Raw genomic sequence first — 57,049 nt, 5'->3', positions numbered from 1 at the left:
ACTAGCCAGCTTTTCTGGCTGACCACACATTTCATCATAAGCACTTGTGTGGCGTAATACCATGTCACCATAACTTAAATGATCGAGACGCTTTTGAATGTGCAACGGGCTAATATCGCGGATAAACTCACCTTGCTCATCAGTAACATAATATTCAACGTTATTGATCACCACAGACACCTGATACAGCGCCATTTCCAACGAATGAAGGATAACCTTTTGCAGTGGTTGGTGCGCTGCAAGTTCAGATAACTTAATTGCCATGTCGAACCCCTTTTGTATGGTAGTACTTCTTATACGCGGGTTTGATATACTGTGATCAAATTAATTGTACAAAAATCACTCATGACTGAAAAAGTACGACTTGCCAAATTTATTGCCCATGCAGGTGTTTGCTCTCGAAAACAAGCATCGCGCTTGATAGATCAAGGTGAGGTAACAGTAAATGGCCGTGCTGCAAATCATATAGATCACGTTGATGAACATGATGATGTGATTGTACGTGGCGAAAAAATTTCAGAAAAAGCGCCACTAACCTACTTTGCGTATCACAAACCCGTTGGTATTGATTGCAAATTAAATGCTGACGACCCAACCAGTCTTATTCATAGTCTGCCTAAAACCACTCGCGTTTACCCAATTGGCCGGCTCGACAAAGACTCCCGAGGTTTGTTAATTTTGACCAATGACGGTGAGTTTTGTAATCAACTGATCCACCCTGATTATCATCAACCCAAACGCTATTTAGTTACGGTAGATAAGCCTCTTGATGGCGTCTTCTGTGACAAAATGGCAGATGGCGTACCCGTAGATAAGCAAATAACCCTTCCTTGTGAGGTGACTCAAGTGACCGAAACGCAGTTTTACATCGTCTTAAAACAAGGCTTAAACCGGCAAATACGAAAAATGACACGTTATTGTGGCTACAAAGTCATAGACCTTTACCGCACAGATATCGCAAAGCTTTCACTCACCACGCTGAATTTGCCCGAAGGGCACATAGTCAGTATCAAAAAAAGTGACATTCTCTAACAAAAAAAGTTTGCATTAATTGATTACAAGTGTAATCTTAAAATAAAGATTACATCTGTAGGTATAAAAATGATTGAACTTTCTAAAGCAGAATTCGAAGTATTAGATGCGGTATGGCTTGGCTACCCTGCCACTGCAAGTGAAGTAATTGCGCGTTTAAGTGACGATAAAGAATGGCACGAAAAAACCATTAAAACACTGTTGAGCCGTTTAGTTAAAAAAGGCGCAATAAGCTTCGAAAAACAAGGTCGCCAATATAACTACACCCCTTGCATCGCCCGTGAAGAATACACATTAAAAGAAAGCCAAAGCTTTATTGAACGCTTCTTTAATGGCCGTATTGCGCCATTAGTGAGTGGTTTTGCTAAATCAGAGCAACTCTCGCAACATGATATTGATGAGCTAAAAAAGGTCATTGATGATTGGGAAAAACAGCAAAAGTAAGGCTTTGTTATGTTAGATGCATTTTTTAATTGGCTGTTAGATCAACAGCTTTTGATCTCATCTGCAATTATGTTTTTATTGCTGCTAGAGCGAAAGCTACTAAGTCAGCTGTCGGCACGCTTGGTTTATACACTTTGGGCGCTTTTACCTATTGGTTTATTTTTAGCGAACCTACCAGATCACTTAAAGCCGATACAAAACAACTTTATCAGTAAGCTGACTATCACGCCAAACACAGCAATAATGCCGCAATTTACACCAACTTGGTTCGCTGTTTATGCCCTTGTAACTGCTGCGCTGCTACTCACTGCCGTTTACTTTCATTACCGCTTTTTAGCCAAACTGCAATTAGAGCAGATTACAGTCGACCATCACAGTATCCAAAGTCTGTGCTTATATCAAAGTAAACAAATAAGTTCACCTATGGTTGTGGGCGTTATTAACACCAAGTTAGTGCTGCCAACAAATTACCATAGTCACTACGACAACCTTGCTTTAGCACTTATTTTAGAACATGAATCAGTGCACATTAAACGCAAAGACAACCTAATAAACGCCATCGCTTTAAGTGCCACTATTTTGCTGTGGTTTAACCCTCTTGCGTGGCTTGGTTATGCGAGCTTGCGCCGTATACAAGAGCTTTCATGTGATGAGCAAGTGCTCAAAAATAAATCGACAGAACAACGAATTTTATACAGTAAGGCATTAGTGCACTGTGCAAGCTTTAGTAGAGCAGGCTTAATGGCTTATTCACAATACGGAGATAAAAACACCATGTTACAACGTCTAAATCAAATAAAGCAGATCGATAACAGCTCATTTATTGCAAAAACAGCGTTAGTTATTTTTACAGCGGGCATGCTTAGCAGCTTTGCCATTGCAAAACAGCCTATGTCAGTTGAAAAGACAAAAGACTATCAAGCGGTTATGCGCGTAGAGCCGATATACCCAATTCAAGCTGCAGAGCAAGGCATTAGCGGTTCAGTCGTTTTGAAATACGATATTTTACCAAGTGGCGCCACCAGCAATGTTAGTGTTGTAAGTGCGGAGCCTGAAGATGTTTTCAATCGAGAAGCGAAAAGAGCCTTAAAACAATGGCAATATGCGCCATCTGAATCTGGCTTTAAAAACGCCTTAGTACAACTCGACTTTGCCTTAGACGAAAAATATCAAGCAAATGATTTAATTGAGAAAATTAAAGTTAGCTCGAAATAAGCAGTAACAACTTAAGACCCTAAAGCAAGCGCCTTATTTAAGCCGCTTGCTTTGTGGTTTTTAACTCATAGCCTTGTGACTAGAGGCAAAGTGCAATCATAGCCACAGCACAAACATAACCCACTAGCCAGACTAGTGAGCGCAAAATATCCTGGTTTAAGTAGTAAAAAATACAATACAACACACGGGCAATAACATGCATAATCGCAAGGGTTTCAGTCACCTGATAGATATTATTGCTACCGATTACGACCGCCAGCGCTACTGCAAAAATAATCAACGATTCAAAGCTATTTTGGTGTGCAGCCAATGCACGAGCACCAAAGCCGGTTAGTTTTGCTTGTTGTTCACGTGGGTGCTTGTTGTCATAGCCTGACAACTTATTTTGTGCAAAAGCCACAGGTGCTTTAGCTAAATAGGGAATGAGTACTGCGATGAGTGCGCAGATAATCAGTGTTGTCATGATATTTCCTTATCTTGTTTAAATTACTCTCTACCCTATCGTAAACAAAAAAAAGCCGCTACTTATAACAGCAGCGGCCAGCAATAGCATCATTGTCACTATAGCCTAATGCTTACCTAAAAGCCCTGCGGCATATTGTCACAGCTGAGTTTTTCTCAAGTTGGTCGATAAGCTAATGCTCTCATTCTTTGGTTTTGTTACTCTAATTGCCTCTCCTAATTAATTTATTTTCAATATGACTTGGATTTTCTTAACCATTTTTGCAGCATTTATGCAGTCATGGCGCAATGCGCTGCAAAGTAAACTCAGTGCGACGGTCAGTGTTGCTGGGGTAACACTTGCTCGCTTCATTGTTGCCAGTCCTATAGCGGCCCTTTATTTATTAGCACTATATCAATACCAAGATGCAGCTTTTCCTGACTTTAACTTAGCTTTTATTAGCTACATTGTTGGTGCCAGTATTGTTCAAATCGTTGCCACTGGTTTGATGGTAAAGCTTTTTAAAATGAATAACTTTGCTGTGGGTGCCGGGCTTGCCAAAAGTGAAGCGCTAATGGCAGCGATTTTAGGTGTTATGTTTTTTGGCTCTGCACTTTCATTACTTGGCTGGATTGGGGTATTTATTGGTGCTATCGCCGTACTGCTATTGAGTGGCATCGCGAATGTTAAACACTTTAATTTAGGCACTGCCCTACTTGGGCTGGCTTGTGGCACTTCATTTGCGCTTTCATCTTCATGGATCCGTGAGGCAAGCTTAAATTCAGGACTGACTTTCCCGCACTCAGCTGCGTGGGTATTGCTGCTGATAATTAGCTTACAAACGTTGATGCTGTGCGTGTATATTGCATTCAAAGAGCGCGATACGTTTAAAAAGATGTGGCATCACAAAGGCACTACCACGGCAGTCAGTGTTTGTAGCTGCTTAGGCTCGATAGGTTGGTTTAGTGCTATGAGTTTGCAGCACGTTGCTTATGTAAAAACACTAGGACAAGTTGAAGTTTTCTTTACCATTATGGTATCGATACTTTGGCTAAAGCAGCCATTAAAACGCCAAGATACAGCAGGGCTTCTGTTAATTGCACTGGCAGCCATTCTTGTTATGCTACCTAATTAGTTACATTTTTGTCATTAAAAAAGCGGCTATGCCGCTTTTAATTTCGTTAATGACTAATTTTAAGAGTTATCACACCACTTATTATTAAAAGTACTCCGGCAATGCGGCCAAATGTCGCAGCATCACCATAAAATAAAAAACCCACCAAGAAGGTGCCTGCTGCCCCTATACCAGTCCATACAGCATAGGATGTTCCCATTGGGATATCTTTTTGCGCCAACCACAACATAAAGCCACTTGCGACCATAAAGGCAACGGCTATCGCAATACCTAACCATCGACTGTCAGCTTCTTGAGACATTTTAAGACCAACTGGCCAGCCAATCTCTAGCAGTCCAGCAACAATTAAATACAACCACGCCATTATTGGTCTCGTTTTTTCAAGATCACGTCATATAAGTCTTCACGGCGGTCTTTTAAGTTTCTAACTGTACCTTCACTGTGAAGGATTTTCAGCTTATCCATATCTAGATCACTGAATAACAGCATTTCAGTATTAGGTGTTGCTTCATTCAAGGTTGCATCATGCGGAAACGAAAAATCAGAAGGGGTAAGAACAGCCGATTGAGAATACTGTACATCTAAACTCTCTACCTCAGGTAAATTACCAACAGAACCCGCAATCACAACATAACATTCATTTTCAATTGCACGCGCTTGTGCACAATGACGAACACGTAGGTAACTGTTTTTAGTATCAGTCCAAAATGGCACAAATAAGATATCCAACCCTTGCTTTGCAAGAATACGTGAAAGCTCAGGAAACTCGACATCGTAACAAATTTGAATACCGACACGACCTGCATCTGTTTCAAATACAGCAATTTTGTCACCCCCTTGGATCACCCAGTCATTTTGTTCGTGAGGCGTAATATGAATTTTACGCTGCTCATCAATCTTACCGCTTCGGTGACATAAATAGCTGACATTATAAATCTTATCGCCTTCAGCTAGCGGCATAGACCCGGTGATAATATTGGCATTATATTCAACTGCCATACGCGACATTGCATCACGAAAAGTTTCTGTGTACTCCGCTAAATAACGAATTGCCTCAGTTTGATTACTTTGCTCAGTGAGGCCCATTAATGGCGCATTGAAGAATTCCGGAAACAGAATAAAGTCACTTTTATAATCAGATACCGTATCAACAAAATACTCCACCTGTTTGAGAAGCTCTTCAACAGACTCAACACAACGCATTTGCCATTGTACGGCACCGACTCGGACAATTGACTTGGTTGACTCAAGTACCGTATCAGTCGGCTCAAACATAATGTTATTCCACTCTAGTAAAGTGGCATAACCGACAGATTCTTGATCTTCAGGAAGGTACTTTTTGAGTAAACGTTTTACTTGGAAGTCATTAGAAAGCTGAAAACTTAAAATCGGATCATAAAGCTCTTTGTGGTCAACTTTTTCGATGTACTCCATTGGCGACATTTCTGCACTGTGATTGTAATAACGCGGAATTCGCCCACCCGCTAAAATAGCGCGTAAGTTATACTGACGGCACAGCTCTTTACGTGCATCGTATAAGCGGCGCCCAAGTCGCATCCCTCGGTGAGTTGATGATATAACCACATCTAAACCATAAAGCGCATCGCCTTCAGGGTCACTAAATACTCGGTCATGGCCATCAACAATATCTTCATAGGTATGCGGGTTCGAAAAACGAGCGTAATCTACCTGAACACTTAACGCGATGCCCACTAAAACACCATCGTCAACAATGCCTATTTGTCCTTCTGGAAACTGATCTATCAGCCTAAAAATGGTGTGGCTTGGCCATGCACCGCCAAGCCCTGGATATGCTTGGTCCATAAGAGTTTTTATTTGTGGGTACTGTTCTTTAGTTAGATTACAGATCTCTAAATGCGTTTTTTCGGCCGGCATAGATACTCCTTTTTTAGGCACGAGATAACAAGCAAAGCAAACATTCAGTCAGCATGTTTCTAGATTAGCTTTAACTAGAGTGGCATCAAATCCCCACTCTGCCAAGACCCAAAGCTTAACAAACGTGATGTGAACAAACGCTTATCTTCACTGATAAACATTCGCTGCAAGCGTTTACACAGCAAAAGCGATCAATTATAAACCTGCATTGCTCAACTTTTCATCTATAATTACGCTACACTCCATGTGTATTTGAGGTGGGATTGATCAAACGTCTACTAAAACAATCAAAGCAATCTGGCTTAGAAGAGATTGAGCACGTTAAGTTTCTAATTATTTGTAAAATTGCCTATTTCGCGCTCATTGTTCATGTCTTGCTAATCCCCGCGTTTGCCCATATAGGTGCAAACATGCTTGCTTTAGTTAATATTTTGAGTGTTCTCGCTTGGGCCAGCGGCATCTTTTTAATTAAGCAAGGACTGACTTCCCTGGCACTTCGAGTATTTTGCCTTGAAGTAATTATTCATGCTGTGATTGTCTGTGCCACCCTTGGTTTAGGTGCGGGGTTTCAGTTTTACTTGTGGACAGTCTCTTGTATTTTAATGATCGACTACCAATTAACTTTTAAACGAGCGGCAATCTATAGCTTAGTAATGATTGCCACATTCGCCCTTCTCTATGTGTTTTTTGCGGACGTTCAGTACAGCTTTGCTTACCCAGAATTACTTCCACACGTTAATGTGATAAATATTATTATTGCTGGCTTACCCATGGTATACGGCATGGGTTTAATTAGAGAAATCACCATATCACAACGAATTGAGTTAACAGAAATGGCAGCCCGCGATCCTCTCACCAAACTTTATAATCGTCGTTTTGCAAAAAAATTAATTACCTCAGCACATAAGAAAAGTATTGAGCAAGATAGCAATATTTGTATTGTTATGGCAGATATCGATAAGTTTAAAAATATCAATGACAACTACGGCCATGATAAGGGTGATACGATACTCATTAATGTTGCCAAACTAATTAGCCAATTCATCAATGATGAAGATATTGCTGTACGCTGGGGCGGCGAAGAATTTTTATTATTATTAACCAATACAGATGCAAAACAAGCCTACGCAAAAATTGAAACTTTGCGTATAAAAATCGCCGAGCTAGAAGCGCATCCTGATTTCCCTGATATCAATGTAACTATGAGCTTTGGACTCATTGAGTGGCAACCACTCGCTTCGATAGAAAAAATGTTGCAACATGCCGATGAGGCTCTTTATAGAAGCAAGCATGCAGGACGCAACCAAACGACCGTTGCCAAGGGAGAATGTCCTGCTTTTAAGGATGCTGATGCGGTTAATTAACCGCATCAATGGTGATACTGTGAGCAATCTCTTGAGGCAATAATGGCGTTAAACCATTGCTGACATAGTCGTTGAATCCAGCTCTATAAAATTCCGACAATGGATGTCCCGATTGACCACCAGGTATAGCCATAATGGCATTATCTAAGTGTCCTGGTTGTACAATAAAACGCTGCGAAGCACCAAAGCTTCGCCCTTGTACCGCAGGCATAAAGGTATCACCAAAACCAGGGGCTACAGGCATATTTAACAAGCTTTTAAGTACGGGTATTTGTTTGGCAAACGGGTGCTCAATCACTAATTCGTTGACCTTACCCCATTGCCAACTGTGTGGATTGTTGCCGTACTGCTCTGTGAGTTTAGTAATCACGCGATCAAAGGCGCCTAACATTTGTTGCTGCCAATTTTCGTACTTAGGATTTAACCATGTTTGAGGCTGAGCTTTGATAAGTTGCCAAACGGCAGGCTCTAAGTCTCGTTTTACTGGCTTTAAGCTACTATCGAGAGCTTTTAGCTTATTCTCAATTGGACTAAATAAACCATTGATCACTTCACTGCGATAACGTTTTACCAAGGTATAGCCAACTGAGTCACTACAAGCGCACGCCTGCCAATTGTTTAATTCATTTAAATATAAGGCATATTTATCGCCTGCAGCGCTAAGCTGTTTGACTAGTAATTGATGCCAAGCAGTTAAGAAGCGTGCTTCGTTATCATGTTGTAAGTCATAAAAATCTTGTTCGTTGAACTGCTGTTTTTCAAATAAGCGATCGCGAATTTGTGCAGAGCGAGCCCCCATTGCATAGCCACCATTACCAAAACGCTGATTATCTTGCGCAGAAACAACCCGTGAGTTTCCTGTCCATAACCGACCACTTTCTGGGTTTTTTACAAATGGACGCTGCGTTTCGTTTTCATGCCAAGCAGCAGGATACGCTTGCTCAGAAACAGCTAATTGATGCGGCATTTTACGAGCGGGAACTGCTCCCATATTTTTCCAAGCAGCATTACCTTTATCATCAACAACTATCAGGTTTTGTACTGGAATACCAACGTCCGCAGCAAGCGTTAATGCATCATCAACATTGTTTGCTTGCTCAAGCTTAAGCAACTCCATATCAACCGCATACTCATGGTGAGCAACCCAACTTAAGGCATAAGGTTTGCCGTTAATTTCTTTAACAGGGCCATACTCACTCATGGTTAAAGCATAATTTTCAACGTTGCCATCATTAAGTAAGATGGGTTCATCTATCAGCCAAGTTTTCTCTTTACTCTCAAGAGCAATCCAATCGGCAGTATCTAGATAACCATTAGTAAATCCCCAAGCTATTTTATTATTGGTACCAACAACAATGGCTGGAGCCCCGGGTAATGACACACCAGTTATTTGTTGCATTTCACCATTTAATGGGTAATTAAGCTGCGCACGATACCAAATAATTGGCACTGCAAATGATAAGTGCATATCGTCAGATAGCATTGCAGCACCCGTTTCAGTTAGCTGCCCAGTGACTGCCCAGTTATTACTACCAAGCTCTTTACGGTTTGCAATCTCGGTCGAAGCCCATAAAGCGTCTTTAAGCGCAGGAATACCGCCGTTATAAGGTGCAAGCTGACTGTTATCGAGCGCGGCTTGATATTGGCTTGGCTGAGTAATAAAGTCGACCATCGCTTTGCCATATAGGTCTTCGATTTCGATCAGCGTTTGGTCACGCTCAAACGTAGCAGTTTGTAAATCTAAGTACATGCTAAAAATGATTAGTAAGCTGTCTTCACTTTGCCAAGGTTTTGCTTCAGCGCCAGTGAGCAAATATTCAAAGCTATCATAGCCAACTTGTGCATGGCCTTCATTGACTCCATTTGCATATGCTTGCAATAGCACTTTATCTTTAGCAGGTAATTGCGCGACTGCAATCTGGCTACGTTTTCGTAATTGATGAAAACGCATTTTTTTATCAAGCCCAACAGCAGCTTTACCAAATAACTCACTAAGTTCACCTGCCGCATTGCGGCGCAGTAAGTCCATTTGAAAGAATCGGTCCTGACCATGAGCAAAGCCTAAGGCATAGGCCGCATCTAAACGGTTCTCGGCATGAATAACAACCTGCCCTAAGGAGTCCCGTTCAATCTTTACTGATTGCGAAATAGCATCACTTTTACCCCGGCCATCAAGTACCGGTAAACTTAAATTTAATACGCCATAAACAAGCCCGGTTGCCAGTAACACCAATACAAACAGGCCTATGAGTAACCATTTGATTATCTTAAACATGCCAATTTTCCTTGCGCTGAATTAACACTGTATTAACCTGGTATATTAACCTGAGTTTTATGAAAAAATAGTGTTGCGATACAAATAATTAAATTTAACGTCCTAGGTTAGCTGTTCATTGTTAATTACCACAGAAATTGTCTATAGTAGGTAGATAGTATAAAACCTGATATTTCTCATGCCGCTAGCGACCGAAGCAGATAATAAAAAACTACAAAAATTGAAGCTAGCCTTCTGGTTATCACTTGCCTGTATCGTGGTAATTGGTCTTTTAATCGAGCAAATTAATTACAATCGTGAAAAAGATGCTTTTCGCTCTCAAGAACTAGCGAAAATAAGCGCTTATCGCGCAGAACTCGAAGCAAAGATGGTTTCTAACATTCAACTTGTGCGCGGCCTTGCTGTTGCCGTTGCTGCCGAGCCAAATTTAGACCAAGCTCGCTTTACGCAAATAGCTAGCCCCTTATTTTCAACCTCCTCAGAGCTCAGAAACATCGGCGCAGCCCCAGATATGATTATCCAGATGACTTACCCTCTTGCGGGGAATGAGAAATCTATTGGACTAAACTTTTTAGAAGCCCCTCGGCAACGCGATGATGCAATTAGAGCACGAGATGAAAACCGTATTGTTATGGCTGGCCCATTAGAGCTGGTGCAAGGTGGCCAAGCGCTAATAGCAAGAATGCCCGTATTCACACCACCCGAGCTCACTTTTTGGGGATTACTCTCGGTGGTACTCGATATAGATAAGATCTACAGTAACTCAGGTTTAATTGCACTGAGTCAACATTATGAAGTTGCGCTGCAAGGGCGCAACGGCCGCGGTTCAAAAGGTGACTTTTTTTACGGTTCTAAAGACGTGCTCAACACCAACCCTCTGAGTTTTAGAATTAACTTTCCAGGTGGTGAGTGGCAAATGTATGTCACACCTAAATCTGGATGGCAGCCTCCAAGCTCTGCAATTTGGCCACTGAGACTAGCCATTATTTCATTCTGTATTTTGTTTGCTGGCGCTTCAGTATTCTTCTTACGTATGGTTGAACGACAGCACAAGAGCGAGCGAATGCTAGAAACCATGAGTAGCCTCGCCAAAGTCGGTGCTTGGTCATTCAACCTTGAGAAAAAAACCGTATATTGGTCTGACATGACCAAGCAAATATTTAAGCTTCCCCTAAATGTCCAGCCTGAATGGCCTACTAACTATACTCTTTTCAAAGCCGGTGAAAGTCGTGAAAAAATTCGCCGCCTTAACGAGCGCGCAATTAAGCATGGTGAAAGTTTTGAAACACAAGTAGAGATTATCACTGCTGAAGGTGATGAAGTTTGGGTACTGTTACACGGAGAAGCTGAGCATAAAAATGGCCGCTGTATAAAATTATTTGGCTCACTGCAAAATATTGATACCCGTAAGCGAGTAGAGCTCGAAAATAACAAGATCGCCTTACATAACGAGATCCTTGCATCATTAACCGTCAATGATGCTGTACTGACAGGTAACCTTAACCTTTCTAAACATGTCATTGTGCAAGCTATTTGCCATGCATTCGATATTGATCGCGCGAGTATTTGGTTATTCAGTGACGATCGTCAATCGCTCAACACCTTTGCGATTCACGACCAGAGTCAGCCTGAATTTAGTGAAGCAATATCACTACAACAAATTGAATTTCAAAATTATTTTGATGCCATTAATAATCACGCTGTGATAAATGCCAGTGATGCACAGCAACACCCACTGACTAGCGATTTACGTAGCAATTACCTAGATTGGTTTAATATACGCTCAATGCTCACCGTGATAATTCCAACAGGAAGCAAAACGATGGGGGTAGTGTGCGCTGAAAAATGCCATAACCGCAGACATTGGAGTAAAAATGAAGAGAGCTTTTTAATCGCTGTTGCTGCGTTAATTGGAAGTTTACACGCAAGTCAGCGCCGTATAGAGACTGAGCATCAGCTAGTCCAAGCAAAAGAGGCAGCTGAACAAGCAGTAAAAGCCAAAAGTGAATTTTTAGCGAGCATGAGTCATGAGATCCGCACACCCATGAATGGCGTGATTGGGATGCTCAATATCATTAAGCAAACCAAATTAGACAACCAGCAAAGCCATCATATCGATTTGGCGCAATCATCGGCTGAGTCTTTACTGCATATCATTAATGATATTCTAGACTTTTCTAAAATTGAGGCTGGTAAACTCGATATTGAAAATGTGAGCTTCAACGTATTAAAACTACTTGGCGATACGATTGAATCGTTTGCTATCAAAGCAGAGCAAAACAATACCAAGTTACTGTTAGATACTACACAACTTAATCATGGGTTTATTATTAGTGACCCGAATCGTATTAGACAAATCATCAATAATTTAGTGAGTAATGCCGTTAAATTCACCAAAGATGGTGAGATTATCGTCATCGCCAAACTCGAAACAAGCGACGAAGAGTTGTTTTTGAACTGCTCTGTTATTGATTCTGGCGTTGGGATTAAACCTGAAAAACAAGCCACCTTATTTGACTCATTCACACAAGCAGATGCATCAACCACACGTCAATACGGCGGGACAGGACTTGGGCTTGCGATTGTAAAACAGCTCTGCCAGTTAATGGAGGGGGATGTAAGTGTAATTAGTTCATATGGGGAAGGCAGCACCTTTAATTTTTCTGTAAAAGTTAAACGTGATCACACAAAACAAGCACCTGAACCTAGCCACATCTTAGATAAAAAGCATATTTTAATTGCTGATAACTGTAGGCTAAGTATCAATATCACCAAAAAACAGTTGCAGTTGTGGGGTGCTGAAGTAGAAGCATATAGCGATATGTCAAGCTTACTCAATTTTGCTTCAATGCCTGACAATAAAGGTTGTGATGCCATTTTAGTTGATTATCAGTTTTATAGCAGCGCAACAAAAGAGCACCAACAAGCGTTCTTAAAGTACTTTAATGCCACTAGCTGCAAACGAATTCTGATGGCACCAATGAACCTTACGGAAAAACAAACAAGACAAACAATAAAAGTTGAGAGTATTATCTTCAAACCATTAACACAGTCTGATTTATTTAATTCACTAGTAAATGACAAGTACATTGAACAGCAGCAAGTCAGTAAAGAAACGTTAATAACCAAGGCTGTAACCAATAACAGTAATACAGAGTCACAGGTTTTGCTCGTTGAAGATAATAAAGTGAATCAGATGGTCGCCGGCTCATTATTAAAACAAGCAGGCCTTAGTTTTGATATTGCCGAAAATGGTCTTGAAGCAATTGCAAAACTTTCAAGTCGTGAGCAAAGGCCTTATCTTTTAGTGTTAATGGATTGCCAAATGCCAGAAATGGATGGTTACCAAGCAACACGGGCCATTCGTGCTGGTAAAGCAGGTGCAGCTCATCAAGGGGTTAATATCGTCGCACTGACAGCAAATGCAATGCAAGGTGACAAAGAACGTTGTTTAAACGCTGGTATGAACGACTACGTCACCAAGCCCCTTAAATTTGACTCGCTCAATAAAAAGTTAACAGTGTGGCTAAGCACTGAAGAATAAAGAAAGAGAGTAAAACCATGCAATTATCATCAATTCAACAACGCGTTATTGGCTGTTTACTCGAAAAGCAAAGTACAACACCCGAACATTACCCATTATCTTTAAACTCACTTACTAATGCATGTAATCAAAAATCTAACCGTGAGCCAGTAATGTCTCTAACTGAAGCGCAAGTCCAAGATACCCTTGATGAACTTATTGCATCACGCTTGGTAACGGTTGATGAAGGACTGTCAGGGCGTGTAAATAAATATGCTCATCGCTTTTGTAATACCGAATTTGGCAGTTTGCAATTTAGTGGGCAGCAACGCGCCATTATTTGTTTGTTACTATTACGAGGCCCGCAAACACCGGGAGAACTAAGAACTCGCAGCAACCGACTGGCTGAGTTTAGTAATGTCAATGAAGTCGAAGCAGCATTAAATGCACTCATCGAGCAAGAATATGTTGCACGCTTAGCACGAGAGCCAGGCAAACGAGAAAGCCGTTACATGCACTTATTTGTAGACCCAGACAGCATTACTGAAGACATGGCAGCTAATGAGCCTTTTCAGGACAACAGTAGTGAAGTGCAACAATTACGAAGCGAAATCGAAGATCTTAAGCAACAAATTAACGCAATAAAAGCGCATTTAGGTCTTTAATAAAAATCACGCCCGTAACATAATGTATAAAACGCTGACAACCATAACGAAAAATAGGAGCTCTACCATGCGTGCCGACATTCTGGCGGAAATGAAAGTCCAACCAACTATTGATGTAAAAGCGGAAATTACCCGTCGCGTTAACTTTCTTAAAAGCCGACTTATTGCTGCGCACTCTCGCTCACTTGTATTAGGGATCAGTGGTGGTGTTGACTCATCAACCTGTGGCCGTTTATGCCAATTAGCTGTTGATGAACTAAACCAAGAGCACAACACCAACGAATATCAATTTATTGCAGTACGCTTACCTTATGGCGTACAAGCAGACGAAGACGAAGCGCAACTCGCGGTTGATTTTATTCAACCGAGTAAGCGTATGACGGTTAATATCAAAGCTGCTGTAGATGGCATGCATGAGCAAGCAATGGCTGCAGTTGTTGGTGGTAATGCTGAATTACCAGAGCAAGCTAAAATCGACTTTATCAAAGGTAATGTAAAAGCGCGCCAACGCATGGTTGCGCAATACGAAATTGCCGGTTTCTGTCAAGGCTTAGTGGTTGGTACCGATCACAGTGCAGAAAACATCACTGGCTTTTACACTAAATTTGGTGACGGAGCGTGTGATTTAGCACCGTTATTTGGTTTATCAAAACGCCAAGTTCGTGCGCTTGCTGAGCACTTAGGTGCGCCAGCTGTACTAGTACATAAAGCCCCAACCGCTGACTTAGAGTGTGACCGCCCAGGCCTTACCGATGAAGAAGCGCTTGGCTTAACTTACGATCAAATTGATGATTTCTTAGAAGGTAAAGATGTCAGCAATGAAGTCGAAGAAAAGCTAACAGCTATTTACTTACGTACTCAGCATAAGCGCCAAGCAATCCCAACGGTTTACGATGCGCTTTAAATAACGATCAATAATTCATAAATAGTAAACGACACTTCTAGGGCAATGAGTAGCAGTAAAAAGCTAATGAGTTGCCCACTTTTCACTCTTGCACACACATAAGCACCTAGCGGTGCGCCCAGCACCACAACAGGAATAGCAGCTAATAGATAGGCTTGAATTTGTGGGTTAATAGTCTCGAGGTAAAAATAATTCATAACACTTGCTACGACAGACGTCACAGCCATAATGATCACTGTGGTTGCCGTTGCACGTTGAATATTCGCGTTATATGCAATAACTAACAGCGCAAAAACAGCAATATCGGCGCCCGACCCAACCAATCCTGATGCAACACCACCAAGCGTAGCTATCAACGCGACTCGCGTTTTATTTACGGTGATCTTTGTCTGGCTACAAATATGCTGAGCTCGGCGATAAATACGCCACGCTAAGGTCAACGCAAAACATAATAATAGTGCACTAAAGACCGCTTTCACCGCTAACCTTGGTAAGTGATCAGCAATGAAAAATAAACTCAATATAGCGCCGAAAATAGCCATTGGCGTCGCGATTAATACCACTTGTTTGTAATAAGGGATACGGCTAAAAATAATTGTTAAAGCAGCAGCTGTCATACCAAAGCTTTGTATAGCAAGAGAAAACACTTTCGCTGTCGCAGGTTCTATCGCTAATATTTTGGTCATTACCGGAAACGCTACCGCACCGCCTCCCAGAGCAGTGCCACCAGCGACAAATGAGCCAACCGCCATCGTTGCAGCAATACTCAATTGCGTCACAAAATTACTCACTGCATTAGCGGGGCCTTGCAAAAGCAATAAAGTACAATAAACAGCGATAATAAATAGCCATGGTACGGTTCGTAGCCAGCTAAATGATTTAATGACAGCAAGCATAATGAAAAAGAAAAGTATCAAGTATGGCTATTATGCCTGAGACTGAAAACCGGGCAACTGATCTATGATTGCCAGTATTGCGTAGAATGTTTGGCAACATGAATGCAGTAAAGGTGAAATAGTTCTGTAATTTGGTTTATAGTTGTTACAGTTAAATACATTACTTTTCAAATCAAAAATCTAAGGTTTTATATTAGTTTATGTCATCGCCCATTTTAATTACTGGCGCAGGCCAACGTATTGGACTCGCTGTGGCCGAGCACTTTTTAGCGCAAGGGCAAGAAATAATAGTAACTTACCGTACCCGTCATGAAGCGATAGATGTGCTTGCAGGTAAAGGTGCCACTTGTATCCATGCCGATTTTAATAATGACCAAGCTATTGGGCATTTTATTGAAGAATTAAAAACCCATACCAACCAACTCAAAGCAATTATCCATAATGCGTCTAGCTGGGACTGTGAAGCAAATAACCACGATTACGCAGACCTATTTGACAACATGATGCGTATTCACGCCAAAGCGCCCTATTTAATCAATTTAGCAGCCTCTGACTTGCTATTACATTATCAGCAAAACAGTGGCCAAGCCGCAGATATTATTCATTTAACCGATTATGTTGTTGAGAAAGGCAGTCCTAAACACCTAGCTTATGCTGCAAGTAAAGCAGCGCTTGATAATTTAACCAAGTCGTTTGCTGCTAAATTCGCACCTGCCATTAAAGTAAATGCAATTGCGCCTTCGTTGATCATTTTTAACGAACACGACAGCGACGAGTACAAAGCAAAAACATTAAAGAAATCGCTAATGGGCATTGAGCCCGGCTGCGCCGAGATTATTAACAGCGTAGAACTATTACTAAACAGTCACTACATCACAGGTCGTTCTATGCCTGTTGATGGTGGCAGACATTTAAAATAACGAATTACTGAGAAAGCTATGCACGATGATTTAAAAAACAGTTACCAGCAAATAATTAGCGCAGTGGGTGAAGATCCTGCTCGTGAAGGATTACTCGACACACCAAAGCGCGCTGCAAAAGCGATGGAGTATCTGACTAAAGGCTATCGTCAAACATTAGATGAAATCACCAACAATGCGGTATTTACTTCAGATGCCGATGATATGGTATTGATCCAAGACATTGAGCTTTACTCTATGTGTGAACATCACTTACTGCCGTTCGTTGGCCGCTGTCATATTGCTTATATCCCAAACGGTAAAGTACTTGGCTTGTCAAAGTTTGCTCGTATTGTTGACATGTATGCTCGTCGTTTTCAAATTCAAGAACAGCTAACCCACCAAATTGCTAAAGCGGTTGAAGAAGTGACTGGTGCGAAAGGCGTTGGCGTAATTGTTGAAGCAAAGCACATGTGTATGATGATGCGCGGTGTTGAAAAGCAAAACTCGAGTATGCGTACATCAGTTATGTTAGGTAACTTCAGAGCCGATCCAAAAACCCGTAACGAGTTCTTACAACTAGTTAGAGGGTAACGATGGCCAACGCAATTATTAATGTCACTAATCTCAGGCTACGAACCTTTATTGGTTTTAACCCTGAGGAACGTGAGAAAAAGCAAGATGTAGTGATTAATTTAGAAATTCATTACCCTGCTGATCAAGCTTGTGAGACTGATGCGGTTGATAAAGCGCTAAACTACAAGACCATCACCAAAGAAGTGATCAGCCTTGTCGAAGAAGGCCACTTTTTGCTGTTAGAAAAATTGGTTGCTGAAATTTTAGCAATTTGCCACCAGCATCAAAGTGTTCACTATGCCAAAGTGCGCGTCGATAAACCTCATGCGCTGCGTTTTGCTGATTCAGTATCACTGACACTTGATTGGCAAAAAAGCTAAAATAGTTTTTCTAGCCCTACCGCAAAGGCAAGCACAGCTAAATAACGTGCGCCTTTGCCTAGGGTTACGAGAAACAAAAAGAGCGAAAACTTGACCCTAAAAATTCCGCCAACAACCGTTAAAGGGTCCCCGACAATAGGCAGCCAAGCAAACAACAAACTGTAAATACCGTACTTATTGAATTGCTTTTCGGCTTTGTCTATCGACTTTTCTGAAACGGGAAACCATTTGCGGTCTTTAAATCGCATGACTTGCGTGCCCAGCCAATAATTCACGCAACTCCCAAGCACATTGCCCACGGTTGCACTTAGCCATAACAACCAAAGTAGATAGTCACCACTGGCTATCATAGCAGTCATCACTAATTCTGAAGAGCTAGGTAATAAGGTTGCGGAAATAAACGCGCTGAGAAATAACGATAAATAGGCCATAAACATCACATAAAAAAGCTCAGCAAACGGCTGAGCTTTTAATATACCCAAACCACCTTACTTTATAAATTCTATCGCCATTGGGTATTTAACTTCTTTACCATCGTTGGCTTTAATCGCCGATACTACCACCATAATTAATGAGAATAGCGCTACCAATGGCAGTAGAATGACACCAACGACAACAAACATCAGCATGAAGCAGACAATGTAGGCGATCATCATGGTTAATTGAAAGTTTAATGACTTGCGGCCATGCTCTGCAACGAGCGGCATTTCTTCTTTTTTTACAAGCCAAACAATCAAAGGCCCAATTACCGAGCCGAACGGGAAAAGCAAGCCAGCTAAGGCACTTAAGTGACAAAACATTGCCCACATGCGCTGCTCTTTATCTGCCACAATTATTTCAACTTTTTGATTATCATCCATTTTAAATTCCTTGTTATGGGTCTGTTTATTTCTCTACTATAAACCTTAATGACCTTTTACCCTAGCTAAATTGATTAAATTTAAAGCTCTCAACCAACACAAAAGGCTGTAATCAACGTTGTGATAAAAATGTGATAACTTCGTGAAGGTTTCTGGATATTGCTATTCGATACTGATTTTGAATCATCAAAAACAGGAATCTAATATGAAAGCTTTACCTTTAACTTTGTTCGCTGCATGCGCAGTAACCAGCCTTGCAAGCCACGCTGCTGAGCTTGATATAAAACTAACTAACCTCACGCAAGGTTTACACTTTACCCCTATTCTCATTACTGCTCATAACAGTGACAACAAACTTTTCAGCGTTGCAATGCCTGCTTCTACAGCCTTACAAACGATGGCTGAGGGCGGCAATCTCGAGCCGTTAATGAGTGAAGCCACAGCCGCAAACAGCGATATGGTTGCCAACCCAGCTGAAGGTTTACTGGCACCAGCAAGCTCAACGATGGCTAGCTTATCCACCAAGGATGGCAATAACTACTTATCTCTAACAGCAATGCTACTGCCTACCAATGATGGCTTTGTAGGTTTAGATAGTTGGATGATCCCAGCAGAAGCTGGTACCTATACTGTTTATCTCAATGCGTATGATGCGGGTACCGAAGCCAATGATGAGCTTGTTGTTGAGGGCTCAGGCATGCCGGGCACGCCAGGCATTCCTGCTGCACCGGGTGGCAATGCGGGTATGAATGGCAGCGGCGTCACCAGTAGCGAAACAAATATGATGGTGCATATTCATCCGGGTAATTTAGGTGACGACGATTTAGAAGCGGGGATGAGCGATCTCGATAACACAGTACACAGATGGTTAAACCCAGTTGCGATGCTAACAGTTACGGTTAAATAGGAGGTTATTATGCGCTTTTCAAAAAGCTTAATTATCCTCGCATTGAGCGCCGGCCTTGCAGCCTGTGGGGATTCAGATAAATCATCAGACAACATGGATGAAGCGCTTGAAGAAATGACAATGGAAATGGGTGAGGTGGCGACAAATCATCAATTTATGGTGGAGGTAGTCAACCTCACTGCCGCCCAGCCATTTTCTCCCATTGCTGTGATTGCTCACACAGAAGGCATGCTTTGGCAAATTGGCGAGCCAGCATCTGAAGCTCTTGAAATTATGGCTGAAGGCGGCGATAACAGCGAGCTACTCGCTGCAGAAATGACAATGCAAGCAGCTTCCGACGAAAGCCCATTACCACCTGGGGAGCGAATCACATTGACCCTGACGACAGGTGAGCTTGATTCATTAAAAATCAGCTTAGCAACCATGTTGGTGAATACAAATGACGCGTTTACCGGTCTTAATGCTATAGACGTGTCTTCGTTAGCGGTTAATGAGTCACTGTCTCGCACTAGTTTTGCCTATGATGCAGGCACAGAAGCTAACTCTGAAGCACAAGGCACGATCCCTGGTCCTGCTGACTCAGGCGAAGGTTACAACGAAATGCGCGACGATACTAACCGTGTTGCAATGCACCCAGGTGTGGTTAGTCAAGATGATGGCCTTGCAAACTCAGTGCTCACTAGCCAGCATAAGTTTGATAACCCGGTTGCTCGGATCAAGATAACGCGGACGCAATAATAATCGCACTCCTTACACCGAGGTCATAAGGATGTGCCTCTGTGATTTGGAGTAAGCAATGCGCCAAGAAAAATTATTAATTGTCGAAGATGATAGAGCAATACGCCAACTTATCAGCACGCAATTACACTGCCTAAATTTACATATTGATGAAGCATCGAGCGCAGAGGCTGCAATAAAGAAGCTTGCCAGCTCGAGCTATGGCTTAGTACTGCTCGATATCAACCTACCACAAATGGATGGCTTGAGCTTATGTCGCAAAATTAAAGAGCACTACCCAAGCATTGCTGTTATTTTACTAACCGCACTCAGTAGTGACATGGACAGAGTGATTGGTCTGGAAATGGGCGCTGATGATTACATTTGCAAACCTTTTTTCGCTAGAGAGTTACAAGCACGAATTAAAACTCAATTACGGCATAGGTCGCAACTGATAGCAGCCCAATCACATCATGAAGACAGCGCTCAAGCGGCAATTCAACTTGGAGAGCTTCACATTGAATTTACCAGCCACCAAGCATTTTTAGCTGATAAGGCAATTAACTTAACCGCTACCGAATTTGATTTACTCGTTTACTTTGCCAAGCACCCAAATCATGTTTTTAGTCGCCAACAGTTACTTGACCAAGTATGGGGTTATCAACACAGCGGCTACGAGCATACAGTCAATTCTCATATAAACCGTTTACGTAGTAAATTTGAGCAGCATCACCCAGCAACCTTTATAGAAACAGTCTGGGGTGTAGGTTATAAACTAAATCCAGGTCAGTTGAGTGCAAGCTAATGAAATCAATGACGCTTTATCAAAAACTTGCTTGGTCATTGGTGCTTATTTTTAGCCTGTTGTGTGCGCTGGTTTTAAATTGGAGCAAGCAATTAGAGCAAAGCTCTGTACACCATGCCCAGCAAAACTTGCACCTCCAACTAGCCGAGCATTTAGTGCACGACAATCCACTGATCAAACAAGGTGTGTATGACTATGATGCGCTAGAAAACCTATTCCACACACTGATGATACTTGGCCCAGCTTTTGAGTTTTATTTTGTAGACCCTGAAGGTCATTTACTGACTTATTCAGCCAAGCCGGGGCAAGTCGTTAGGCAACAAATAAACTTAGGCCCAATACAGAAACTAATTGAAGACCCAACTGCCACACCGATTTATGGTGACGATCCGCGCAGCAAAGATGGCGTAAAAATATTTTCAACTGCGCCGGTTCATAATCAGCAACAGCTGCAAGGCTATTTATACGTGATTATTGGCGGGCAAGATTACGATACAACCCTTAAAAACATTAAAGCCAATGATAACCTTTGGCTTGCCGCTATGTGGTTTGTAGCCGCCTTAGTTGCGCTCTTTATTGCGATGTTGCTGTTATTTCGGTTTTTCACCTTACCACTAAAAAAACTCAATAAAGAGCTTAATAAAATAGAAGCGGCTAACTACAGCCTAACCAAAATGTCATTGGATTCTAGCTACACAGCTCATGATGAAATAGGCAATTTAAGTAAAGGCGTCAACGCCATGCTGGCGCGTATTGATGAGCAGTTTCAGTCATTACAGCAAGCCGATAAACAACGCCGAGAGTTACTCACTCACTTATCACACGATTTACGTACGCCGCTATCTTCACTGCACGGCTTTCTGGAGGTGATCAATAAACCGAATAGCCACTTAAACGAGCCTGAGCAACGTCATTATCTCAACCTTGCAATGGATAATTGCCAGCAACTAAAACAGCTGATTGAGCAAATTTTTGAATTAGCTAATTTAGAATGCGGCCAAGTAAAAATACAATCCGAGACTTTTAATTTGGGCGAGTTGATTTATGATTGTGTAGCAAAGCTTGCTCTAACAGCGCAATCAGCAGGAATTTCACTCAAGGTTATTCCCGAAATTTGCGATTTTACCGTGACGGCAGACATCGCAAAATTAGAGCGGGTGCTTACAAACTTAATCGAAAATGCCATTCGGCACACACCAAATGGCGGTGAAATTGCCGTTAAGGTTAGCCAGCAAAGTGATCAGTTATACGTGGCAGTGTCTGATACCGGGGTTGGTATTCATGAGGATGAACTCAATGCGATTTTCGAACCTCACTATCAGGCGCGTAATAGTATAAAACGAGGCTCAACAGGCTTAGGGCTCGCTATTTGCAAGCAACTGCTCACCCTAATGGATAGTGAAATAAACGTAAAAAGTACCTTAGGAAAAGGCAGTGAATTTCGTTTTAATTTAGCTATGCAGGCACCCGCTTAATCACGGATGCCTGTGTTGTTATTATTTTTCGATACCCGCCAAATCGAGCATAAAGGCGTAATATAAAGCAGTATCTTGCAAGCTTTTAAAGCGCCCAGAAGCACCGCCATGCCCTGCTTCCATGTCGGTTTTGAACAGCAACAGGTTATCATCGGTTTTATATTCACGTAGCTTAGCAACCCATTTTGCCGGCTCAAAATACTGCACTTGTGAGTCGTGCAAACCGGTAGTAACTAACATATTTGGGTAAGCCTGCTTCTTAACTTGGTCGTACGGCGAATATGACAGCATGTAATCATAATAGACTTTATCGTTCGGGTTACCCCACTCGTCATACTCATTCGTTGTGAGTGGTAAGCTGGCATCAAGCATAGTCGTAACTACATCAACAAAGGGTACTGCGGCAATCACCCCTTTATATAGCTCAGGCGCTTGATTAACAACAGCCCCCATTAGCAAGCCACCCGCACTGCCTCCCATGGCAAAAATATTATCTTTATCAGCATACTTTTGAGCAGCTAGAGACTTAGTCACATCTATAAAATCATTAAAGGTGTTTTGTTTCTTCAGCAACTTGCCGTCTTCGTACCAAGGGCGACCCAGCATTTGCGAGCCACGAATATGCGCAATCGCAAACACAAAACCACGATCAAGCAAACTTAAGCGTGAACTTGAAAAGCTCGGATCCATGGTCGCACCATACGAACCATAACCATATTGCATAAGCGGATTAGAGCCGTCTTTTTTGAACTTGTCTTTACGATAAACAAGGCTAACAGGAACATCGACACCATCTCGGGTAGTCACATAAACTCGCTCAGAGGCATAGTTGTCAGGGTTAAAATCACCTAACACTTTACGCTGTTTAAGCAGTGTTTTTTCGCCACTTTCTAGGTTGATATCGTAGCTGCTGCCTGGCGTCGTCATACTTGAATAGTAAACACGTAAGTTAGGGTTATCTAACTCACGATTACCATAACTAAAGACCATATAAGTTGGGTCATTAAACGCAACGACTTGCTCTTGTTGGTTACGAAGGTCGCGAATAGTGATTCGGGTTTGCCCCATTTCTCGCTCTTCGTAAACTAAATGATTGTTAAATAAATCAATGCCTTCAAGTTTCACGTTATCACGACCAGCAATTATCGTTTGCCATTGTGCTTTATCATGAGCTTTATCGCGATGCACTTTCATCAGTTGGAAGTTAACAGCATTTAAATTAGTAACGATGTAATACCAATCACCTAACTTTTTGATGTCATATTCAAGTCCTGCTTCGCGTTCAATAAAACGTTTTGGCATTGCTTTGACATCATTAGCATCAATAACCGACACACCCGATGCACTGGTACTGCCATGACTAATATAGATTTCTTGTTGGTCTTTACTCTTATAAATACTGGTGTAGTAACTGGTGTTTTTCTCTTCGTAAACGAGTTCGTCGTCGGCTTGCGGGGTGCCTAGCGTATGGCGATATACTTGGTAGCCTAACAGCGTTTGTAGGTCTTTTTTGATGTAGTAAAAGGTTTTGTTGTCATTTGCCCAGACTACATCACCTTCCGTGCCTTCAAGGCTTTCTGTGAGCATTTTACCTGTGGTTAAATCTTTTACTTTAATTGTGTAAATACGGCGACTCACAGTGTCTTCACCATAAGCCAGCAAATTGCCATTTGGGCTGACAGCTAAACCTGTTACGGCAAAATAGTCATGATTTTTAGCCAGCTCATTCACATTTAAGATAACCTGCTTATCCTCTCCTTGGCTATCTTTGCTGCGCACATACACTGGGTATTCGTCATCACCGCGCGTTTGTGAGAAGTAGTAATAATCGCCTTTTTTTGTCGGTACGGTATCGTCATCCTTTTCAATACGTCCTTTAAGCTCTTCGAACAAGGTGTTTTGTAGCGTTTGAGTATGTGCCAGCTTGCTTTCAACATACGCATTTTCTGCATTTAAATGGGTAATAACAGCGGCATCTTTGCGCTCATCATCACGCATCCAGTAGTAGTTATCGATACGTGTGTCACCATGAATGGTCATTTCATGAGGTATTTTTTTAGCAAGCGGAGCTACAACCTGAACTTGCTCTGTTATAACGGCTTGCTCTTTATTATCTGGGACTTTATTACACGCTGATAGAACAGCTAAAGAGAGTGCCGCAAGGCAAAGTGAATGGCCAACTTTCATGGGATTCCTGTATTAGTTTTATTATTCTGTCTCCAATATAAGTAAAAAAACGGCAACATATAAGTAGCCTTTGTGAAGCAATGTAAAAAGGGAGCCGAAGCTCCCTTTTATTGTTTACTTATCAAGTAATTACTTTTGCTTACGACGACGCATAAATGCGAACGGTGCAGCAAGTAATGTTAACCATGCTAGTGAACCTGAAGAAGATTTTTTCTTCGCTGGTTCTTCCGCTTCAACTGGTTGCTCAGACGCTTCATCAGCTAGGTTGTTAACAGTAACAGTTACCATAGCAGACTCTGAAACATTACCTGATCTATCAGTTGCAACTACTTCTAGTTCAATTGATGTTAAACCAGCGTCATAATCAAGTACGTCTTGATTCATAACTACAACATCACCTGAAGATGTTACTGAAATAGCTGTTGAACTTGAGCTAATTACAATGAACTCTGTAACAGGGCTTGCTAAATCAGCACCATAAGTTGCTTCTAGCGTACCAATTACCGTACCGTTTTCAGTGTTTTCATCAACAGAGAACTCAGTATCAACAACAACTGGTGGAGTATTCGAGTCTGATTCAGGTGTTGCAGCATACGCTTTAGAACCCGAGTCTGAAAGAATCATGAAGTCTTCACCTGCATTGTATAAAGTAGCTGAAGCACCTGGTTCAATTGAGCTAACAGCTTCACCAGCTTCATCTACAAACATTGCATATACATCACTTGATGCATCTGTGAATGTGTAAGTACCCATTGCAACATCACCTTCTTCAGTTGCAATTGGTGTCCATGTTTCTTCTTCTGTACGGAAACGTACATCTACAGTTGCTCGACCAATGTCATCGGCTGTTAGGCCAAATGCTTCAATACAGCTTTGCATTGTGAGGTGGTTGTTACCGATAATTTGGTAATAATTATCTAAGAAACCAGAAGCACTACCATAGCCGTGAGTAAAGGTAATTGCAGTGCCCGGCTCAACATCGTAGAACCACTCTAACTTACCATTTTGTACTGTAACATCGTAAACACCATCTTGGTCCATATCGAAGTCAGCCATGAAACCACCCACGTAAGAGTGAGTAATTCCCTCGTTTAGCACTAATGTAGTAAGTGTTACATAACCGCTTTCACAAATTTCAGCTGATACAGCAAATGTTTCGATTGATGCGCCTACTAAGTCAAAACGTTGGTCTTCATCAATATCATCAGTCATTACTGTAGGAGCAAATACAGGGTCAAGTGCTACCGCACCTGTGTTTGTTACTTCATGTGCAACGCCGTTATCAGTCACAACTGGCATGAAGCTCATTGCTGCATTTGCTTTTGGTAATACATGGTAAACAAGGTGGAATGCTTCATCGCTGCCATCAGAGAAGATTAGCGCACCATCAAGCTCTAGGTTAGTTAAGTCAGCCGTAGCATCTTGAGAACCAATATTTTCCTCAGTTAAAGTCCACTCAGGTAAAGTTGCAGGATCAATTGTTGCTGTCACTTCAAATGACATTGTTTGACCTGCTGGCACTGTAATTGACTCTGGGTAGTCAAGTGAGAATGAACCACGCTCAACATCGTCTGCATAACGTTGTTCTAGAGAAAGTGTGTACACTTGGTCTTCGTTAGAGAAGTTCTTAACTTGAACTGTTTTAGTAAGCTCAACTGTTTCTGATGCGTTTACTAAACCAAACGAAAGCGCAGCTTGTTTAGTATCTGCAGCCCAAGCAGCTACAGGTAAATTTGCAGCTTTATTTACATCAACAAGACCCGCACCGATATAACTAATTGGTGCAAGCTCAGCGTCTGGGTTAATTGCTAACGGCTCCATAGTTACATTTAGGTTTGCCGTGTTCATTAATGTCGCTTTAATTTCAAACGCGTTACGCTCTGGCAGCGCTTCTTTTAATAAGCTCACCGCACCAGCAGTAATTGGGCCCGAGAATGAAGTACCTGTTGCGCCAGTAAGGCCATCACCAAGGCCTGGGTGAGCAGTCATGATGTTTACGCCTGGTGCTGTAATTTCAGGTTTTAACAACCCGCCCATTGAAGGGCCACGCGATGTGAAGTCTGCAATTGCACCAGATAGAACTAAACGCTCAACTGTTAGGTTGAATGTACCGCCCGCTTTTAAAGCAGTACCCGCTGCAAACGTTACGCCTACAGAAGGGATAGTTACAGTTGGATCTGCACCACCCATAGGTGCTGGCGTGCCATCATCAGTGTTGTTTGCAATAATAACAAACTCTGCGCCTTTAGCTTGTGCTGCTAATACTTTAACTGTAAATGCACATGCACCACGGTCGATGATAACGCCTTTACCTGTAAAATCTACGTCGTCAGCAAACGCTTCACAAGCCGCTTGATTTGCATCTGGGTACACAAGTTCCAAGTTTTCATTAGTGTAGCTAAATGCAGTTTGCGGACCAAAGCTTGCAGGCTGAACAATTGCTTCTTCGCCATTAATTGTACCGCTACCAATTGACTCTTCACCGGTAGGGTGAGTCATCGCACCCACTGAAAGAGCGTTTTCAGTTGTACTTGGGCCACCAACGATGAATGGATAAGCACCATCATTACCAGCAGAGATAACAACGTTTGTACCAAGTTTAACTGCTTGGTTGATGAATAAACCTACTGCATCATTAGCAATATCACCGTAATCGCCACCAAGAGACATATTTACAACATCAACACGGTCGCTCATATCACCGTCACCATTCGGATCCATTGCACTTTCAAGAGCTAAAAGTTGTGCAAGACCTGGACAGCCGCTATTACATACAGAGTAAACAAATAAATCTACGTTTGGTGCAATACCGTTAACAGAGTGAGAAACGTGTGTACCGTGGTTTGTATCTACATCAATAGGATCGGCATCATCGTTAATGTAATCATAACCGCCTAATACCTTACCTTGTGGCCAATCTACTGACGCAGGGTCTGCAATTGCTGCAGCATATGCTTCATCAGTACCCGCACCACCAAAAGCGGTATGAGTGTAGTCAATACCTGTATCAAGCACAGCAACGCGAACACCTTCACCTGTTGCTAAACCATTAGATACTAAAGGAGTTGCTTCAATATAGTCAGCGCTGTCAGCAACATGCAATTCATAATCGTATACTGGGTAAATGCCCTCAACTTGAGAGTTCGATAGTAACTTAGCAACATCTTGCTTATTACCATTGACTACGATTGAGCTTACTAGTGTTGATGTTTTAGCGACAACTTGTACAGGCAAGTCCATACTGTTGATTGCTTGCTCTACGCTTGCTTGCGCTACTTTTGCTTGCGCTTGAATTGACGCTACATCCGCGCCCATTGTTTTAGCATTAACTGATGCTGGAGCATTTAACTTAATTAACCAGCTTGTAGCTTCGCGATGAGCTTTTTGTTCTTTTTTAGTTACCGCGCTCGATTGGATTAATTTTTTGCCGGCAAGATTATATTTAGAAAAGTCATTGGCTTGTGCACTAGCGCACATTGCACTGGTTACAGCCAAAGCAACTGCAGTTCTTTTTATTAGATTTTTAGACATGGGTTCCCCTGGGATATGTTATGTTATCGTCTAAATAGTGATTGAAACAAAGTTTCAGAACCAATATAAAACGGAAACCCTAGCAAGAACAACATTTCTGTTACATAAGAATTACATTCAGCTAAAACAAAGAACACTGAGTTTAAGTAACATATTGTTTTAAAATGATTTAAAGATGCAAGCTAGAGTTGTAAACATTTGTAAATGAACAGTGTATTGAGTTTTAGTAAATAGAGTATTGAAAATGAATTCAGAAGTAATCAACATTCTTACCATGGCAAAGGTGATTCAAACGGCTGTTGCACCGGTCTTTTTAATTACCGGTATTGCAGCAACGTTAGGGGTACTTTCCAACCGCTTAGCGCGTATTACAGATCGAGCGAGACAGTTAGAACGTAAGCTTAAAGTCAGTACCGATGAAGACTTCAATAAGTCACTAACAACAGAACTAAGGGCATTGTTGAAACGCTCACGCTGCATCCATATCGCGTTTAGTTTAAGCGTGCTCAGTGCCTTATTAGTGTGCGCTGTGGTTATGTGTCTATTTTTATCACATATCCAATCAATTAACTTGAGTGTGACAATTGCAAGCTGCTTTGTCGCTGCTATGGCACTGTTAATCTGTGGCTTTTTATCTTTACTAGGCGAGGTTTTCTTAGCAACGAGAAGCATGCGCCGAGGTATGATCTTCGCCGATATTGATATAAATGATTAGGCCGTAATTGACCTTTTGCGATTAATTTTAATCCACAAAGGTCAACACGCCCTAGATTAAACTTAAGTTAAGATTAGCCGCAATACACTTGAATAATACACTAAGCTAAGATACAAACTCAGTTAGTTTATCTTTATGACACTTTAAGGGGCAAAAGGAATGAAATTAAAACAATTAGTATTAGGTGCTATGCTATCGACAATGGCGCTAAGTGCATCTGCAAACTCAGTTTTTGAAGAACCAAGCGATGCAATTGAGTACCGTCAGGCTGCATTTTCAATGATCCGTGTGCAAATTGGCGATATGGGCGATATGTTAAAAGGAAAAGTACCTTTTGATGCAGAACGTTTTCAAAAGCGTGCCAACAATGCAGCAGCGCTATCAAAAATGCCTTGGGAAGCTTTTGTAGCGGGTTCTGATAAAGGTGATACTTCTGCGCTTGCAGCTGTTTGGAGCGACAACGAAACCTTTATGAAAAAAGCGGTTGCTTTCCAGCAATACGCCGATGAATTAGCTGTCGCAGCACAAAGTGGCGATAAAAAAGTTATTGGTAAAGCATTCGGCGCATGGGCTAAAGGCTGTAAAGATTGCCATAAGTCTTTCAAAGACTAGTCTAGTAATAATTTAAACTAAAAAGGCGCTAAGAAGCGCCTTTTTAATGCCTTATAGCAACTTACCCAAGTAAATAGCTGAGCGGCTCAGCACCCCAAGTCGTAAATAACACCACTAAACACACTGCAAAGATAATAAAAGCAATCACTGGTGATTTAGTAACTGGCTCAGTGATTGAGACTTGCTCGCTATTTCCGGTCAACATAGGTTTCACTAAGTTTTTACCCTTAATACGGTAAATAACAATCGCCAAAACGTGCAGCACAATTGCGTACAACAAAATATCAAAATTTAAATGATGTAACCAACCCGCAAACTCTACAGTATCTGAAGAAACATGCTCTACTAGAGGGCCATCCGTTAAAATATCGTCACTGGTCATTAGACCCGAAGTTAACTGCACGATGAGTAAAGCAAAAAAGGCTATCACCATATAACTACCCGCAGCACCATGACCCGCTTTGTGCTCATTGCTTGTAAACGACTTAATAGCAGCAACAGGAGAATGAATGAGCGCAGAGAGCTTCGCCGTTTGACTACCAATAAAACCCCAAATAATACGTGTGATAATAAGCGCCAAGGTAAAGTAGCCTGCAGCAAAATGCAGCTCCAACATACCTTCTTCAGCACTAAAATAGAGTGTTGCGATGGCCGCAACTAATAACCAATGGAAGCTTCTTATAAAGCCATCCCAAACTTTAACTTTAGACATTGTAACTTTCCCTTTAAAAGACGCTAATGACTTGCAGACAGAAATTTCAATAACGGGTTCGGCTATACATTATTACAAACTTCAGTTATTTTGACACACCTCTATTTCAGCTGTTTTGATCTGAGCCATAACAACAAACATGAGCGATAAGATGCATAATTCAACATTAAGAGCCTTACTAAAAGGGTTTTTCGACATGCTTCCTTTATGTCTTGCGGTGTTACCTTGGGGGATTTTATGTGGTTCTTTAGCCGTTCAAAATGGTTTTAGTGCTTTTGAAACACAAGCTATGTCGCTATTGGTATTTGCTGGTTCTGCTCAGCTCGTCGCAATTGAGTTAATGGCTGGAAATACCCCGCTATTAACAATTTTGTTTACCACACTCATTATTAGCTCGCGGCACTTTTTGTATGGTTTAGCTATTCGTCACAAAGTCATAGACCAGCCCTTTCGCTGGCGACTTCCAGTTAGCTTTGTACTTACTGATGAATTGTTTGCTTTTTCGCATCATCGCAGAGCGTATAGAACGAAAGTGCGCTTGATTTACGCGCTAAGTGCCGGGTTTAGCTTTTATATTGCTTGGAATATATGGACTCTGCTTGGTATCGTCGCAGGTAGCTTACTACCTGATTTAACGCACCTGGGGCTTGATTTTGCTATCGCTGCCACTTTTATTGCTTTAGTTATTCCTGGTGTAAAAAACCTAGCGACACTAGCTACTGTGATCACAGCAGGTGTTGTTGCAACGCTATTAAAAAGTCAGGGCTTTCAACTTTGGCTTGTCACAGCAGCCCTTATTGCCATGACTGTCGGTTACCTAATTAGTCGCTGGCAAGCAAAAGAGGAGCATACACAATGATGACCACTATTTTATTGATGGCGTGTATCACCTTCTTCACACGTTACTTATTTTTGCACCGCGCATTACCCTTTAAAGTTGGCCCGAAAATGCAGCAATTCTTAAGTTTTAGCGCCCCAGCAGTACTTACCGCGATTTGGGTACCCATTGTGTTTATTAATGACGAAGGGATAAATTTAGATTGGCAAAATCCCTACCTAAGTGCTGCAGTAGTATCTGTTATAGTGGCTTATAGAACACATAACATTTACTACACAACACTAGCAGGTATGGGATTATTTATAATCTTAAGTTAAACACTGGCAAGTAAAATTGCGTGGCTTTTCTCAAGTGTAACTTGCTCACGCTCACCTAGAGCCGTCATACCGTGGCGTTCCAGCTGAGCGACAAGTTTATCTGCGACACTTTCATCGAGCTTATAGTCGCTTAAACGAGTTGGCATTTTAACACTATGGAAAAATGCTTCTGTCGCAGCAATTGCGCTATCAATAGCCGCATCTTCATCGCTGATATCAAGGCCTAATACTCGCTCAGCATATTGTAATAACTTGCCACGCTTGGTGTCTTTTTGTTCAGCCATCATACGAGGTAATACAATCGCTAATGTTTGTGCATGGTCCAAACCGTACACCGCGGTCATTTCATGACCAATCATATGAGTCGCCCAGTCTTGTGGCACACCAGCACCAATCAAACCATTAAGTGCCATAGTCGCTGACCACATAATATTCGCGCGTACTTGATAGTTATCTGGCTCAGAGAATGCCTTCGGACCTTCTTCAATAAGGGTCATTAAAATCCCCTCAGCAAAGCGGTCTTGTAATTTGGCACCGACATCATAAGTAAGGTATTGCTCCATTGTGTGCACAAACGCATCAACAATCCCATTAGTTACCTGACGCTCAGGCAATGAGAATGTCACCGCGGGATCTAAGACAGCAAAGCGAGGCCGCACAAACTCACTTGCAAACGGCAACTTATCTTGAGTATCTAAGTTTGATACCACACTGAAAGTGTTTGATTCAGAACCTGTTGCAGGCAGTGTTAGAACAACGCCCAGTGCCACTGCTGATTTCACTTCAGCACCTTTTGCTAAAATATCCCATGGTTCGCCAGCAAACTCAGCCGCAGCAGCAATAAATTTACTTCCGTCCACGACAGAGCCACCGCCGACAGCAAGGATATAGTCAATTTGCTGCTCTTTAACTAGCTCTACAGCTTTCATGCATGTTTGGTAGCTTGGATTTGGCTCAATTCCCGCAAATTCAAACCAAGTATGTTCAATCAATGCGGCTTTAACTTGATCATAAACGCCATTTTTCTTAATGCTGCCGCCACCATAAGTAACAAGTACCTTGGCATTCTTTGGGATCTCGTTTTGAATTTCTTTAATTTGCTGCTCACCAAAATGAATTTTGGTTGGATTCTCAAAGCTAAAATTTAACATGCTTACTCCCTTATATTTGTGAGTATTAATCAGTGACACAACTATTGTAGTTATTTTTATACAGGGATAAAGGGAGCAAATAAATAATCACTTTTGCAGACATGCAATAATAAACCACTTAAACTGCTTTAAATTTACTGAAAAACTTAGGGTAAAGATAATGTGGCAAGGCTTAGAGGAATTTTTATATGTTGTTGAGCACGGCAGTTTTACACACGCAGCTAAAGCTATGGAAGTATCAACTTCACATATCAGTCGGCAAGTACAACAACTTGAAAATCGTTTAGGTTCTGTGCTATTTCAGCGCACCACTCGTAAAATTAGTCTCACTGATGCAGGGCGTGAATACGCTGTTAAGTTAAAAGCTATACGCCAAGAGTTAATTGATGCAAACAATCAATTACAAGGTGAGCAGCGCCAACCAAAAGGACTAATAAGAATAACGGGTGCGGGCGAGTTTGTAGCTAACCAAATCGCCCCCAAAGTCGCAGAATTTGTAAAACGCTACCCTGAGGTAGAGGTCGATCTCGACTTTAATAGTCGCAATGTCAACTTAGTTGAAGAAGGCTTTGATTTAGCCATTCGCTTTGGCAGGATGCAAGACTCAAACTTAATTGCACGCCCTTTATGTAAGCGCGTCATGACCCTCGTTGCTAGCCCTGAATACATAGCCAGTCACCCTTCTCTTAAAACGCCTTATGACCTTGCTGAGCATAACTGCTTAATTACCATGCGAAAGCGCTGGCGATTTAATATTGACGATCAAATTAAAGAAGTTCGTATCGATGGTAATTGGCGTAGCAACCACCCGCAGGCTATTTTAAATGCCGCAGTAGCAGGAGTTGGCATTGCCCATTTAGCGTTAGATATCGTGGAACCTTTTTTAAATAGTGGGCAATTAGTAAGCATTCTTGAAGAGTTTCAGGTTGGCGATAACGCATCTTGGTTAGTCTACCCAAGAAAAGATCTATTACCGTTTCGGGTACGTTTACTAATAGAACATTTAACCAATGCATTTGCTGATTAATATTTGCTCTTTTAGAAATATGACAAGCAAGTTAGAATCAGTCTAACAATAATAAAAAGTTATCATTATGAGCGAATTTCACCAACTCTCTGCCACCAGCCTACAAGGCCAAACTGTCGATTTTTCTGATTTTGAAAATAAGGTCGTACTTGTTGTAAATACAGCGAGTAAATGCGGTTTCACCCCGCAATACGAAGGCTTACAAGTACTTCATGATAAGTACCATGAACAAGGCTTGGTAATAATTGGCTTTCCATGTAATCAATTTGGTAAACAAGAACCTGGTGATGCTAAAGAAATAAAAGAAGGCTGCTTAATTAACTATGGTGTGAGCTTTTTGATGATGAGTAAGGTTGACGTAAATGGCGAGCATGCTCACCCTGTGTTTAGATATCTAAAATCAGAGCTGCCTGGTTTTATTACCCGCAAAATAAAATGGAACTTCACCAAATTTTTAATTGGTAAGGACGGCAAAGCAATTAAACGATACGCGCCACTTACAAAACCTGAGCAGTTCGAATCAGACATTCTTGCCGCTTTGAGCAAGTAATAAGGCCTTAAAGCAATAAAGAGGCAAATAGCCTCTTTATTTAAATTTATGCTTAGTCGTTCAAGTACTCATCAAAGTCGTCATCGCCTAAGTTTCTACGCAAGCGTTTTTGTTCAAGATAGTCTTCCAACTTCTTCTTAACGCGTTGCTTTTTCTTGTCGTGTTGATTACGCCCGACCATTTCGTACTCGTCTTCAACAAAATCGTCATCTAGCGCGTCATAACTAAATGTCTTACCCACAACCCACTCCATAAAGTGTTTGAGACCAATTCTTGAGATTAAAATTTGCTCGATGAATTGGCAAAGATTAAAAAGCTCAGTAGTTATTTAGTATCTAAAAAACCACCAAAATAAAGCCATACACCCATGCTAAATAGGTCATATGTCAATATTGTGAATAAATAGCGCTAAATTTGATTTCTGAAAAGTGAGAGTTTTTTATCGTTTCGATAAAAGTCATTTATGCATGTGTATTTTTTAGTTAATTTGACTAAAAAATGGTTAAAAAATTATTCCGTGCACTTCCAACAAAAACCCTAAAAAACCATAAGCCAATGAAATAAAAGAATTTATAATATTTGGCATCCTATTTGATTATATTTTTATGTCATTTCAAACAGGAAAGAAAAAAATGAAAAAGTTATTGTTACTAAGTTCTTTATTTATCGCTACCAGCGCAATGGCTCATAACGATAATGATACAAATATTTCATTCAGCGGTGAGCAATGTGATGTCGAATTTATAAATGATGTGCGTATCACTCCAAGTGAGTTAGAAGTATACACAGCCGATAATCGCAGCATGAAAATCATCGACCAACATACTTTATATATCGATGGCCAAAGCGTATCCCTTAATGCTTCACAACAGCAAGCAATTGCAGATTACTCAGACAGCTTGCGCAGCCAACTTCCTGAAGTAGCTAATATCGCACTTGATGGCGTAAAAATAGCAGGCGTAGCAATCGAAGAAGTATCAAATGCTTTCAACATTGATGGCCTAAGTGACATTTCAGAATTAATGGACGATATCAGCGTAGAAGTGCAAAACGCTTTCTACCAACAAGGTGCGTTCACAATGGGTCAACAAAACTTTGAAAAATTTGGCCAAAACTTTGAAGACCAATTCGATGAGCAAATCGAATCAGCAGTAGAGTCAGCCATGATGCAATCGATGGGCAGTATTTTAGTGGCTCTTGGCTCTGAGCTTTTAGGTTCGGGTGGCGACATGGATGAGTTTGAGCAACGTATGGAAAACATGGGCGCACAAATCGAAGCTCGCGTAGAAACCCAAGCAGCTCAGCTAGAAGAGCGAGCAGATGCATTGTGTGGCAGTTTTGCTGATATCGCTCATAAAGAACAAGAATTAGTGGTTCTAGTACCACAGCTAAAAGAATATCAATTATTTACTTTTAAACAGAACGCAGAGTAATTGACCAGTTAAGAAATTAACATCCCTGAACCAAAACACTTGGTCCTTTCGCGCAGAGCTTGCTCTGCGCTTTTTTATTTTTTGGCCAGCACGGTCAGTTGCGATAACGTTTTAATCGCCTGTTCCAAACTTTCAGACCAAGGCAAACCATAGCTTAATCGAAAACAACTACGGTACTTTTTACCCGCTGAGAATATCAACCCAGGGGTAATACTAATCCCTGCCTCAAGTGCCAAATGAAATAGTTTTACCGCATCATATTGGCTACCAAGATCAACCCAGATAACACAGCCCCCTTGCGGGTTACTAATACGCGCACAACTTGGCATATATTGCTGCAGGCACCAAATCATACGCTCTTTGTTGGTACTTAAGCGCTGTCTAAGCAAACGAATGTTACGGTCGTACTCACCACTGGCTATAAACTCATACAAGGTCCACTGATTTATAAGCGGCGCAGAGCAACTAAGCGCGCGTTTGTGTCGCCTTGCTTGTTCAGCAAACTTACCTGCAATGATCCAACCTATGCGGTAACTAGGTGCGGCTGTTTTTGAAAACGACGCACAGGTGATCACTAACCCCTTTTTTGAATAAGCTTGTGCAGGAGTGGCACGCTTAGCTGTAAAATGTAGGTCGCCATAAACATCATCTTCAATGAGCACCACCTCGCGCTGCTCTAAAAGTGCCACTAATTGCTCACGCTTGGCATCAGGCATAAAACTGCCAACTGGGTTATTTAATGAGGTTGAAAACACACAGGCTTTTATATCATGCTCATCGAGTGCTTGAACCAAGTCATCTAGCCATATTCCTTCATCGGGGCACAGCGGTATTTCCAGTGCCTTCAAGCCTAAGCTCTCAATTAATTCAATAATGCCAAAATAACAAGGCGACTCGATAGCAATAACATCCCCGGGTTTAGCAACGCACTTCAGGGCAATAGCCAACGCCTCTTGGGCACCATTGGTGATCACTAACTCATCGCTATCAACCCCAATGCCAAAGTCCAAATAGCGATGAATGAGTTGTTTTTTAAGTGGTGCAAAACCATCCATCGGGCCGTAATTAATTGCCGATGCGCCAGCCAGTGTCATTACTCGGCGCATTGTTCGTGCCAGCGCCTTATCTGTCGGAGCTGCGGCTACTGGGTTAGCAATGCCAAATGGCACCACATTGGCTTTATGGATGGCACCATAAACTTGCTCAATCAATCCTTGCTTGTTTACTGTGGTTGGCTCTCGACTAAGCCTGACTCGCTTTGGCCGAGACTGATTTAACTGAGAAGACTTTAAAAAGTACCCAGACTTTTCTCTCGCTTCAATCAATCCTTGCCCTTCAAGTAATTGATAAGCTTGTTTTACCGTAGGAATGCTAATGTTTAGCTTATCTGCCATTTTTCTGAGCGAAGGTAATTTCTCACCCGGTAATAGCGAGCCCTGCAAGCAAAGATCTCTAACTAGCTGAATAACTTGTTGATATAAGAACTCACTGTTACTGCGACTGATAACTTGTGACATAGCCCACCAAACTGTATAGGTTGCATTTTTAGTTTTCTGTATATGTTAAGTATACAGAAGCAGATTAAAATGAACATACTTTCAATTTTTAGGTACTAACTATGAAAAGCGCCGCTCTCTACCTTGCTACAGTGCTGATCTGGGGATCGACTTGGCTAGCTATTGAGTTTCAACTAGGTGATGTCGCAGTTGAGGTCTCTTTATTTTATCGTTTTGCCATTGCAGCCATTTTAATGTGGACCTTTGTGCTAGCGAAAAAACTACCTATGCAATATTCACTGCGTGATCACGGATTTTTTGCATTATTGGCTTTATTTAACTTTGGTTTAAATTATTTAGTACTGTATTGGGCGCAGAACTACCTCAGCTCTGCAATGGCCTCAATTGCGTTCTCTATGTTGCTATTAATGAACATTATTAATACCAGACTATTCTTCGCAAAGCCGATTGCTAAACGAATTTACTTTGGCGCTTTATTGGGCGTATTAGGTATTGCCAGTTTGTTTTGGCCACAAATTCAGCAATTCGACTTGAGTAATGGTGCGTTGGTCGGGTTACTACTTGCGCTATCTGGGACCTTTGTGGCTTCATTGGGTAATATGGTCAGCGTCCGAAATTCTCAGCGCAATATTGGCGTACTTCAGGGCAATGCCTGGGGTATGTTATACAGCGCTTTAAGCCTAGCAGCTTACGTTTTAGTGAGCGATGTTGAGCTTACATTGAATGCCCCGGCCAGTTATTGGATATCGCTCTTGTACTTAGCAGTGTTTGGTACCGTAATCGCATTTGCTTGTTACTTTGCACTACTAAAAAATATCGGCCCTGAGCGCGCAAGCTATGTCATTGTATTATTCCCGCTGGTTGCGGTGGTATTAAGTACCTTATTTGAAGGATTCGAATGGCAAGCGAACACCTTTATGGGATTTAGCCTAGTGTTATTTGGTAATGCTATCGTGCTGACTCCAACTCGACAAATTAAAGCATTTTTTGCTGCACGTAACCTGCAACAAAAAAGCACCGTCCCCAGTTAGAAGTGACTATGTCGCCTCTAACACCAAGCGCTGGCAAATATTGCCGGCGCTTTTTTATGGTACATGAAAACGTAACGCTTGTTTGTGTACCTTAACTTTAGCAGGTGTAAAACCCACAAACTCACCATCGGCTTCAATAACCAACCCTTTCGTGGTTACTTCAGCACTTGTTAAACGGGTATATTCCAGTGCTTGCAAGCGGTGGTGCTTCACTAGCAGTAAATATAAAAAGCTGATCAGGTTTTTCAACAAGCCGCCAGCTGGCATGCAGTAACAGTCCAGTTGACCATCGTTTAACTTTGCCTGAGGGGCAATTTTCAAACCACCTCCAAAGTAGTGATGATTGGCAAAAATCGTCGCTAAATTACTATAAGTGAGAGGTTTACCATTAAACTTTCCCTGAAGAGGCTGAGCCTGAAATGAAAATAGCTGTTTAATGCCCTGCCATGTATAACCAAACGAGCTAAAATGACCAGCTTTGTTTAATTCGACGACCACTTCAGCGTCAAAACCAATACCCGCAACATTAACAAAATAGCGCTGATTGATTTGGCCAATATCAATTAACTTAGTACGGCTATTGAAAATAGCCTCATACCAAGCCTGTTGCTGACAAGCAAAGCCACGAGCAAAATCATTTCCCGTGCCAGCCGGAATTAGCGCAATAGAACAGCTACTCGTCATTAATGCATTAACAGCTAAATGCAAAGTCCCATCACCACCAATCACCACAACTTGAGTTTGGCTCTTAGCTAAAAGAGCAATTTCAGCGCAATCATTCTCAAAGTTGCCTGTAGTTAAATATAACTCTGGTTCTATCTCTCTTTTTTTACATTCGTTTAGTAGCCAATCAACACTGTTTTTATGATTTTTTTTGTCACTTGGCTTTATTATTATCAACATCAACGGTTACTTCTTTTCTTACGTGGCGAAAACCCAAGCTCACTCAAATTATATTAATCTGAATAATTAGTCACTTTCTCACTTTAAAAACGCATAAATAAAAATACAAAAAGTTAAAAACCTTTATTTACCTGCACTTCACTACAAACACAACTGCATAACCATGCAAACAAGAGTAAGTACAAAAGCTTAACCCTATGTTAATAAAACACTTTCGGATTAGAAAAAGTTATCTGGCAGACTCAATTTTTATCGTTTTATTTTTGTCCAGTTTGATTGCAAAATACCCACGTTTTCAACCAAACACAACCCGGAGCAAAGTAATGAACCCAATTAATACATTAAACCAAAACGCTGCAACTCATGTTGCCGTAAAACCAACAAACCGCAAAGCTAAAATGTTGGCAAAACTTAATCGCTACGGCAAAAAGTTAGCACTTGGCGGCGCAGTACAACATAAGTAATCCCCAACCATGGTTACTTTTTAGGTGCAGTAAACACCCAACCACTAACGAAGATCCTTCTTTAGCTCCTCCGTTTACTGCCCCATCCCCTTCTTTTCAGTGAAAAACAGCAAAAAATTAAACCTTTTTACAAAAAAACGCCCTCTTTACGCTCAAAAAACAAGCAAACAAACTTTTTCCTATTTACACAGCCGATTCAGCTAAGTATTATTCTCGCATCACGACGTGGAGAGATGGCAGAGTGGTCGAATGCACCGGTCTTGAAAACCGGCAGGGGTTTGTAGCCCCTCTAGGGTTCAAATCCCTATCTCTCCACCACTTATTTTTATTTGCTGATTTATTTCAGCAAATTACAATCAGAATTATGCGCTGGAGAGGTGGCCGAGTGGCCGAAGGCGCTCCCCTGCTAAGGGAGTATAGGGTTTGTAGCTCTATCGAGGGTTCGAATCCCTCCTTCTCCACCATTTTATTGTTAAAAACCGCTTTTAAGCGGTTTTTTTATGCCCAAAAAACTTGCACACCTCATTATATTTCATGCATGCTAAGTATCTATTTGCTACACAAAGTGATGCTATGTTTCGTTTTGCTCTGTTTACTCTTGCTCTATTTGCCAGCACCTACAGCCAAGCCACTATTTATAAGTGCATGATTGACGGGGTTGCCACCTTTACAGAGAAGCCTTGTGGTAAGGATGCAGAAATCGTAAAAATTACACCATCACCAGTAAGTAATCTCACTCCAGCCACAGAGCAAGAACAGAAACAACAAAAACCAACCGACTTAAGTGTCGAGGATTACTTAAAAATTCAAAAAGCGGATCGCGAAATAGACCGCCTTCAGTTAGAAATCAAAGAGCTGCAAAAACAGCAAAATGAGCGTATTAACAGACTTAATAATATGACCCAAGATGCTGCGAACAGGTTAGGTGCAAAGTCTATTGATGACGCTATAAGTAAACAAAGCAAACGTATTAACACCTACTATAAAAGCCAAATAGCTATCCTCGAAAAGCAAGTAGCACAACTAGAAGAACACAAAAAATTACTCAAAGAACAGAGCACACAGTCCAATTAGCTTAACTTACTAAAACTGGTCAGACATGATATAACAGTTTTGCTGACTAAGTTTAGGAATCAATTGTTTTGCAAATTCACACGCTCGAAGGCTATATTCAAAATATCTATTTGATTGAATATTCAGATAAATTGATGCTACTTGATGGTTGTTGCCGCGCGGATGTTAATACCGTGTTTGACTATATCACCGAGCAACTAAAGCGCCCTATCACAAACTTAAAACTGATTGTAGTAACCCATATGCATCCAGATCATGCAGGTGGGGCTCATGCATTAAGAAAGTTAAGCGGCGCCAAAATTGCCACATCAAATGCCCCTGGACAATGGTATCGAGGCATTGATGGTTTCTTAATGCACTTAACCGATATCGCTTTGGCTTGGTGGGTCGCTGGAAGATTAAATAAAAAGCGTCATAACCTTTGGTATAGTCGTCACCTCGATGCTGATTACTACCTTACAGCAGATGAAACCCTACCCGGCTTTGAGGATTGGCAGGCGCTACATAGCCCAGGTCATACCGACCGAGATATTAGTCTATACCATATCCCCAGTGAGCGAATTTACATTGCTGATTTACTAGTAAAAGTAAAAGGACAGCTAGTGCCGCCCTTTCCTGTTTTTTATCCTAAGCTGTATTTGAACTCTTTGCTGATGCTAAAAGCGCTGCAACCAAAACGAATTATGTTTGCCCACAGTAATGAAGTCAGTATTGATGACATCGACTTTGAGCAAATTTTGGCGCTGGTCCCCGAAAAACCAATGACCCATTGGCGTTCAGTAAAAGCAAAAGCCCGGCAAGCACTTAATCTAAAACGCTTTTCACAGTCGTAATAAAAGTGTTTATATCCTGCTGATCATTATAAATATGAGCAGAGACTCTTAAACCTAAGTGACGCTCATCAACAGCAATATTCGCAGCCTCAAGCGCTGCTTTAACAGCCGCTTGTTGCTCACCAAAATGCATAATGGCAGTTCCAGAGCATTTATCAGCTTGCTTTGGTGAGCGCATATAATCAGCTAATTGCTCATGAAACTGTGCGAGCATTGCTAAGTTATGCGCTCGTACTTTCGCAATACCCAGCTCTGCAAAGTAATTAATACTATGCGAAGCCAAAATATAAGGTGCAACTGAAGGTGTTCCCCCCCAAAAGCGCAACGCGGTTTGATGATAAGCAAAGTGCTTAATATCAAATTCAAATGGGTTTTGATGAGAAAACCAGCCAACATCTTGTGGCCGACAAAATGAAAGTTGGTTGCTGTTAACCCATAAATAAGCAGCACCAGGTCCACCACATAACCATTTCACGCTTGAGCCCAGCATAAAATCGGCATCAAGCTTAGTTAAGTCAACCTCTAGAATCCCCGCAGACTGTGCAACATCAAGCAAAGTCAATGTGTTGTGTTGCTTTGCTATATTTATAATTTCACGGATAGGTGCTTGCTGGCCTGTGTTTGAATAAACATGGCTAATGAAGACTAAATCAATTTCATTATTCGCTAAATATGACTGCCAAACGTGAGCATCGGTTAAATCTTCATGTTTTCCAATAAACACGATTTCTGCACTTTCAGGTAAAGCTTTTTGCATTGCAAAGCCCATACTTGGAAAATCACTTTCTGCCATCAACACTTTGCAGTTTTCTTGCTGAAGTCGCGGGTGTGACATCAAAAGCTTGGTTAAGCCACTCGATAAATTAACTTGCGGGCAAAACAACTCCTTTTGCGAGTTAAATAACTTAGCGAGACTGCTTGTAAATGCCTCGACACCTTGCAGCCACTGTTGCCATGGTTCTTTATTTTCATTTTGCCAAGCTGCAAAAAACTGCTGATGGAAGTGCTGCTCAGCTGATTTTAAAGGTCGCCCAACAGAGTGGTTAAGCAAATAGCCGCCTTGTGGAATTACAAAATCGTCTTTGTTCATTACTTAATCCACTGTTTTAATTTAGTTAAATCATCAAAACGGGTGCGAATATCATCACGTTTTGCTGCCGCACGACGATCTCGTAACTGCTCTAGTGAGTTAAGTAACATGTGTAAAGGAGGCCCACTGGCTGTGACTTTATCCATATGCTGTTGCTGCATTTTCTGTGAAGGTTGTGCAATGTATTTACTAACCAATTGATTATGATGCCCAATCGCAGTATCACCATGCAGTTTGCACACTTGAATAAACAGCTTTAAATTAGTTTGTAGCCATTCGCTATCGCGCTCAGCTTCTGCAGCTAAAAAATCATCCATAATACTTGTCATACGCATGCTTTCACGCAAAATTTGCTGATCTTCAGGCATCATATACAAGAATTTATCCACCAGCATTTGCGAGTAGCTAGGTTCATTTGCAAAACAAAGACCAAGTAATAAATCAATGACATTTATGCCCGCAAAATCACCAGCATTAGCACCACGATACACCTCTTTTCCTACTCGATACGGCTTGTAATAAGGGCGCACACAATAGAAGAAGCGGTCTGTATCAAGCTTGTTGTATAACGCATTGTTCGACTCAATAACATCTAGCAGTGCTTGCTTTGCCACTGCGAGTAAATCTGCTGCTATAGGGTGCGATATGCCCAATGGTTGAATTTTTAATAAAGCATCCGCCGCACGCTTATACGCTAAAATACCCTTGGTATTGTAATCAACAAAGATTTTCTCATCTTCAAGGTCAGTAAAGCGCTTATACAAGCCATCAACAGCTTTATTGTGCGTGGTTAAATGCGCAGTTGCGAAACGAGGAGTTACACCAATAGATGCACCAATATGCATTGCCAGTGCTGAGGCTTCGACAAGGGGGGAGGTTGTTTCACGAGAAGGCTCTGTAATCTCATGACGACGGCATGCCGCCATATACAAACCAACATTACCTAATAAATCGAAGGCGTTGTCAAAGCCTTCATCGGTATTACCTTCTGCAAGTAAGGCACGAATATGCTCATTACCTTCTTGCTCTAATTGACGTTTAAGGTCTTCACCTACACCTTCTACATTCGCTTTATCGTCTTGTTGCCAATATAGTTTTTCTAGCTCGCTATTGATCTCAACAAAACGGGTGCGAAGCCAGCTATCAAATGCCTTTGTGTTCTCAGTCACAGGCTCACTCCAAAATAATTTTATTGCGATAATGTTAACAGAGTTCAATGAGTGCTAATCGCCAAAATATAGACTAGAATCCATCTAGATTAGTGAAAATCACTCAAATAAAAATGAAATTAGATAAAAAAGACCAACAATTACTTAATGCTTTACAAGATAATGCAAGAACTTCTGTCTCGGAGCTAGCCCATTCTGTCAGCCTGTCAGATACTCCTTGCCTGCGCCGTATTAAAAAACTCGAATCAGCGAATGTGATCAGTGGCTACCATGCTGCCATCAATCCTAAAGCGGTTGATTTAAATGTGTCTGTGTATGCCTTTGTACGCCTAAACCAAAACTCAGTTGCCGCTGCTGAGCAATTTGAACAACAAGTTGAGAAACTTGATCATGTACTTGAGTGTTCTGTTATCTCAGGTAGTTATGATTATCTTCTAAAGATTATTGCCGCTGATTTAGAAAGTTATGAAAGCTTTGTGAAACATAAGCTAGGTAGTATTGATTGTATTGCTAACATCGAGTCGACGGTGGTCTTAAAACAAGCTTTCACTAAGCGTCATTTACCGCTAGCTTGACGCAGCTTGCTTGCAAATCAAAGATAACTCGATAAGCTAAAAACAGGCTTTAAAAGGATGCTTAAAATATGAAATTCATCAACTTAGTTGCTATCTCTTGGGCCATCAGTGGGCTATTTAGCAGCCCATTAATGGCACAGCAACAAACCTGCCTTACTCAGCTTGAAGACCAAGCACTAATGATGAAAAGTAAACGCGAAGGGCTGTTTAGAGAGCCATTACCACGCACCCATAGCACCTTTAGCTATAATATCGAGCAAGCATTTAGTGACTATTTAACCGCTGCGTACCTGCAAATTAGCAGCGAAAATCCGCGTGCTAGTTTGCCATGCCCTGTTTATACCGACACCTATCAGCAGCTTGTTGCACAAGGCGCTCGACCAGCTAACGCGACTGTTGCCGATTTAATAAGCCCATTCGAACTTAAACAGGCCGATAGCCGTAAAGCCGTACTCTTAATCCATGGTTTAACCGACTCACCCTTTACCTATCACGACCTTGCACAAGTGTATTATCAACAAGGGTATACGGTACGCACAATTTTACTACCAGGGCATGGTACCGCTCCCGCAGCACTTAGAGACATAAATGCCGATGATTGGCAAAAGGCCAGTGTGTATGCCATTGAACGCACATTAAAAGACTTTGATCAGGTGATTTTAGGGGGTTATTCAACCGGTGCTGCACTGGTTATTGATTACTTAACTCAAGGCCCTGTCGATAATAAAATTACAGCTGCTATGTTGTTTTCACCCGCGAGCGAGCCACACAATAAAAACGGTTGGCTGGCTAAATGGGTCGATGCAATTCCATTTGTAAATTGGATTGATAAAGACGCGGATCTTGATTTTGCCAAGTATGAGTCGTTTCCATTTAGTGCAGCCTCAGCTAGCCACGAAGCAATGAGCCGTATCAGCCTTGATGAGCTTCGTTATCGTCAACAGCCTAATGTAGCAATATTTAGCACCTTTAGTGATGTTGACACCACGATAGATAACCAAGCAACCTTTAAATTACTAGCTAAACTGCACGACCCAAAAACGCGCAAAAATAATCAGCTTGATCGCCTTGTATACTATGGTGACGACAATAACATCCCAGCCAGCTTTCCTGCTGATTACCACATAATCCGTGATGACTGCGATACAGATGATTGTAAAAAAATCAAAGGGATGTCACATATTGGTATCGTTAATAAACCCAGCAACCCTTACTATGGCCGTAAAGCTTTGTACCGAAATTGCGGCAGCTATTTAGATGACGATAAGCTTTATACAGCCTGCAAATACCAAGAAGACATCGTGATGGGTGAGCGCACAGCCGAAAATTTACAAGCACACAAACCCTTTGCACGACTCACATTTAACCCTTATTTCGATAAGCTCGCTATGCATATCAGCAGTTTCATTAAAGATATTGAATCGGCAGCACAATGAGTGAGTTTAGCCACCGCTGGTTTAATCAAATAAGCGAGATTGATGCTGCTCTTTGGCAGTCATTTTTTGATGATACACCCTTTACTGATCACGCTTTTTTAGCGGCTCTAGAACAAAGTGGCTGTGTGAGTGAAGAGTCGGGCTGGCAACCCATGCACTTAGCAATTTACCAGCAAGAACAGGTCATAGCCTTACTACCCGGGTATCTAAAACATCATTCTTATGGTGAATATGTATTTGACTGGGCTTGGGCTGAAGCCTACCAACAGCATGGCTTAGAGTATTACCCTAAATGGCTTTGCGGCGTGCCATTCACGCCTATTGCTGGGCAAAGAGTTAGTATTAACTATGCTGATCCTACTGAAGTCTATGCTTACATTCAGCACATACTCACGGCAACAGCAGCGCAGTTAGACTGGTCAGGTTGGCATATAAATTTTTGCCACCAGCAGCAAGCGACTGCATTAACTAGCGACACCGTAATGCAACGTCATGGCGTGCAGTTTCAGTGGTTTAATGAAGGCTATAAATGCTTCGAGGATTTTTTAGCTTCACTCACCGCAAGAAAGCGTAAATCGCTCAAAAAAGAACGCGCTAAAATAACTGAACAGCAGATAGCCGTAGAATGGATCGAAGGTGCTGACATCAGCAAACAGCACATGCAGCAATTTAGTCATTTTTACCGCCAAACCTATTTGAAGCGCTCAGGCCACAATGGTTATTTGAATACCGCTTTTTTCGAGTTATTACAGCAAAGCATGGCCGGCAAACTGGTGCTAATGTTCGCTAAATATCAAGGAGAGGTGATTGCCGCCACACTCAGCTTTAAAGATCAGAACTGTTTATATGGTCGTTACTGGGGAACGAACTATGAGCTCGATAGTTTGCACTTTGAGCTTTGCTACTACCAAGGCATTGAATACTGCATTGCCAACAAACTAAAACAGTTCCACTCTGGCGCGCAAGGTGAGCATAAAATAAGTCGAGGTTTTAAACCTGTATATACCTATTCACTGCATCATATTCAGCACGGTGATTTTGCAGCTGCCATCAGTGATTTTATAATTAGAGAACGCCAACATATGGCGCTCTATAAAGCCCAATGCGAAAGCTTACTGCCTTTTAAACAGCAATAATTGGTTGTTTGCAGGCATTTGTACATCTTCAACAAAGGTTAAGCCTGCTTGCTCAGCGAGTTGGCAAATCGCTTCAAAATCACGAATGGCACTATTTTCATCTTGCTGTTTTAAAAAAGCATCAAATTCAGCATTGCTGGCACTGGTATACTTACCTTGATACTTAAATGGCCCATAAATACACAATTTACCTTTAGCCGCTAAATGCTTTGCTACACCTTGGAAAAAGCTCTCCACAAGCGGCCAGCTAATAATGTGCATCGTATTCGCAGTAAAAATAGCATTCACTGTTTCAACAGGCCAAGGATCATTGAGGTCGAGTGTTAATGGCGCATGCAAGTTAGATAGTTCAGCTTCTTGATGCCACTCTAAAATCCCAGGGTGATTAATCTCGCGATCACTACAATGCCACTGCAAATGTGCTAAATGCGTTGCAAAATGCACACTATGTTGCCCCGTACCAGAGCCTACCTCTAATACATTCGTCACATCAGAAAAGAACTCTTCTAATACGTTTAAAATAGGTAATTTGTTGTTTTCACAGGCTTGAGAGAAGGGTTTATCCATATAAATTAATGCACCATGTTTGGTAATTCGTGCACAACAGTAAAGCAAAAATAAATAGCAAAGTCGCGATGTATTTATTATTTAAAAATATAAAACCACTATTTTCAGCAGGTTACGATTATTAATTAATATTGGTACAGCTTATGCAATTTCTTAAGTGAATTAATCAATAGGAGTAATATTATGTATATCTCACCCTACACTGCTGTAGATGCAGCACTTGCTGCCAGCGAACGCGCTGAAAGCGAAAAAGCCGCCTTAACAAGTTGTGATGCTAGAGCAACTGTGATCGAACTACTTTCTCAATGTAATAAAGAAAATGTACAGGCGCCGAAAAAACATGAAACAGACCAGATTTTTATTCTCGGCTACAATTAATCACTCACAGTTAATCTATCCAGTCTTAGCTTCACTAGATAAGACTTGCACTAAAACCGATTAGCTGTAATGATAACAATTATCATTACAGCTAATCGGTTTTTCTATGCACTCTCACAATGCTATGCTGCAATATCAGCGGCAAATGAAATGTGTTTGCCAAAGACCAGGGCTACATGCCCCTGCACTTGTTGCTAACTATGTTGAAGCGGGTTTAAACATTGCACGCTATTACGAAAAGCATCACAACTTTATTTTGCAAGAGCTGTATCTAAGACGCACCTTTCATGAATTGCTTGAAAAGATGTGTGATTCATTAGTACATAATGCAATTCGTAAACAATGTTTGGCTCAGCTTTATAAACCGCAACTTGCGCTAAAACGTTATTACAAAACTCATAACTGTATTGAAAAGTATTTCAGTTTGGAGCGAGAAGCATGTCTTCTCAGCCAAGAATTTAACCCGATTTAGGAGTGTTTATGAGCCAATTTAGAACCGAATCAGATAGCATGGGCGAACTACAAGTCCCAGCAGACGCTTTGTATCAAGCTCAAACGCAACGTGCTATCAACAATTTTAAAATTAGTGGCTTAGCCATGCCTAAGCAATTTATCACAGCCCTCGCCTATATTAAGCAAGCCGCCGCACAAAGTAACGCCGCATTAGGTCACTTGAACCAAGGCAAAGCGAAAGCAATTGAGCAAGCATGCCAAGAAATCATCGATGGTAAACACTTTTCAGAGTTTCCTGTTGATGTATTTCAAACCGGCTCTGGCACTAGCTCTAATATGAATGCCAATGAGGTAATAGCGACACTGGCAAGCCAACTGGCAAACGAAACTATTCACCCCAATGATGACGTGAATATGGGACAAAGCTCAAATGATGTGATCCCCACAGCAATTGCTGTAAGTAGCGCTATTAACATCATTTATGAACTATTTCCTAAACTAGATAAACTCAGTCAAAGCTTGCAAAACAAGCAAGCCGAAGTCGGCCATATTGTTAAAACTGGTCGCACTCATTTAATGGATGCCATGCCAGTAAGTTTTGCGCAAACATTAGCTGCATGGCAGTTACAAGTCGATCACGCCATGACAGGTATTCGCCAAGCACTAGAGCGGGTTTGTGAACTTGCACAAGGTGGTACAGCCGTTGGTACTGGTATCAATGCCGATCCAGCGTTTGCCGGTCAGTTTTGTCAGCACTTAAGTGAGAATTTAGGTATTCGCTTTAGCCCGAGCAAAAACTTCTTTTATAACATAGGTTCACAAGATGCTATTGTAGCGCTTTCGGGTCAGCTTAAGGTATTAGCCGTAGCACAGATGAAAATAGCCAATGACCTGCGCTGGATGAACTCAGGCCCCCTTGCAGGCCTTGGTGAAATCGAGCTTCAAGCCTTGCAGCCAGGCTCATCAATTATGCCAGGTAAAGTAAACCCAGTAATCCCTGAAGCTGCAGCTATGGTCAGCGCACAAGTTATTGGCAATGACACCACTATTACTGTGGCTGGTCAAGCTGGTAATTTTGAACTTAATGTGATGCTACCTGTGATTGCCTTAAACATTCTGCAAAGTATCGAACTGCTGGCTAATAGCAGTGAGGCACTTGCAGATAAAGCGATTACCAGCTTTAAAGTAAACCAGAGCAATGTTGATAAAGCACTCGCCAAAAACCCAATTCTGGTTACGGCACTTAATCCGGTGATTGGCTATAGCAAAGCAGCTAAAATTGCCAAATTAGCTTATCAAGAAGGCCGTCCAATTATTGATGTTGCTGCAGAACATACTGATATTTCACGTGAAGAATTGAGTGAGTTACTCAACCCAGCCAAACTAACCCAAGGCGGTTTGTAATCCTTTAGTACTCCTGTAGCTCTGTGATAACAGAGCTACTTTCTGAAAACTAACGTTTTTATTGCTCCACTTTGAGCAATGTGTATGATAGTGAGTACTTATTCAACGATTTTTAGGTATGTTATGCGCTATCCTCTATTGGCAATTTTATTTCCTGTGTTATTAACTGCGTGCTCTGACGCTGCAACGGATGGGCAAGCCGAATCAACGGCAACAAGCGATAAACTTGTCGAGGCACCAAAAGCCGTAAAAATAGAAAATACTGAAGAAGTGACTAAAGCAGCTCCAGATAAAGCCACTATCAGCTCAGCCCATGAGCAGCTTAAACAATTAATCGATGATCCAAGCTGTGATAACAGCAGCCAATGTAAAGTATTACCTGTTGGTAGCCGTGCCTGTGGCGGCCCAAGTAGCTTCATTGTTTATTCAACCAAAACAGCTGACACGGCTGAAGTTGAAAAACTTGCAAAAGATATCACTGCCCTTGAAAAACAATTTAACGCAGCGAACGACATGATGAGTATTTGTCAGCATCTAACCGCACCAGGTGCGCAGTGTTCTGCTAATACTTGTGTTAAAATCGAAGGCTCAGCGGCAAGTGTATACTAAGGAATAAGCAATAATGGTTCGTTCATCGACTTTAAAGAAACTTTTCATCACTACAACTATGTTAGCAAGTATTGCTTTAACGGGTTGTGAAACAACAACGTCGGGTAGTTCTGTGCGCGTTGATTTGAGTGATTTAAATGATCAGCTGAACGATATCGTTAGTAATAATAGTTGTACAGCTAGTTTTCAATGTAAGGTGTTAGAAGTCGGTGAAAGAGCATGTGGTGGCCCAAGCCGCTATGTGGTCTATTCAACATTGAACACGGCACAAGAAAAAGCAGAGCAACTTGCTGAGCAAATTACAGCAGTTGAGAGGTCATCTGGTCAAGCATTAACAGTTAACGACTGTTCACCTGTCTTACCGGTACAATCGCTGTGTATCTCACAGCAATGCCAAGCCATCGAGATTAAGTAAGTAATGCAATAAGGCCGGATACTATCACCACGCTGATGATACAAATCCCGGCCTTATAAATGTATTTTACATGCATTGTATTATGCACCCAGTAAGCATAAATGTAGCGAACAAAGTAACTTGCTGCAGTGCCAAATAATGCAAAAATAACTAAATACGCAAGTAAAATAATATCCACAGTCATGCCACTTCTTTCAAACATCTAGTCTCAGTGTAAGGGCTTAAAGAAGTAAAGGCAAAACCTTAGCTTTTTTTACTATGTTCAATGAGTAATTCAGCAACCCGCTGCTTTACAGCACGCTTATCATCGGCTGCAACACCAAAACGCTCAGCCAATAAGGCAATCTCTTCATCATTTAAGTTAAACGATAAACGCTGCCTGGTTTTTTTCGATTTAACGTCGAGCTCCAAAATCTTACGGATCATATCTGATGGGGTAAGCTCTTGGTCAATTGCTTGTTTTTTTATTGATTTTTGCACTTCACTGCTTAAATCAAACGCCATTTGCGTGGCTCTTACGGCCTGCTCCTGACGCTGCCACTTGGCTTTTGCATCACTCACTTGGCATCCCCAGGAAATAAATCAACAATATCGCTAATTGGTCTAGTTAACGTGAGTGATACTTCTGTTTCACCGCCTTCCCAGATCTCAATATTTAAACTATGTGATTCATCATCAGAGCTTAAACAAATCATTTCACACGGTTCACCGCCTTCGTCTTCGTAATGAGGTAAAGGCTGATTACGGTAATCCTTATTATGGAAATAACACACATAAGGGGCTTCTGTTTGTTTATAGCTTGATGCTAAAAAGTGGCTAAAGCGTTCAGGGCTATTCTGCACATTAATTGCCGTTAGCTCATCTTCATCAAAAATACGAGCGAACTCATCAAGGGTAAAAATCTCATCAACATCATCACGCTGAATTTTGATCGCAAAGTTTGCCCATTGTTCACCGTCATCTGATTCAATTTGCAAAAACACCACTTGGCCAGATTCACTCTCGAGTACCAGCTCATACTCTGCACTACGTTGATACTGATACGTTTGCACATCAATAACACGCAGTGTCTGTCCTTTTAACCAGCTTGGATAAGCGAACGAATCAATCACAGTTAGCATATCACCAACGAGTAATTGGCTTGGATCAGTAAGCTGACGCTCTGGTGCTTTTTTAGATTTAAAAAAGTTAAACATTGGCTGACTCCTTGTTGAAGCAAAAAAGGTAACCCAGTGCGTGGGTTACCTTTTGTCTTTCCGTTAACTGATTAGCTATTTTGTTTTGCTTTAATACGCGCCAAAATATCTGCGCTTTTTGGGTTGGTATCGCCGATACCCGCTTCAGCCATTTTCGCTTTTAAATCATCGCCGTTAGTATCAGCTTCTAATTGCTTAGCCGCACCTAACTGGTCTTGGCGGTCTTGCTGACGCTGCTTAATACGCTCTAGAGACTCGCGTGCTGATGTCATTGATGAACTATTAGTATTTAGCGTGCTGTTAACAGCCATTGTTGCTTGCTGCACACTTTCAGTCGTTTTAACCATCGTTAATTGACGTTGGTTTTCTTTAATCGACTTTTCAGCTTCTTTAACTTGCTGCTTTAGTTGCACAATGTGGTTACTAAAGCCAGCTAACACTTCTTCGTGCTCTGCTTTTTCAGCTTCGAAATCACCGATTTTTTCTGCGATTTCTAATGCTAACGCTTCGTTACCTTTTTCAAGTGCTTGACCTGCATACGCTTCATGTTCTGCAATTGATGCATCTAGCGCGCTAATTTTACGCTTAGTTTGCATCTCTTTTGCCATTACTTCGGTAAGGCTTTTCTTAGCGCGTTGTAAGGCATTTTGTGCATCAGCAATTTCTTGTTCAAAGATACGGATACCGTTTGCATCAACAACTGCTTGTCCTGCTTCACGAGCGCCACCACGTACAGCTGTAAATAGTTTCTTTAAAATACTCATAATCTTAACTCCAGAAATTGCTAATTAATCGTTTAAATAAATGGTCACGGCTTCAAGTGCATCAATCGCATTGTCCGCCAGTGTTACCAACTCATGGGTAATATCATCAAACGATGAATTAACCGATAGCGCGCCAAAAATAGCGTATTTATCATCAATTTTTGCAAATGCGCTTAATGGAATTGGCACATTTAAACGTAGTAACGTTTCGTTTAACTCATTACGCATATCTGCTTGTACTTCGTTTTCAGCAAACAGGTAGCTAATACACAGTAATTGCTCTTCTGTTTGAGTAACAAAGATAGGTAACTCATCATTCCCATCGACGATAACTTGTAACACATCTTGTTCACCTTCGTTGGCAATCAAGAAAGACTCAAAGCTCACACCTTCTGTTTCAAAAGAAGCCAGTTTGATTGATAGTTCATTTAATTCCATGTCTCACCTTTTTACGTTTTGACATATTATGTCTGAGTTAAGATTTGCATAGCCGACATATTATGTCAACTATAAAATATCAATTTTTGTACAATTCGGTTTCAACTTGCCACGCTTGGCGGTAATAATCATATAAGGTTCCAGAACCTAATCTATTGACTTCTATCGTGTTTACTTGTTCAAAAAAATGATTCGGGAACACAAAAGAAGCCAATAAATATTCTTTACTTACCCAACGAGATGGCACTGGTAATTCGTTAGTTTCACGAATTCGCTGACTTGCTGATTTGCCAGCCGTGGTCGCGATTGTCCAACCCCATTGACCAAACGAAGGAATATTTTGTTGGTATTGCTCAACATAACCAAACCCAGCTGCTTTCATTGTTTTAGCAATACTTAAAAACGCTTTTTTCGCATGATAAGGCGATGTTGATTGCACAGCCACAGCCCCATCAGGCGCCAACAACTGACGCACATGATTATAAAAATAGTCACTGTACATCTTATTAAGGTCAGGATGGTTAGGGTCTGGTAGGTCAATCAAAATAGTGTCAAAGCGCATGCCTTTTGCCAACATAGCTTCAACTTCTAAAAAGGCATCTGCAATGCGAATATCAGCGCGAGGATCACTCATAGAATGCTTATTTAGCGCTGTTAACCGTGTTCTTATTTCCTCTGGCGCGTCATATTCACCGACCTCATTGCCAAATAAGTTTAACAACTGACCATCTAAATCAACCAAGGTGACATGCTTTACTGGCCACTTCAAAACATCGCGCAATGCAAGCCCGTCACCACCCCCGATGATCAACACTCGGTCATGACGATTTGAAGCCAACATAGCAGGATACACAAGCATTGAATGATAAATTTGCTCATCCACACTTGAGAACTGTAGACGGCCATTGAGGTAAAGATCAGTAATTGCATTCGGCTGATTGCGACTTAAACGCTCGGTTAACACTAAGTGCTGATACTTGGTTGCTTGCGAGTATATGACTTTATCTTTGTATAAAACATTGCTGAGGTTTTTCATCCAGCTGGTGCCAAGCACGAGCACAAATGCAAAAAACATCAACAACAGTACATGGCAAACCAACAATAACTTAGCGAAGCGAACATGTTGATGATAGCGCCATAAAAACACCAGACCAGCAATAATATTAAACAACGCCGTCCAAGCTGCCGCTTGCATAATTGGCATTGCAAGCATAATGCTTACCCAAATCGCAGCACCGACACCGGCGCCAATATAATCAGCCCCGTAAATAGTACCCGCATTATTTTCTAAAAAGCGACCATAAACCTGCTGGCGAATACGCGCGATCAAAGGGATCTCCATACCAATTAATAGCCCGAGTAATAGGCCAAACACATAGGGTAAGAAACGTGACCACTCCTGTAGCTTTTCAAATACATAGCCGTTAAGGACAGTATCCGCAGGCAGGTTAAAAATTTCAGAGAAGATATGCGGCAATGAATAACTCACAGCGATAACGCTAGCAATCGCTAAAATACAGCCCATGCCGACCAAAGCAATAATACTCTCAAGCCAAGCAAAAGCAGTAAATGCATCTTTAAACCAACGCGCTAAAAAAGCACCGATACCCATAGCGACAATCATGGTACCAATCATGGCATAAATGGCGCTCTCGACCGAGCCTAGAACCCGACCTGCATAATGAGATAGCAGATATTCATAAATAAGGCCGCACCCAGCGAGTACGGCCATAACAGTTATTAATAGGAAGTCATGCCCAAGTAGATTGGCCCTACTTGGGGCGCTTGTTGTAGTAGACACTTAATTAGGCACCTAACAAGGTTGCCATAGTCGAACCTATCGCAAATGAAACCGCTGCAGAGATAGCTGCTACACCTACGTTTTTCTGGCGGTTTACTTCATCTGAAATATCACAGCCTGATAAGATGATTTTGATAGTCACTAAGTGTAATAAAATGAAGGCAACTAAACTTACCGCTGCACTTAATGCCCAGTAACCTAAACTAGCAGCAATGTTGTCAGCCGCATAAGGAGCGATACCTGATGCAGCAGTTAATGCCAATGCACTACCCACTAAAAAGCCAGCGTAACGAATACCCACGGCTAAGTTGCCGTCGATAACCGCTTGTTGCAAGCAGTCACCACTGCGATTAGTACGCTTGAATAACTGCACTCGATATTGGCTGATCAATAGCATCGCAATGCTGCCAATTGCAAAGGCCGCGATCACGATTGGAATACCATGCCAGCCTTCGGTCGCCACCCAAAATAAAGCTGAGCGAATAACAATAGCTACACTCACTACATGACCAAAATCAATCAATGCAGCAGTTGCGTTGCCTTTTACGATTTCGTCATGCAGACTCACTTTACGAAGCGCTACCTTGTCTTGGAAGAAATGACCAAGCTTAATAAGCACAATTGCCATCACACCATAACCTAGCATTTGTAATGCTTCTTGTTGTAGGGTAGGTGCAAATGCGCCGCTGCTTACACCACTAAGAACAATGGCAAGTGCCACAAGTCCGGCCGCAAAACTAATACCAAAAGCAAAATTATCGCGCTCAGTTATTTCATCATTAGCATGTAAATTAGATACCCAGCCTTTGATAAATTTTAGGCTGACAAATAAAGCGATAATGATTGCAAAGTCGATTGCTAAAGCTTGCAACGACCAAGTTGTTATTCCATTAAATTCATACATATGTTGTAACTCCGGTGGTTATTCTTTTCACTACTTACCGCGGCTAATGCCACGTGATGTTCTGCTCGAGCTGTTTCGTAATGACCCAGAGCTTTTACTGTAACTACTGCTAGAAGCATAGCTACTACGGGTGCGTGGTGGTGTATAGCTGCTTCGGCTTAATCCAGATGCACCACTGCGTTTAGTGGCATACGGACTAGTGAATTGTTTACCCTGGCGTTGATAAGACTGACGAGTACGCGTCTCTACCGTTTGTTGTGCTTTAATCTGTTTTGGGCTCGAATAACGATAACGGCCATAGTCATTGTAATAGCTGTACTTTCTGTTTCTGCTCCAGCGACCATATTCAACTCGGTCGAATACATCGCCCAACATACGATACATCCCATACCAAACCCAAAAGCTTGTACCGTTGCTATTAGTTTGCCACTGCCCATAGTTAGGGTTACCGACCAATTGGTTACCAACGCTTTCACCTTCAGCTGCTTCACTAATAGCGCCAACCCTTGCTAGTGACCCTTGCGACATGTCTGCAAGCATATTGATAGGATCAGTAAGCGCATCTTGAAATAAAGATGGCTTAGCAGCATCACGAATGAGATCAAGTTGATGAAGGGTATCTTCATAAGGTGGTATTAGATAAGTAGACTTAACATCTGCTAAGCGTTGTGTAAGACCTGTATAAATAGCCCCGTCACGGGTCGCATCAAGACTAATTACTCGTGCGATCTCAGAAAGTTGCGGCTGCTGCTCAGCAAGCACCTGTCCGTATTGTTTAAGTATCGTCGCATTGCGCAAAGAGCCATTATCAAGCGCTGTACCAAGCTGATTTAATTCAACCTCAGCTTTTTCTATGGATTGTTGTATTGTTTGTTTCAGCTGCTCTTCTTTCGACTCACAGCCCATAAGCAAGCTTACCAAACAAAACAGGCTAATAAGTTTCCAAGCTTTTATTTGAGACATTCATGTCACCTGATTGTGGTTTAAAAACGCAAATAGTTTTACATAGCTCAGGTACTAAACCAAGATTAAAATTGCAACAAAGGGTAAATTTGGTTGGTACGTTGGGTAGATCGCAGCGAAACCCAACACAGAGCTATCAGCTTTCAGCCGCTTTGTGGAGGTGTTTGGTGCTGAGTCTCCCTCTGCCAGAGGCTCTAGGCTCTAGGCTCTAGGCTCTAGGAAGAGTGTAGTTGTAGCAATGACTTTAGCCATGAATGTGTTGGTTATGATCTGAATTCGGCACTGACGTGCCTCCTACAAGGTTTTGTTGCTGAGGGAGTCTCAGCACTATACAACCCCATATTTCAGCTGACGTCTGACGGCTGAAAGCTGACAGCTCCAGACGCAAAAAAGCCCGACTCTTTCGAATCGGGCTTTCTTTAATTTGGAGCCTGGCAATGTCCTAC

Annotated in this window: 60 protein-coding genes and 2 tRNA genes (1 of these 62 cut by a window edge); 36 read left to right on the top strand and 26 right to left on the bottom strand. The window is 41.6% G+C overall.

The window, feature by feature from the left end; genetic code table 11:
- On the bottom strand, positions 1-264 hold the 5' portion of the coding sequence (locus HCZ11_RS15170) for a DUF6482 family protein (RefSeq protein WP_063700650.1). 42 nt of this gene lie to the left of the window's left edge; the window shows 264 of its 306 coding nt (coding positions 1-264); its start codon is at positions 262-264; the stop codon falls past the left edge of the window.
- Between the two features lie 81 nt (positions 265-345).
- Between HCZ11_RS15170 and HCZ11_RS15165 the strand changes: the two genes are divergently transcribed.
- The 3 genes from HCZ11_RS15165 to HCZ11_RS15155 all read left to right on the top strand — a co-directional run bounded on the left by HCZ11_RS15165 (position 346) and on the right by HCZ11_RS15155 (position 2,691).
- The gene (locus HCZ11_RS15165) at positions 346-1,032 is read left to right on the top strand and encodes a pseudouridine synthase (RefSeq protein ID WP_167658821.1); all 687 of its coding nucleotides are present in this window, start codon (positions 346-348) and stop codon (positions 1,030-1,032) included.
- A gap of 69 nt (positions 1,033-1,101) precedes the next feature.
- The gene (locus HCZ11_RS15160; protein WP_167658808.1) at positions 1,102-1,476 is read left to right on the top strand and encodes a BlaI/MecI/CopY family transcriptional regulator; all 375 of its coding nucleotides are present in this window, start codon (positions 1,102-1,104) and stop codon (positions 1,474-1,476) included.
- Between the two features lie 9 nt (positions 1,477-1,485).
- On the top strand, positions 1,486-2,691 hold the full coding sequence (locus tag HCZ11_RS15155; RefSeq protein ID WP_167658807.1) for a TonB family protein: 1,206 nt from the start codon (positions 1,486-1,488) through the stop codon (positions 2,689-2,691).
- A 79-nt stretch (positions 2,692-2,770) separates the two neighbouring features.
- On the opposite strand, the gene HCZ11_RS15150 is transcribed toward HCZ11_RS15155, so the two are convergent.
- Complete coding sequence (locus HCZ11_RS15150; RefSeq protein WP_130050055.1) at positions 2,771-3,154, bottom strand: MAPEG family protein; 384 nt, start codon at positions 3,152-3,154, stop codon at positions 2,771-2,773.
- A 235-nt stretch (positions 3,155-3,389) separates the two neighbouring features.
- Between HCZ11_RS15150 and HCZ11_RS15145 the strand changes: the two genes are divergently transcribed.
- Positions 3,390-4,268 (top strand): DMT family transporter, encoded by an 879-nt coding sequence (locus HCZ11_RS15145; RefSeq protein ID WP_175580477.1) that lies wholly within the window; start codon positions 3,390-3,392, stop codon positions 4,266-4,268.
- A gap of 46 nt (positions 4,269-4,314) precedes the next feature.
- Here HCZ11_RS15145 and HCZ11_RS15140 read toward each other — a convergent pair whose 3' ends face one another.
- Both HCZ11_RS15140 and HCZ11_RS15135 read right to left on the bottom strand, forming a co-directional pair.
- Positions 4,315-4,632 carry a multidrug efflux SMR transporter gene (locus tag HCZ11_RS15140; protein ID WP_167658805.1) on the bottom strand — a complete coding sequence of 106 codons (318 nt, stop codon included), beginning with the start codon at positions 4,630-4,632 and terminating at the stop codon, positions 4,315-4,317.
- Complete coding sequence (locus HCZ11_RS15135; RefSeq protein WP_130050058.1) at positions 4,632-6,164, bottom strand: carbon-nitrogen hydrolase family protein; 1,533 nt, start codon at positions 6,162-6,164, stop codon at positions 4,632-4,634. The genes HCZ11_RS15140 and HCZ11_RS15135 overlap by 1 nt, the downstream gene beginning before the upstream one ends.
- A 263-nt stretch (positions 6,165-6,427) precedes the next feature.
- Here HCZ11_RS15135 and HCZ11_RS15130 point away from each other — a divergent pair, with 263 nt between their 5' ends.
- Positions 6,428-7,528 carry a GGDEF domain-containing protein gene (locus tag HCZ11_RS15130; RefSeq protein ID WP_175580476.1) on the top strand — a complete coding sequence of 367 codons (1,101 nt, stop codon included), beginning with the start codon at positions 6,428-6,430 and terminating at the stop codon, positions 7,526-7,528.
- Here the strand turns inward: HCZ11_RS15130 and HCZ11_RS15125 are convergent.
- Positions 7,521-9,803, bottom strand: coding sequence for a penicillin acylase family protein (locus tag HCZ11_RS15125; RefSeq protein WP_167658804.1), 2,283 nt, complete (start codon positions 9,801-9,803; stop codon positions 7,521-7,523). The genes HCZ11_RS15130 and HCZ11_RS15125 overlap by 8 nt on opposite strands.
- Positions 9,804-9,981: 178 nt before the next feature.
- Here HCZ11_RS15125 and HCZ11_RS15120 point away from each other — a divergent pair, with 178 nt between their 5' ends.
- The 3 genes from HCZ11_RS15120 (at position 9,982) to nadE (ending at position 14,895) form a co-directional block, all read left to right on the top strand.
- Positions 9,982-13,347, top strand: coding sequence for an ATP-binding protein (locus tag HCZ11_RS15120; RefSeq protein ID WP_167658803.1), 3,366 nt, complete (start codon positions 9,982-9,984; stop codon positions 13,345-13,347).
- A 17-nt stretch (positions 13,348-13,364) separates the two neighbouring features.
- Positions 13,365-13,991, top strand: coding sequence for a YceH family protein (locus HCZ11_RS15115; RefSeq protein ID WP_167658802.1), 627 nt, complete (start codon positions 13,365-13,367; stop codon positions 13,989-13,991).
- Between the two features lie 67 nt (positions 13,992-14,058).
- The gene (gene nadE / locus HCZ11_RS15110; protein WP_130050062.1) at positions 14,059-14,895 is read left to right on the top strand and encodes an ammonia-dependent NAD(+) synthetase; all 837 of its coding nucleotides are present in this window, start codon (positions 14,059-14,061) and stop codon (positions 14,893-14,895) included.
- On the opposite strand, the gene HCZ11_RS15105 is transcribed toward nadE, so the two are convergent.
- Positions 14,892-15,686, bottom strand: a complete 795-nt coding sequence (locus tag HCZ11_RS15105; RefSeq protein ID WP_240701295.1) for a sulfite exporter TauE/SafE family protein — start codon at positions 15,684-15,686, stop codon at positions 14,892-14,894. The two genes, nadE and HCZ11_RS15105, sit on opposite strands and share 4 nt — an antisense overlap.
- Positions 15,687-15,991: 305 nt before the next feature.
- Between HCZ11_RS15105 and folM the strand changes: the two genes are divergently transcribed.
- Genes folM through folX form a run of 3 tightly spaced genes read left to right on the top strand, consistent with a single transcriptional unit; the run spans position 15,992 to position 17,646 of the window.
- A complete protein-coding gene (gene folM / locus HCZ11_RS15100; RefSeq protein ID WP_167658801.1) occupies positions 15,992-16,711 on the top strand; it encodes a dihydromonapterin reductase in 720 nt (239 codons plus the stop codon).
- 18 nt (positions 16,712-16,729) lie between these two features.
- Positions 16,730-17,284 (top strand): GTP cyclohydrolase I FolE, encoded by a 555-nt coding sequence (gene folE / locus HCZ11_RS15095; RefSeq protein ID WP_063700628.1) that lies wholly within the window; start codon positions 16,730-16,732, stop codon positions 17,282-17,284.
- Positions 17,285-17,286: 2 nt separating this feature from the next.
- The gene (gene folX / locus HCZ11_RS15090; protein ID WP_054554637.1) at positions 17,287-17,646 is read left to right on the top strand and encodes a dihydroneopterin triphosphate 2'-epimerase; all 360 of its coding nucleotides are present in this window, start codon (positions 17,287-17,289) and stop codon (positions 17,644-17,646) included.
- Here the strand turns inward: folX and HCZ11_RS15085 are convergent.
- Together HCZ11_RS15085 and HCZ11_RS15080 are read right to left on the bottom strand one after the other, a co-directional pair.
- On the bottom strand, positions 17,643-18,077 hold the full coding sequence (locus HCZ11_RS15085; protein WP_167658820.1) for a YqaA family protein: 435 nt from the start codon (positions 18,075-18,077) through the stop codon (positions 17,643-17,645). The genes folX and HCZ11_RS15085 overlap by 4 nt on opposite strands.
- A 57-nt stretch (positions 18,078-18,134) precedes the next feature.
- Entirely contained in the window at positions 18,135-18,506 is a 372-nt protein-coding gene (locus HCZ11_RS15080; RefSeq protein WP_167658800.1) for a DUF4870 domain-containing protein, read from the bottom strand.
- Between the two features lie 205 nt (positions 18,507-18,711).
- Here HCZ11_RS15080 and HCZ11_RS15075 point away from each other — a divergent pair, with 205 nt between their 5' ends.
- From HCZ11_RS15075 to HCZ11_RS15060, 4 genes are read left to right on the top strand one after another with little or no spacing between them, the layout of a single operon-like run.
- A complete protein-coding gene (locus tag HCZ11_RS15075; protein ID WP_130050065.1) occupies positions 18,712-19,413 on the top strand; it encodes a spondin domain-containing protein in 702 nt (233 codons plus the stop codon).
- Positions 19,414-19,422: 9 nt separating this feature from the next.
- Positions 19,423-20,151, top strand: coding sequence for a spondin domain-containing protein (locus tag HCZ11_RS15070; RefSeq protein WP_167658799.1), 729 nt, complete (start codon positions 19,423-19,425; stop codon positions 20,149-20,151).
- Between the two features lie 58 nt (positions 20,152-20,209).
- Positions 20,210-20,935, top strand: a complete 726-nt coding sequence (locus HCZ11_RS15065) for a response regulator transcription factor (protein ID WP_130050067.1) — start codon at positions 20,210-20,212, stop codon at positions 20,933-20,935.
- Positions 20,935-22,410, top strand: coding sequence for a HAMP domain-containing sensor histidine kinase (locus HCZ11_RS15060; RefSeq protein WP_130050068.1), 1,476 nt, complete (start codon positions 20,935-20,937; stop codon positions 22,408-22,410). Before HCZ11_RS15065 ends, HCZ11_RS15060 begins: the two co-directional genes overlap by 1 nt.
- Before the next feature lie 21 nt (positions 22,411-22,431).
- Here the strand turns inward: HCZ11_RS15060 and HCZ11_RS15055 are convergent, their stop codons facing one another.
- On the bottom strand, positions 22,432-24,597 hold the full coding sequence (locus HCZ11_RS15055) for a S9 family peptidase (protein WP_167658798.1): 2,166 nt from the start codon (positions 24,595-24,597) through the stop codon (positions 22,432-22,434).
- Positions 24,598-24,726: 129 nt separating this feature from the next.
- Positions 24,727-28,128 carry a S8 family serine peptidase gene (locus HCZ11_RS15050; RefSeq protein ID WP_167658797.1) on the bottom strand — a complete coding sequence of 1,134 codons (3,402 nt, stop codon included), beginning with the start codon at positions 28,126-28,128 and terminating at the stop codon, positions 24,727-24,729.
- Between the two features lie 244 nt (positions 28,129-28,372).
- Between HCZ11_RS15050 and HCZ11_RS15045 the strand changes: the two genes are divergently transcribed.
- On the top strand, positions 28,373-28,843 hold the full coding sequence (locus tag HCZ11_RS15045) for a DUF2721 domain-containing protein (protein WP_063700612.1): 471 nt from the start codon (positions 28,373-28,375) through the stop codon (positions 28,841-28,843).
- Between the two features lie 159 nt (positions 28,844-29,002).
- Positions 29,003-29,455, top strand: coding sequence for a cytochrome c (locus HCZ11_RS15040; protein ID WP_130050071.1), 453 nt, complete (start codon positions 29,003-29,005; stop codon positions 29,453-29,455).
- Between the two features lie 61 nt (positions 29,456-29,516).
- Here the strand turns inward: HCZ11_RS15040 and HCZ11_RS15035 are convergent, their stop codons facing one another.
- On the bottom strand, positions 29,517-30,167 hold the full coding sequence (locus tag HCZ11_RS15035) for a cytochrome b/b6 domain-containing protein (RefSeq protein ID WP_130050072.1): 651 nt from the start codon (positions 30,165-30,167) through the stop codon (positions 29,517-29,519).
- A 151-nt stretch (positions 30,168-30,318) separates the two neighbouring features.
- Here HCZ11_RS15035 and HCZ11_RS15030 point away from each other — a divergent pair, with 151 nt between their 5' ends.
- Both HCZ11_RS15030 and HCZ11_RS15025 read left to right on the top strand, forming a co-directional pair.
- On the top strand, positions 30,319-31,026 hold the full coding sequence (locus HCZ11_RS15030) for an AzlC family ABC transporter permease (protein WP_167658796.1): 708 nt from the start codon (positions 30,319-30,321) through the stop codon (positions 31,024-31,026).
- Positions 31,023-31,322 (top strand): AzlD domain-containing protein, encoded by a 300-nt coding sequence (locus HCZ11_RS15025; RefSeq protein WP_130050074.1) that lies wholly within the window; start codon positions 31,023-31,025, stop codon positions 31,320-31,322. The genes HCZ11_RS15030 and HCZ11_RS15025 overlap by 4 nt, the downstream gene beginning before the upstream one ends.
- Here HCZ11_RS15025 and HCZ11_RS15020 read toward each other — a convergent pair.
- Positions 31,319-32,473, bottom strand: coding sequence for an iron-containing alcohol dehydrogenase (locus HCZ11_RS15020; RefSeq protein ID WP_130050075.1), 1,155 nt, complete (start codon positions 32,471-32,473; stop codon positions 31,319-31,321). The two genes, HCZ11_RS15025 and HCZ11_RS15020, sit on opposite strands and share 4 nt — an antisense overlap.
- Before the next feature lie 160 nt (positions 32,474-32,633).
- On the opposite strand from HCZ11_RS15020, the gene HCZ11_RS15015 reads away from it, so the two are divergent.
- Positions 32,634-33,500, top strand: coding sequence for a LysR family transcriptional regulator (locus HCZ11_RS15015; protein WP_167658795.1), 867 nt, complete (start codon positions 32,634-32,636; stop codon positions 33,498-33,500).
- A gap of 67 nt (positions 33,501-33,567) precedes the next feature.
- A complete protein-coding gene (locus tag HCZ11_RS15010) occupies positions 33,568-34,050 on the top strand; it encodes a glutathione peroxidase (RefSeq protein WP_167658794.1) in 483 nt (160 codons plus the stop codon).
- Between the two features lie 52 nt (positions 34,051-34,102).
- Here the strand turns inward: HCZ11_RS15010 and HCZ11_RS15005 are convergent, their stop codons facing one another.
- On the bottom strand, positions 34,103-34,291 hold the full coding sequence (locus HCZ11_RS15005; RefSeq protein ID WP_082389337.1) for a PA3496 family putative envelope integrity protein: 189 nt from the start codon (positions 34,289-34,291) through the stop codon (positions 34,103-34,105).
- 391 nt (positions 34,292-34,682) lie between these two features.
- On the opposite strand from HCZ11_RS15005, the gene HCZ11_RS15000 reads away from it, so the two are divergent.
- Positions 34,683-35,483: a YggN family protein gene (locus tag HCZ11_RS15000; RefSeq protein ID WP_167658793.1), complete on the top strand. Its 801-nt coding sequence runs from the start codon at positions 34,683-34,685 to the stop codon at positions 35,481-35,483.
- Between the two features lie 74 nt (positions 35,484-35,557).
- On the opposite strand, the gene HCZ11_RS14995 is transcribed toward HCZ11_RS15000, so the two are convergent.
- Entirely contained in the window at positions 35,558-37,000 is a 1,443-nt protein-coding gene (locus HCZ11_RS14995; protein WP_130050079.1) for a PLP-dependent aminotransferase family protein, read from the bottom strand.
- A gap of 101 nt (positions 37,001-37,101) precedes the next feature.
- Here HCZ11_RS14995 and HCZ11_RS14990 point away from each other — a divergent pair, with 101 nt between their 5' ends.
- Positions 37,102-38,031 carry a DMT family transporter gene (locus HCZ11_RS14990; RefSeq protein ID WP_130050080.1) on the top strand — a complete coding sequence of 310 codons (930 nt, stop codon included), beginning with the start codon at positions 37,102-37,104 and terminating at the stop codon, positions 38,029-38,031.
- A gap of 54 nt (positions 38,032-38,085) precedes the next feature.
- Here the strand turns inward: HCZ11_RS14990 and HCZ11_RS14985 are convergent, their stop codons facing one another.
- Positions 38,086-38,934 (bottom strand): diacylglycerol kinase family protein, encoded by an 849-nt coding sequence (locus HCZ11_RS14985; RefSeq protein ID WP_167658792.1) that lies wholly within the window; start codon positions 38,932-38,934, stop codon positions 38,086-38,088.
- A gap of 323 nt (positions 38,935-39,257) precedes the next feature.
- Here HCZ11_RS14985 and HCZ11_RS14980 point away from each other — a divergent pair, with 323 nt between their 5' ends.
- The 5 genes from HCZ11_RS14980 to HCZ11_RS14960 all read left to right on the top strand — a co-directional run bounded on the left by HCZ11_RS14980 (position 39,258) and on the right by HCZ11_RS14960 (position 41,305).
- Positions 39,258-39,398 carry a hypothetical protein gene (locus tag HCZ11_RS14980; protein WP_166341396.1) on the top strand — a complete coding sequence of 47 codons (141 nt, stop codon included), beginning with the start codon at positions 39,258-39,260 and terminating at the stop codon, positions 39,396-39,398.
- Positions 39,399-39,625: 227 nt separating this feature from the next.
- A tRNA-Ser gene (locus HCZ11_RS14975) sits at positions 39,626-39,716 on the top strand.
- A 53-nt stretch (positions 39,717-39,769) separates the two neighbouring features.
- Positions 39,770-39,862: transfer RNA gene (locus HCZ11_RS14970), tRNA-Ser, on the top strand.
- Between the two features lie 109 nt (positions 39,863-39,971).
- Positions 39,972-40,472, top strand: coding sequence for a DUF4124 domain-containing protein (locus HCZ11_RS14965; RefSeq protein WP_167658791.1), 501 nt, complete (start codon positions 39,972-39,974; stop codon positions 40,470-40,472).
- A gap of 68 nt (positions 40,473-40,540) precedes the next feature.
- Entirely contained in the window at positions 40,541-41,305 is a 765-nt protein-coding gene (locus HCZ11_RS14960) for an MBL fold metallo-hydrolase (RefSeq protein ID WP_167658790.1), read from the top strand.
- Here HCZ11_RS14960 and HCZ11_RS14955 read toward each other — a convergent pair.
- Both HCZ11_RS14955 and HCZ11_RS14950 read right to left on the bottom strand, forming a co-directional pair.
- A complete protein-coding gene (locus HCZ11_RS14955) occupies positions 41,277-42,395 on the bottom strand; it encodes an aminotransferase class V-fold PLP-dependent enzyme (RefSeq protein ID WP_167658789.1) in 1,119 nt (372 codons plus the stop codon). The genes HCZ11_RS14960 and HCZ11_RS14955 overlap by 29 nt on opposite strands.
- Positions 42,395-43,564: a monodechloroaminopyrrolnitrin synthase PrnB family protein gene (locus HCZ11_RS14950; RefSeq protein WP_167658788.1), complete on the bottom strand. Its 1,170-nt coding sequence runs from the start codon at positions 43,562-43,564 to the stop codon at positions 42,395-42,397. Before HCZ11_RS14950 ends, HCZ11_RS14955 begins: the two co-directional genes overlap by 1 nt.
- Positions 43,565-43,677: 113 nt before the next feature.
- Here HCZ11_RS14950 and HCZ11_RS14945 point away from each other — a divergent pair, with 113 nt between their 5' ends.
- The 3 genes from HCZ11_RS14945 to HCZ11_RS14935 all read left to right on the top strand — a co-directional run bounded on the left by HCZ11_RS14945 (position 43,678) and on the right by HCZ11_RS14935 (position 46,711).
- Positions 43,678-44,139, top strand: coding sequence for an Lrp/AsnC family transcriptional regulator (locus tag HCZ11_RS14945; protein ID WP_130050086.1), 462 nt, complete (start codon positions 43,678-43,680; stop codon positions 44,137-44,139).
- A gap of 68 nt (positions 44,140-44,207) precedes the next feature.
- On the top strand, positions 44,208-45,575 hold the full coding sequence (locus tag HCZ11_RS14940) for a carboxylesterase (RefSeq protein ID WP_167658787.1): 1,368 nt from the start codon (positions 44,208-44,210) through the stop codon (positions 45,573-45,575).
- Positions 45,572-46,711 (top strand): GNAT family N-acetyltransferase, encoded by a 1,140-nt coding sequence (locus HCZ11_RS14935; protein WP_167658786.1) that lies wholly within the window; start codon positions 45,572-45,574, stop codon positions 46,709-46,711. Before HCZ11_RS14940 ends, HCZ11_RS14935 begins: the two co-directional genes overlap by 4 nt.
- Here the strand turns inward: HCZ11_RS14935 and HCZ11_RS14930 are convergent.
- Positions 46,688-47,278 carry a DUF938 domain-containing protein gene (locus tag HCZ11_RS14930; protein ID WP_167658785.1) on the bottom strand — a complete coding sequence of 197 codons (591 nt, stop codon included), beginning with the start codon at positions 47,276-47,278 and terminating at the stop codon, positions 46,688-46,690. The genes HCZ11_RS14935 and HCZ11_RS14930 overlap by 24 nt on opposite strands.
- Before the next feature lie 183 nt (positions 47,279-47,461).
- Here HCZ11_RS14930 and HCZ11_RS14925 point away from each other — a divergent pair, with 183 nt between their 5' ends.
- From HCZ11_RS14925 to HCZ11_RS14905, 5 genes are all read left to right on the top strand, one after another.
- A complete protein-coding gene (locus HCZ11_RS14925) occupies positions 47,462-47,656 on the top strand; it encodes a hypothetical protein (protein WP_130050090.1) in 195 nt (64 codons plus the stop codon).
- Positions 47,657-47,762: 106 nt separating this feature from the next.
- Positions 47,763-48,128, top strand: coding sequence for a hypothetical protein (locus tag HCZ11_RS14920; protein WP_167658784.1), 366 nt, complete (start codon positions 47,763-47,765; stop codon positions 48,126-48,128).
- 8 nt (positions 48,129-48,136) lie between these two features.
- Positions 48,137-49,513 (top strand): aspartate ammonia-lyase, encoded by a 1,377-nt coding sequence (locus HCZ11_RS14915; protein ID WP_167658783.1) that lies wholly within the window; start codon positions 48,137-48,139, stop codon positions 49,511-49,513.
- Between the two features lie 123 nt (positions 49,514-49,636).
- Positions 49,637-50,122, top strand: coding sequence for a hypothetical protein (locus HCZ11_RS14910; protein WP_167658782.1), 486 nt, complete (start codon positions 49,637-49,639; stop codon positions 50,120-50,122).
- Between the two features lie 13 nt (positions 50,123-50,135).
- The gene (locus tag HCZ11_RS14905; protein WP_130050093.1) at positions 50,136-50,537 is read left to right on the top strand and encodes a hypothetical protein; all 402 of its coding nucleotides are present in this window, start codon (positions 50,136-50,138) and stop codon (positions 50,535-50,537) included.
- Here the strand turns inward: HCZ11_RS14905 and HCZ11_RS14900 are convergent.
- The 8 genes from HCZ11_RS14900 to HCZ11_RS14865 all read right to left on the bottom strand — a co-directional run bounded on the left by HCZ11_RS14900 (position 50,530) and on the right by HCZ11_RS14865 (position 56,603).
- Positions 50,530-50,715, bottom strand: a complete 186-nt coding sequence (locus tag HCZ11_RS14900) for a hypothetical protein (protein WP_130052220.1) — start codon at positions 50,713-50,715, stop codon at positions 50,530-50,532. The two genes, HCZ11_RS14905 and HCZ11_RS14900, sit on opposite strands and share 8 nt — an antisense overlap.
- A 65-nt stretch (positions 50,716-50,780) precedes the next feature.
- Positions 50,781-51,098, bottom strand: coding sequence for a hypothetical protein (locus HCZ11_RS14895; protein WP_054554605.1), 318 nt, complete (start codon positions 51,096-51,098; stop codon positions 50,781-50,783).
- Positions 51,095-51,733: a DUF4178 domain-containing protein gene (locus HCZ11_RS14890; protein WP_167658781.1), complete on the bottom strand. Its 639-nt coding sequence runs from the start codon at positions 51,731-51,733 to the stop codon at positions 51,095-51,097. Before HCZ11_RS14890 ends, HCZ11_RS14895 begins: the two co-directional genes overlap by 4 nt.
- A gap of 71 nt (positions 51,734-51,804) precedes the next feature.
- On the bottom strand, positions 51,805-52,497 hold the full coding sequence (locus HCZ11_RS14885) for a PspA/IM30 family protein (RefSeq protein ID WP_130050095.1): 693 nt from the start codon (positions 52,495-52,497) through the stop codon (positions 51,805-51,807).
- 24 nt (positions 52,498-52,521) lie between these two features.
- A complete protein-coding gene (locus HCZ11_RS14880) occupies positions 52,522-52,935 on the bottom strand; it encodes a YjfI family protein (protein ID WP_054563728.1) in 414 nt (137 codons plus the stop codon).
- Positions 52,936-53,014: 79 nt separating this feature from the next.
- Positions 53,015-54,736 (bottom strand): polyamine aminopropyltransferase, encoded by a 1,722-nt coding sequence (locus tag HCZ11_RS14875; RefSeq protein ID WP_167658780.1) that lies wholly within the window; start codon positions 54,734-54,736, stop codon positions 53,015-53,017.
- Positions 54,737-54,740: 4 nt separating this feature from the next.
- On the bottom strand, positions 54,741-55,640 hold the full coding sequence (locus HCZ11_RS14870) for a DUF350 domain-containing protein (RefSeq protein WP_130050097.1): 900 nt from the start codon (positions 55,638-55,640) through the stop codon (positions 54,741-54,743).
- A gap of 30 nt (positions 55,641-55,670) precedes the next feature.
- Complete coding sequence (locus tag HCZ11_RS14865) at positions 55,671-56,603, bottom strand: CHAD domain-containing protein (protein WP_130050098.1); 933 nt, start codon at positions 56,601-56,603, stop codon at positions 55,671-55,673.
- Between the last annotated feature and the right edge of the window lie 446 nt (positions 56,604-57,049).

Origin of the sequence: Pseudoalteromonas sp. HF66 (genome assembly GCF_011806445.1) — a bacterium.
In the GTDB taxonomy this organism is placed as follows: domain Bacteria; phylum Pseudomonadota; class Gammaproteobacteria; order Enterobacterales; family Alteromonadaceae; genus Pseudoalteromonas; species Pseudoalteromonas apostichopi.
The sequence above is the reverse complement of the archived record's forward strand: the minus strand, read 5'-3'. Positions and strand labels throughout refer to the sequence as shown.

Bases quoted from the DNA above. Each gene is read 5' to 3' on its own strand.
- HCZ11_RS15145 (WP_175580477.1), top strand. From the start codon at position 3,390: ATGACTTGGATTTTCTTAACCATTTTTGCAGCATTTATGCAGTCATGG.
- HCZ11_RS15035 (WP_130050072.1), bottom strand. From the start codon at position 30,167: ATGTCTAAAGTTAAAGTTTGGGATGGCTTTATAAGAAGCTTCCATTGG.
- HCZ11_RS15015 (WP_167658795.1), top strand. From the start codon at position 32,634: ATGTGGCAAGGCTTAGAGGAATTTTTATATGTTGTTGAGCACGGCAGT.
- HCZ11_RS15060 (WP_130050068.1), top strand. From the start codon at position 20,935: ATGAAATCAATGACGCTTTATCAAAAACTTGCTTGGTCATTGGTGCTT.
- HCZ11_RS15125 (WP_167658804.1), bottom strand. From the start codon at position 9,803: ATGTTTAAGATAATCAAATGGTTACTCATAGGCCTGTTTGTATTGGTG.
- folX (WP_054554637.1), top strand. From the start codon at position 17,287: ATGGCCAACGCAATTATTAATGTCACTAATCTCAGGCTACGAACCTTT.
- HCZ11_RS15120 (WP_167658803.1), top strand. From the start codon at position 9,982: ATGCCGCTAGCGACCGAAGCAGATAATAAAAAACTACAAAAATTGAAG.
- HCZ11_RS15075 (WP_130050065.1), top strand. From the start codon at position 18,712: ATGAAAGCTTTACCTTTAACTTTGTTCGCTGCATGCGCAGTAACCAGC.
- HCZ11_RS15020 (WP_130050075.1), bottom strand. From the start codon at position 32,473: ATGTTAAATTTTAGCTTTGAGAATCCAACCAAAATTCATTTTGGTGAG.
- HCZ11_RS15055 (WP_167658798.1), bottom strand. From the start codon at position 24,597: ATGAAAGTTGGCCATTCACTTTGCCTTGCGGCACTCTCTTTAGCTGTT.
- HCZ11_RS15085 (WP_167658820.1), bottom strand. From the start codon at position 18,077: ATGGCCTATTTATCGTTATTTCTCAGCGCGTTTATTTCCGCAACCTTA.
- HCZ11_RS14990 (WP_130050080.1), top strand. From the start codon at position 37,102: ATGAAAAGCGCCGCTCTCTACCTTGCTACAGTGCTGATCTGGGGATCG.
- HCZ11_RS15155 (WP_167658807.1), top strand. From the start codon at position 1,486: ATGTTAGATGCATTTTTTAATTGGCTGTTAGATCAACAGCTTTTGATC.
- HCZ11_RS14865 (WP_130050098.1), bottom strand. From the start codon at position 56,603: ATGTCTCAAATAAAAGCTTGGAAACTTATTAGCCTGTTTTGTTTGGTA.
- HCZ11_RS14920 (WP_167658784.1), top strand. From the start codon at position 47,763: ATGCACTCTCACAATGCTATGCTGCAATATCAGCGGCAAATGAAATGT.
- folE (WP_063700628.1), top strand. From the start codon at position 16,730: ATGCACGATGATTTAAAAAACAGTTACCAGCAAATAATTAGCGCAGTG.
- HCZ11_RS14995 (WP_130050079.1), bottom strand. From the start codon at position 37,000: ATGTCACAAGTTATCAGTCGCAGTAACAGTGAGTTCTTATATCAACAA.
- folM (WP_167658801.1), top strand. From the start codon at position 15,992: ATGTCATCGCCCATTTTAATTACTGGCGCAGGCCAACGTATTGGACTC.
- HCZ11_RS15115 (WP_167658802.1), top strand. From the start codon at position 13,365: ATGCAATTATCATCAATTCAACAACGCGTTATTGGCTGTTTACTCGAA.
- HCZ11_RS14870 (WP_130050097.1), bottom strand. From the start codon at position 55,640: ATGTATGAATTTAATGGAATAACAACTTGGTCGTTGCAAGCTTTAGCA.
- HCZ11_RS14890 (WP_167658781.1), bottom strand. From the start codon at position 51,733: ATGTTTAACTTTTTTAAATCTAAAAAAGCACCAGAGCGTCAGCTTACT.
- HCZ11_RS15045 (WP_063700612.1), top strand. From the start codon at position 28,373: ATGAATTCAGAAGTAATCAACATTCTTACCATGGCAAAGGTGATTCAA.
- HCZ11_RS15140 (WP_167658805.1), bottom strand. From the start codon at position 4,632: ATGGCGTGGTTGTATTTAATTGTTGCTGGACTGCTAGAGATTGGCTGG.
- HCZ11_RS15025 (WP_130050074.1), top strand. From the start codon at position 31,023: ATGATGACCACTATTTTATTGATGGCGTGTATCACCTTCTTCACACGT.
- HCZ11_RS15065 (WP_130050067.1), top strand. From the start codon at position 20,210: ATGCGCCAAGAAAAATTATTAATTGTCGAAGATGATAGAGCAATACGC.
- HCZ11_RS14910 (WP_167658782.1), top strand. From the start codon at position 49,637: ATGCGCTATCCTCTATTGGCAATTTTATTTCCTGTGTTATTAACTGCG.
- HCZ11_RS15080 (WP_167658800.1), bottom strand. From the start codon at position 18,506: ATGGATGATAATCAAAAAGTTGAAATAATTGTGGCAGATAAAGAGCAG.
- HCZ11_RS14930 (WP_167658785.1), bottom strand. From the start codon at position 47,278: ATGGATAAACCCTTCTCTCAAGCCTGTGAAAACAACAAATTACCTATT.
- HCZ11_RS15135 (WP_130050058.1), bottom strand. From the start codon at position 6,164: ATGCCGGCCGAAAAAACGCATTTAGAGATCTGTAATCTAACTAAAGAA.
- HCZ11_RS14905 (WP_130050093.1), top strand. From the start codon at position 50,136: ATGGTTCGTTCATCGACTTTAAAGAAACTTTTCATCACTACAACTATG.
- HCZ11_RS14965 (WP_167658791.1), top strand. From the start codon at position 39,972: ATGTTTCGTTTTGCTCTGTTTACTCTTGCTCTATTTGCCAGCACCTAC.
- HCZ11_RS14980 (WP_166341396.1), top strand. From the start codon at position 39,258: ATGAACCCAATTAATACATTAAACCAAAACGCTGCAACTCATGTTGCC.
- HCZ11_RS15070 (WP_167658799.1), top strand. From the start codon at position 19,423: ATGCGCTTTTCAAAAAGCTTAATTATCCTCGCATTGAGCGCCGGCCTT.
- HCZ11_RS14885 (WP_130050095.1), bottom strand. From the start codon at position 52,497: ATGAGTATTTTAAAGAAACTATTTACAGCTGTACGTGGTGGCGCTCGT.
- HCZ11_RS14880 (WP_054563728.1), bottom strand. From the start codon at position 52,935: ATGGAATTAAATGAACTATCAATCAAACTGGCTTCTTTTGAAACAGAA.
- HCZ11_RS15150 (WP_130050055.1), bottom strand. From the start codon at position 3,154: ATGACAACACTGATTATCTGCGCACTCATCGCAGTACTCATTCCCTAT.
- HCZ11_RS14935 (WP_167658786.1), top strand. From the start codon at position 45,572: ATGAGTGAGTTTAGCCACCGCTGGTTTAATCAAATAAGCGAGATTGAT.
- HCZ11_RS15010 (WP_167658794.1), top strand. From the start codon at position 33,568: ATGAGCGAATTTCACCAACTCTCTGCCACCAGCCTACAAGGCCAAACT.
- HCZ11_RS15050 (WP_167658797.1), bottom strand. From the start codon at position 28,128: ATGTCTAAAAATCTAATAAAAAGAACTGCAGTTGCTTTGGCTGTAACC.
- HCZ11_RS14985 (WP_167658792.1), bottom strand. From the start codon at position 38,934: ATGTTGATAATAATAAAGCCAAGTGACAAAAAAAATCATAAAAACAGT.
- HCZ11_RS15165 (WP_167658821.1), top strand. From the start codon at position 346: ATGACTGAAAAAGTACGACTTGCCAAATTTATTGCCCATGCAGGTGTT.
- HCZ11_RS15030 (WP_167658796.1), top strand. From the start codon at position 30,319: ATGCATAATTCAACATTAAGAGCCTTACTAAAAGGGTTTTTCGACATG.
- HCZ11_RS14915 (WP_167658783.1), top strand. From the start codon at position 48,137: ATGAGCCAATTTAGAACCGAATCAGATAGCATGGGCGAACTACAAGTC.
- nadE (WP_130050062.1), top strand. From the start codon at position 14,059: ATGCGTGCCGACATTCTGGCGGAAATGAAAGTCCAACCAACTATTGAT.
- HCZ11_RS14940 (WP_167658787.1), top strand. From the start codon at position 44,208: ATGAAATTCATCAACTTAGTTGCTATCTCTTGGGCCATCAGTGGGCTA.
- HCZ11_RS14955 (WP_167658789.1), bottom strand. From the start codon at position 42,395: ATGAACAAAGACGATTTTGTAATTCCACAAGGCGGCTATTTGCTTAAC.
- HCZ11_RS15160 (WP_167658808.1), top strand. From the start codon at position 1,102: ATGATTGAACTTTCTAAAGCAGAATTCGAAGTATTAGATGCGGTATGG.
- HCZ11_RS14925 (WP_130050090.1), top strand. From the start codon at position 47,462: ATGTATATCTCACCCTACACTGCTGTAGATGCAGCACTTGCTGCCAGC.
- HCZ11_RS15000 (WP_167658793.1), top strand. From the start codon at position 34,683: ATGAAAAAGTTATTGTTACTAAGTTCTTTATTTATCGCTACCAGCGCA.
- HCZ11_RS14945 (WP_130050086.1), top strand. From the start codon at position 43,678: ATGAAATTAGATAAAAAAGACCAACAATTACTTAATGCTTTACAAGAT.
- HCZ11_RS15040 (WP_130050071.1), top strand. From the start codon at position 29,003: ATGAAATTAAAACAATTAGTATTAGGTGCTATGCTATCGACAATGGCG.